This is a genomic window from Brevibacterium spongiae (assembly GCF_026168515.1).
Lineage (GTDB): Bacteria > Actinomycetota > Actinomycetes > Actinomycetales > Brevibacteriaceae > Brevibacterium > Brevibacterium spongiae.
This window is the reverse complement of the sequence record NZ_CP093443.1, coordinates 2,237,612-2,295,282: the sequence shown is the minus strand read 5'-3', so window position 1 is coordinate 2,295,282 and position 57,671 is coordinate 2,237,612. Positions and strand designations below refer to the sequence as shown.

The following is a 57,671-nucleotide window of genomic DNA, read 5'->3' as shown; positions in this document are numbered from 1 at the left end:
TGAACACGCCGCCCGCCGACCCCGCGTGCCGGAGGCGGCGGGCCGGGCGGTTCGGTCTGCGCGGTCGATGGCGTCGGAACTGCTGGACCGGGCACGAACCGCAGCTTCGCTGTGGCCGGGATCGGTCCGACTCCTGTGCTGCGCAGCCGGACTGTGGTCAACCGCGCTGCTCGCCCCTGGACCGTGGGCACTGATCCTCACGCCGCTGGCCGGTCTCCTCGGATTCGTGCTCCTGCGCCGGCACCACCACCTCGGTGTGGGTCTCATCGTCTTCGCCTGCCTGTTGACCATCCAGGTCACTGCCCTCGCCGGCTCACGCGGACCGGACGAGGACACGGAGACGACTGGGATCGTCGTCGGGCACAGCGACCCCGGCAGCACCGGGTGGACACGGCTGACCCTGCTCGGTGCCACCGGATTCTCTTCGGTGCTCAGTCCCGAAGTCGCCTCCGACGGGGCCACGGTGCGGATGCGCACACACCCCCTCGACGACATCCGATCGACCGACACCGCGCCTGAGATGATCGCCGAACCGAATGGGGCGTGGCGGTGGCGTGAGCACCTGCGCACCGAGCTGCGCGCACACTCCCTGGCCGCCGGCAACGAGGGCGGACGCCTGCTGCCGGGACTCGTCGTCGGTGACACCGACCCGCAGGATGACCGCATGCTCGCCGACATGCGCGTCGTCTCACTCACCCACATCTCAGCCGTCTCAGGCAGCAACGTCACGATCGTCAGCCTCGGGGCGGGCCTCCTCGCGGGAGCCTGCCGGGCAGGGCCCAGGCTGCGGGTGAGCATCGGGGTGGCCACCTGCCTCGGGTACGTCTTCATCGTCGGCTTCGAGCCCAGCGCGATCCGCGCCGCCGGCATGGCGATCGCCGCCGCACTCGTGTTCCTGCGCGGCGGCGGCATCTCACCGGTGGCGGTGATGTGTTCGACGGCGAGCCTGCTCCTGGCCTTCGTCCCGGTCCTGGCCACCTCGGTGGGGTTCGTCCTGTCCGTGGTGTCCACGGCCGCGATCATGTTCGTCGTCCCGGTCCTGCTGCGCCGACTCTCCGTGCACTTCCCGCTGCTGCCGAGCGTGCTCATCACCGCGCTGGTCGTCCCTTTCGTCGCCCAACTGGCCTGCACTCCGGTGCTCGTGGCCATCGACCCGCGCATCGGGGTCTGGTCCGTGGCCGCCAATGCCCTGGCCGCGCCTGCCGTGCTGCCGGCAACCGTGGCGGGCTTTCTCAGCCTCGTGAGCTCGGGAATCGGTTCGACAGGAATGCCCGGCGCGGACTTCTTCTCAACCCTTCTCGCGTGGCTGGGATCGCTGCCGGCCTGGTGGATCGTGCACGTCGCCCGGTTCTGCGCGAGCCTGCCCGGAGCTGCCCTCGACTGGCCGGTCCCACCCTGGGGAACCGTGCTGGCACTGGGCCTGCTCGTCATCGCCGTGGTCGGAGTCGGACTGCTCGTCCGGCGTCGTCTGTGGGGTCTGCCCGTTCTCGTCCTGTGCGTCATCCTCACCGCCGCAGTCATCGTCAGCGTGCGCACGAAACCACCCGCGGCTGACTGGCTTGTCCTCGTCTGTGATGTCGGGCAGGGTTCCGGTGCGGTCATCAACCTCGGTGACGGGCGGGGGCTCGTCGTCGACACCGGCAAGGAACCCGGCCCCATCGACACCTGCCTCGACGAATCCGGGATCGACGAATTCGACCTGCTCATCTCCCACTTCGACGCCGACCATTTCGCCGGGTTCGCGGGCACCACCTGGGGGCGGCAGATCGACCGGCTCTTCGTATCTGGCAATGTCGCGGACTCGGCTGAGGCGAGACAAGTGATCACCGAGACCGGCGCCGAGGTGGTGCCCGCCCAGCGCGGACAGACGCTGAGGGTCGGTTCAGCCGCGGTGCAGGTGCTGTGGCCGCCGCTGCGGGAGACGCCTGCGGGGGAGGACGAGGAGCTGCGCAATGAGGACTCGCTGGTCGTGCGCATCGATCAGCAGGGACTGAGCACCCTGCTGCCGGGAGACGTCGGCGCCGAGGAGCAGTATGTGCTGGCCCAGAGCATCCGCCCCGTCGACGTGCTCATCGCTCCGCATCACGGGTCATCCGATCTCGCAGCCGAGTTCTTCGCCGCGGCCGACCCCCAGCTGGGCGTGCTGTCGGTGGGGGAGAACAGCTACGGGCACCCCACCCGGAAGTCGGTGCGCGCCTTCGGTCCCGTGCCGGTGCTGCGCACCGACCGCTGCGGTTCGGTCGCCCTCTACGCCGAGGGACACTTCAGCACGGGCCGTGACTGTCCGGGAAGCAGCGGATGAGCTGGTTCGCAGCGTGCGGTTCGCGTCCGTTGGCCGCGTGCGGTGCGCACTCTCCGTGCCGTCCGGTCCCGCTGCGTTCCCGTCGTGCTCTTCGCGTCCGTTCGCCGCGATAGGCTGGGTGCCATGGCAGTGAAGAAGACCCTGGTCCCGTGGAGTTCGGCGAAACCGGCACCCGTCGTCATGATCTCCGGCAGCGAGTCGGTGCTCGTGCGCATGGCCAAGGACCGCATCGTCTCGGCAACCCGGAAGAAGGATCCCGAGGAGATCGAATTCGACGCCGCCGGTTACCAGGCAGGTGAGCTGGCCATGGCGGCTTCACCGTCCCTGTTCTCCTCCGCGAAGCTCATCATCGTCGACGCCGTCGAGAAGTGCTCGGAGGATTTCCTCAACGACGCTCTGGCCTACCTCGACGAACCCAATGACGATGCCGTCGTGCTGCTTCTGCACGGTGGCGGCAATCGGGGTGCGAAACTCGTGAAGAAGCTCGACGCCGCCGGATTCCCCCGCGTCGACGCGGCGGTGCTGAAGAATGAGAGCGACCGGGCGAAGTTCGCCCAAAGCCGATTCAAGGCCGCGAAGCGTCGGATCGACGAGGCAGGAATGGCCGCACTCATGTCGGCGCTGGGCTCGGATCTGGCCGAACTCAACGCCGGAGTCGACCAGCTCATCGAAGACACCGAAGGCACCATCACCGCCGAGATCGTCGACCAGTACTACGGCGGACGCGTCGAAGCGACCGGGTTCAAAGTCGCCGATGCTGCAGTGTCCGGAGATGCGAAGAACGCTCTCAGCCTCCTCCGTCATGCCCTGTCGACAGGATCCGATCCGGTTCCGCTCGTGGCCGCGGTGGCGATGAAGCTGCGCGGAATGGCGAAAGTGCAGGGATTCTCCGGCACCAGCGGCGAACTCGCCTCGGAGCTGAAGATGGCACCGTGGCAGGTCGATCGGGCCAGACGCGAAGTGCGGCGCTGGAACGAAGTGGCTCTCGGCCAGTCACTCATCGCCGCCGCCGAAGCCGATGAGGCAGTCAAGGGCGGAGGCCGCGACCCGGTGTACGCCGTCGAATGGTTCGTCTCCGAAGTCAGCCGCCTCGCCCGCGTCCGATAACTACTACCTGACGGGCCCCCAGCACCCTGGCGCCAGGGTGCTGGGGGCCCGTCAGGTAGCAATAGGGGTGAATTGTTACGGGGCCCGATCCGTGATGGATCGGGCCCCGTGGAGCTGTAGCCTCAGTCGTCGGCTCAGAGAGCGTTGATCTGCGTGGCCAGGCGCGACTTGCGGTTCGCAGCGTTGTTCTTGTGCAGAACACCCTTCGAAACAGCCTTGTCGAGCTTGCGGGCGGCGACAGCATAAGCCTGCTGTGCTTCGTCCTTGTTGCCGGCAGCAATGTTCTCGCGAACGACGCGGACGTAGGACCGAACCTCGGACCGGACTGCCTTGTTGCGCAGGCGAGCCTTCTCGTTGGTCTTGTTCCGCTTGATCTGTGACTTGATATTAGCCAATTTCAACACTCTTTCGTGTTAGTGATACATGGTCGTGAGGGCTCATCCGATCGACATTCTCATCTCCGCGGGGAAACACATCGATGACATCGAATCGAATGGCATCTTCACCCGACCTCGGCGAGACACACGCCATGATGAAGACACAGGAACCAATCCTACAGCCTGGACTCCACGGTTCGAAATCCCCGAGGCGGCCCGACCGGAGACTGTTCAGCCGGCGATGCTGTCTGCCACGCGGTCGAAGACATCGCGGGGCATGATCGCTCCCTCGCGACGAATAGAATCGGGGTCGAGTCGGATGACGCGGTCGAGCCGGATCTCCGACGGGCGGCCCTGCGAATCCCAGTCCCCGGAGCCGATATTCATCCAGCGGGCGTGCCGATCCTCACGGACCTCGCCGAGTCCTCCCGGGATGTGGTCCTTGCTCGTGAGCATGAGCGCGAGCACCCACCTCCCGTCGCGGCCGACGACCAGGGACGGGCGATCCTTGCCCTGGGAATGGTCCTCCTCGAAGGGAACCCAGCCCCAGACGACCTCGCCGGGATCGGCGTCGCCGTCGAGGTCGGGGGAGTAGCTGACCGTGAGCGGGCCCGTGTAGTCGCCCGGGTACGCACCGGCAGCACCGCCCGATCGTCCGCCGGGCCGCTGGGACGGACTCGCCGAGGTGGCCCTCGCGTCGGATCCGCGCGATCCGGAATCCGGCCGGCGGGCATCGGGTCGACCGGTGTCCGGACGATCGCCCCGGGGTTCGGGTCCGGAGTTCTTCTTCGACTGCGATTGCCGCAGGTAGCGCAGGCCCTCGCGGACCCCGATCCGAGCGGCCCTGTTGACGAGTGTTTTCCAGTTCATGCCCACAGCCTAATGGAGCAGCGTGAACGGACTCCGTGTCCGAGCTGTTCCAGCCGCGTCACGAGGATCTGTCAGGAGAACTGCAGGACCGCCTCGACGGGAAAATGATCGGACGGGTACTTCCCGTCGACGGCGAAGGTGTCGATGCGCGTGGAGACCGTGTTCAGCCCAGCCGTGGTCAGTATCCAATCGATGCGGGGGTCTCCGGCTTTCGGACCCTTGTACCGGTGGAAGGTGCCGATGTCCTCACCGGGCACCTCGGCGGCCGTATCGGTGAGACCGAGTTCGGTGCAGAAATAGTCGTAGACGGGGGAGCCGGTGGCGACGTTGAAGTCGCCGGTGACCACGGATGGGTGGGCCGCCTCGGCGATGGACTCGGCCATGATCCGACCCGATTCGAGCCGGGCACGTTCGGATTTGTGATCGAGGTGGGTGTTGAGCACGCGCAGGCTGCGTCCCGTCTCCAGGTCACGGACGTCGACAGTGGTCAGCGTCCGGGCGTGGGAGACGCCCCACGATTCGGAACCGACCGTCTCGGGCTGTTCGGAGAGCCAGGAGATGTCGACGGCATCGATGTCGAAGCGAGCAGAATCGACGATCACGGCGGTGAACTCGCCGGCATTGCCGCCGGAGTGCCCTTCGCCGAGCCAGATGTATTCCTCGGGCAGCAGGCCGATGAGTGTCTCGAGCTGATCGAGTTCACCCTCCTGGGTGCCGACGATGTGGGGATGTGCGCGTTCGATGAGCTCCGCGGCGATCGGCAGACGCTCAGCCACCGGATGGCCGTCCATCGCGGGGTAGCGGAGGTTGAAGCTCATGACTGTGAAATCGCTCATGCGTCCATCTTCGCCGATCGCGGTCCGAAATCGCGGCTTCGGCACGGATTCCGAGTCCGCGCGCAAGTCATGAAAGAATGGGGGATCTGATCTGTCGAAGGAAGGGCGTTCATGTCACCTCAGGTGAATAAGGAAGCTGTGAAGCGGATTTCACCGTCTGCCACCTCACCCGAGCTGATTCGCAATTTCTGCATCATCGCTCATATCGACCACGGCAAGTCGACGCTGGCCGACCGCATGCTCCAGATGACCGGTGTCGTTGAGAACCGCGATATGCGCGCTCAGTATCTCGACCGCATGGACATCGAACGCGAACGCGGAATCACCATCAAATCCCAGGCGGTGCGCATGCCCTGGGAGCACGAGGACACCCCGTATGCGCTGAACATGATCGACACCCCGGGCCACGTGGACTTCAGCTACGAGGTCTCTCGGTCGCTGGCAGCGTGTGAGGGTGCGCTGCTGCTCGTCGACTCCGCCCAGGGCATCGAGGCCCAGACGCTGGCCAATCTGTACCTGGCCATGGAGAACGACCTCACGATCATCCCCGTGCTCAACAAGATCGACCTGCCTGCCGCACAGCCGGAGAAGTACGCCGAGGAGCTGGCGAATCTCATCGGCTGCGAACCCGAGGACTGCCTGCTCGTGTCCGGCAAGACCGGTGAAGGCGTCGAGGAGGTCCTCGACCGGATCATCACCGACATCCCCGCCCCGGTCGGCGACGCCGAGGCTCCGGCCCGGGCGATGATCTTCGACTCCGTCTACGACACCTATCGCGGCGTGGTCACCTATGTGCGCGTCATCGACGGTTCGCTGTCCCCGCGTGAGAAGGTCGAGATGATGTCGACCCGCACCACCCATGAACTGCTTGAGATCGGTGTCTCCTCTCCCGAACCGAAGGCGACGAAGGGACTGGGAGTCGGCGAGGTCGGCTACCTCATCACCGGTGTCAAGGATGTGCGTCTGTCGAAGGTCGGTGACACCGTCACGGCGGCCGCGAAGCCCGCAGACGAGGCGCTCGAGGGCTACCGGGAACCCAAGCCGATGGTGTTCTCCGGTCTGTTCCCCATCGACGGCTCCGACTACCCGGTGCTGCGCGACGCACTCGACAAACTCAAACTCAACGACGCCTCCCTGGCCTACGAACCCGAGACCTCGACAGCGTTGGGCTTCGGCTTCCGCTGCGGATTCCTCGGGCTCCTCCACCTCGAAGTGCTGCGCGACCGTCTCGAGCGCGAGTTCGACCTCGATCTCATCTCCACAGCACCATCGGTCATCTACGATGTGACCTTGGAAGACGGCTCCGAGACGATCGTGACGAACCCGAGCGAATACCCGACGGGCAAGATCAAGGAAGTCCGGGAACCGGTGGTTCAGGCGACGATCCTCACCCCGAGCGACTACATCGGCGCGGTCATGGAGCTGTGCCAGGACCGTCGCGGCAAACTCCAGGGCATGGACTACCTGTCCTCGGACCGGGTGGAGATCCGCTACCGCCTGCCGCTGGCCGAGATCGTCTTCGACTTCTTCGACCAGCTGAAGTCCCGGACCAAGGGATATGCCTCCCTCGACTACTCCGACGACGGTCAGGACGCCTCCGATCTGGTCAAGGTCGACATCCTGCTGCACGGCGATCAGGTCGATGCGTTCTCCGCCATCGTCCACCGCGACAAGGCCTACTCCTACGGTGTGGCGATGGCCGGGAAGCTGCGCAAGCTCATTCCGCGCCAGCAGTTCGAGGTGCCCATCCAGGCGGCCATCGGCTCCCGCATCATCGCCCGAGAGACCATCCGCGCGATCCGCAAGGACGTGCTGTCCAAGTGCTACGGCGGTGACATCAGCCGTAAGCGCAAACTGCTCGAGAAGCAGAAGGAAGGCAAGAAGCGGATGAAGATGGTCGGCACCGTCGAGGTGCCGCAGGATGCGTTCATCGCGGCCCTGTCCTCGGATGAGCCGGATGCGAAAGACAGCAAGAAGTAAGTGCCCGCCCAACCGACCGGTGAGGTTCCTCCGCTCGACGGCTCCCTTCCCGCCTCGGCGGGCATCGGCGCTGCCGACCGGGGGCTGAGCCTCTACGTCCACGTGCCCTACTGCCGCGTCCGCTGCGGGTACTGCGACTTCAACACCTACACGGCCGAGGATCTCGGCCCGGGGGCGTCCCGCGACGACTACCGTGCCAACCTCGCACGTGAGCTCGATCTGTCCGTGTCCACCCTCGCCGAGGCGGGGGCGGGCAACCGTGAGGTCTCGACGATCTTCTTCGGCGGAGGCACCCCGACGCTGCTGGCAGCCCAGGTGCTCGCCGGAGTGATGGACGATATCCGCGCCAGGTTCGACCTGGCCGCCGATGTCGAAGTCACGACCGAAGCGAATCCCGACACCCTGGACCCGGCTTATATCGCGACATTGGCGGGCGCCGGTTTCAATCGCATCTCCATGGGCATGCAGTCGGCGGTGCCGCATGTGCTCAAGACCCTGGACCGGACGCATGACCCTGAGAAGATCCCCGAGGTGGCCCGCTGGGTCAAGGCGGCAGGCCTCGAACTCAGCCTCGACCTCATCTACGGCACCCCAGAGGAGTCGATCGACGATTGGCGCAGGTCTCTCGACGTCGCTCTGGGGAACGAGGTCGACCATATTTCGGCCTATTCGCTCATCGTCGAACCCGGAACGAAGATGGGTTCGATGGTCCGTCGTGGGCAGCTGCCGATGCCCGATGAGGACGATCTGGCCGATAAATACGAGATCGCCGATGCCGCGATGGCCGCCGCCGGACTGCACTGGTACGAGGTGAGCAACTGGTCGACCGGGCCCGAGACTCGCTGTGCGCACAATATGGCCTACTGGCGCAACGCCGATTGGTGGGGGTTCGGTCCAGGTGCGCATTCTCACGTCGGGGGAGTGCGGTTCTGGAACGCCAAGCATCCGAAGGCCTGGTCGGATCGACTGCTGGCCGGCGATTCCCCGGCGATCGGACGTGAGGTCCTCGACGGCAGCACTCGGGAGATCGAGAGGATCATGCTCTCGGCTCGCATCGACAAGGAGCTGCGACTCGACTCGCTGGCCGCCGGCAGCGAACAGGCGATCCGCACCTTCGTCAAGCAGGGTCTGCTCGACGGCGATGCGGCAGACGACGGCTGGTTCCAGCCGACCCTGCAGGGTCGGCTGCTCGCCGATCATATGGTCCGCATCCTCACCGAATACGTGTGAATGAGTCTCGCCCCGCCACCCGGATCGGGTGGCGGGGCGAGCTGCTCTGCGAATCTGCTGGGGTGAGACCCTCGGGGACTGTCAGATCACTTGATCCAGTTCGGGGTCATCGGGATGCGGTATCCCTCACCGCGGTTGGCTGCCAACCCGGCGATGATTTCGATGACGATCATGTAGATCGTGAGTACCGGCAGGAGCAGGAGGATGAGGAATCCGATTCCCACGATCGTGAGGATTCCTCCGATGAGCCCGATGCCGAATGCGGCGATGACGCCGACGATGAGCAGGTTCAGTGACTGCGCACCGTGATGCCGCAGATAAGGGGACTTGTCTTTGTTGATGATGAAGAGGATGAGAGTGACGATCCAGCCGAGGCCGATGACATAGGTAGCGGCGTGCGCCAGGTGTGACCACAGCGCGGTGGTCCGTTCGGTCTGATCGGCATTCCAGAAGCCGACCGAGCCGGGGCCGTAGGCGGCCGGAGGAAGTTCGGCTCCCATCGGCACCGAGGCGGCCGGACCGAAGGCTGAGGAGGCTCCGACGGGACCTGCGCCGTAGCCTCCCGGCTGCCCGTACGATTGCTGGGATCCGTACGGCTGCCCGGAACCTGGGGCCTGCTGCCCTCCGTAAGCCTGCTGTGAACCGTATTGCTGCTGCGAACCATACGCCTGCTGCGAGCCGTACTGAGGATTCTGCTGCTGGGAACCGTAGCCGGGCTGCGAACCCTGCTGCTGCGAGCCGTACTGCTGCTGTGAACCCGCGGGCGGCTGGGAGCCGGACTGCGGAGAGTAGTTCGGAGGCATCGGCCGCGACTGGTCGTTGTTCGGCTGCTGGGGGTTGTCCGACATGAGAGTCCCTTCTGAGGTTGCAGTCACACCACAGTAACGCAGAAGCCCTGCGGTTCAGTGACAACGGGGTGAATGAACGCAGCGACCGGTTCAACTCGCCCGAGGACGATCAATCACTTGACGAAATCGAAGACGAGCGGCATCTTGTAGCCCTCGCCGCGGTTGGCCGCGATGCCGGCGATGATGTAGAGGACGATGTAGACGCAGGGCACGATGAATGCGACATACATCAGGAACATGCTCAGCCCGAAGGTGACGAAGGCGAGAAGGAAGCCGACCATGCCGAAGACGAAGAATGCTGCAATGGTGGCGATCGTGTTCGTGATCAGCGCGTTGAGTCCCTGACGGGTGTGTTCGCGCACGAACGGCGATTCGTCCTTCTTGACGAGGAACATGATGAGAGGCAGGTACCCGAAGAGCAGACTGCCCAGATGCGACCACATGGCCGTGGTCCGCTCCGACTCGCTGGCCATCCAGAAAGGCGGTGATTCGGGGCCGTAGGCGGCGTCGGGCAGATTGCGGGAGTCGAAGAGCGCGGGATCGACGAAAGGCTGTGGCCCACCGGGACCGTACTGCCCACCGGAACCAGGCTGACCGTAACCGGGACCATTCTGACCATAACCGGGCTGCCCGTAGTTCGGCTGCTGGCTGCCGGGCTGACCGAAACTGTAGCTCTGCGCACCAGGCTGTCGGGAGTAGGGCTGCTGCGGCCCCGAGGCCTGCGAGTAGTGCGGGGGCATGGGGCGGCCGCTGTTCGGCTGCTGGGGATTGAACGACATGATGGTCCTTTCACTGCCTTTGTCGTTTCACACTATCCCAGCCATCGGCACCCGGAGGCATCCGAAAGACCCGATCCTGTTCCAGGTTCGCAACAACTGAGGATCAGCCGACAGTGACGAAGTCGATGAGCTCCTCGACCCGACCTGACAGTGTCGGTTCGACATCGGCGATCGTGTTCACCTTCCCGAGGATGCGGACCCACCCGCGGGCGACGTCCCTGTGGTCGGCGTGGGGCCACCCGATCCGGCGCAGAATGCCCGTCTTCCAATCCTCACCACGGGGGACGACCGGCCATTGTCCGATGCCGACGACATGCGGCTTCACGGCCTGCCAGATGTCGACATACGGATGGCCGATGATGTGGACGACATCGCGGTAGCGCGGGTCGGCGCGGACCGCCTCGGCGATCTTCGATTCCTTCGTCCCGTCGACGAGATGGTCGGCGAGCACACCGACCCGATGCTCCCGGTCCGGGCCGAAGGCTGCGAGTTTGTCGGCGACGTCATCGAGGCCGCCGAGGGGCTCGACGACGACGCCTTCGATGCGCAGATCGTCGCCCCAGATCTTCTCGACCAGTTCGGCATCGTGTTTGCCCTCGACCCAGATGCGCGAACCGCGCGCCACCCGCGCCTTCGCACCGGCGACGGCACGCGATCCGGAGGCTGTGCGTCCCGGAGTCTGCGCCGGCTTCTTCGTCGGCAGCCGCAGATCGACAGGCTGACCCTCGAGCAGGAATCCCGGACCCAAGGGGAAGGCACGCACCTTTCCGTTGCGGTCCTCGAGCTTGACGACGACGCCGGACGTGGTCTTCTCCGCACCCACGACCGCGCCGACGTATCCGCTCATCGCATCCTCGAGGACCATGCCCAGCCCGAGCTCGACCGGACGGGACTTCTTCGGACGGTGAGACGACGGTGAGGAGCCGGAGAGCACATCGGGTCCATAGCGATCAAAAGCATTCACGGGCACCTACCCTAATCAAGGAGCCTCCGGACCTCGCGCAGACCCGCGGGCCGCCCCGGAAATGAGGAAGACAGCCCCAGAAATGAAATCGAGAGGCGAGAGGCGTAGAATTGGCACTCAGACGCGATGAGTGCCAGACCGGGCACGGTCAGGTCGGCATGCGGATCGTGTGCCAGGAACACGGCGCGCGGAGCAGAGACGGGGAGGAGGTCCGTGATGAATGACAGCAGACGAGCACAGGTGCTGCGCGCCATCGTCGAGGACTTCGTCGCCACCAACGAACCCGTCGGCTCGAAGGCGATCGTGCAGCGCCACACCCTCGGCGTCTCTCCGGCGACGATCCGCAACGACATGGCCCAGCTCGAGCAGGAGGGCTATATCGCCCAACCGCACACCTCAGCTGGTCGGATCCCCACCGACCTCGGCTATCGGATGTTCGTCGACCGCATCGACGAATTCAAACCGCTGACCAGCGCCGAACGGCGGGCGATCTTCCAGCTCATCGACGGTGACGTCGACCTCGACGAAATGCTCGACCGCACCGTGCGCGTGCTGTCGGGACTGACCCACCAGGTCGCACTCATCCAATATCCGACTGTCTCCCGCGCCCGGATCAAGCACATCGAGATCGTCGGCCTCGGCCCCGGCCGCATCCTCGTCGTCCTCATCACCGACGCCGGACAGGTCGAACAGAAGATCATCATCACATCGGCCTCAGTCGACGACGACACGATCCGCGGACTGCGTGACCAGATCAACACCGAATTCGCCGGCCGCAAGCTCTCCGCGGTCCTCGGCTCCGCACCTCTCGCCGAGGCGGCCGGTGCCAATCCCGGTCCGAGTGAGTCCGAGGCCCGCGACGAGAACGGCCTTCGCCAGATCCGTGCCGCCGTCATCGACCTCGTCGCCGCCACACGCGAAGAGCGCATCATCATGGCCGGCACCGCCAACCTCGCCCGCTCGGGTCACGAGTTCGGCGAGAAGATGGCCCCCATCCTCGAAGCCTTCGAGGAACAGGTGGTGCTGCTCAAGCTGCTGACCTCGATGGCCGAAGACCAGGACGAGATCAGCGTGCGCATCGGGCGTGAGAATACTCACGAATCATTCAGTTCGACTTCCGTCGTGGCCGCCGAATATGGTCATGACGCGGGTTCCTCGGCCAGACTGGCGGTGCTCGGTCCTACCAGAATGGACTATCCGACGACGATCTCGGCTGTCCGAGCCGTCGCGAAGTACGTGTCCTCGATTCTCGATCGAGGGTAGGGCCCCTGGGCAGGCAGAGCCGGAGGCGCCCGGCAGCGGGCACAACCACATCGGTGAGGACTGCGCACACGCGCCGGGACCACCACGAACAGAGAACACCACTACGTCAGGGAGAGAGAAGTTTCTGTGGCCGATCACTATGAAACACTCGGAGTGTCCAAGGATGCTTCTGCGGCTGAGATCAAGTCGTCGTACAGGAAGCTGGCACGCAAATACCACCCGGACGTCAATCCCGGCCACGAGGACGAATTCAAAGCCATCTCACTGGCCTACGATGTGCTCTCCGACCCGGAGAAGCGCCGCAACTACGACATGGGCGGCGGCGAGAACGGTCAGGGCTTCCCAGCCGGCGGCGGCTTCGGCGGTTTCGGAGACATCTTCGAAACCTTCTTCGGCGGCGGAGGCGGACAGGCGGCAGGCCCGATCCCACGCACCCAGCGCGGCAAGGACGCGCTCGTCGGGGTCAACATCGACCTCAGGACCGCGGCCTTCGGCGGCACCGTCGACCTCGATGTGACCACCGCCGTCGTCTGCGACACGTGCTCCGGTGCCGGAACCCAGGAAGGCACCTCGGTCGAGACATGCAGCCTGTGCCATGGTGCCGGCAGCGTCCAGCGCATGACCCGGACCCTGCTGGGCCAGATGGTCACGAACCAGACGTGCAACTCCTGCCACGGCTTCGGCACAGTCATCCCGAACCCCTGCCTCAACTGCCAGGGCGACGGACGAGTGCGCAAGCAGCGGACGATGAAGATCCGCATTCCCGCCGGAGTCTCCGACGGCACCCGCATCCAGCTCTCCAGCCAGGGCGAGGTCGGCCCCGGCGGCGGACCCGCCGGCGACCTCTTCGTCGAGGTCATGGTCACCCGCCATGAGGTCTTCCACCGTGACGGCGACAACCTCCGTGCCGCAGTGGCCGTGCCGATGACAGCGGCCACCCTGGGTGCGACGATCCCGTTCGAAACCTTCGACGGAACCCAGGACCTCAACATCGCCGCCGGCACCCAGTCGGGCACGGTCGTCAAACTTCCCGGACTCGGAGCGACCCGCCTGCGTTCGGAGACCCGCGGCGACCTGCTCATCACCGTCGATGTGCTCACCCCCGAGAAGCTCGATGACGAACAGCGCGAGCTGCTCGAGAAGCTCGCACAGCTGCGCGGAGAAGAAGCCCCGCGCGCGCAGATCAGCACCGAGAACCGTGGAGTGTTCTCCCGGATGCGCGAAAGGTTCGCCGGTCGGTGAGCCTTCCCGTCTTCCGCTCCGCAGCGGCCGCCGAGGCGGTCCCCGGACAGGTCCTCACCCTCGGTGAGGACGTGGCCGGGCATGCGGTGCGGGTGCGACGGATCGGGCCCGGCGAGGTCATCGACATCGTCGACGGGGCCGGCACACGTGCCCGCGGCACCGTCACGACCGCCTCGGCGACGGAAGTCTCCATCGACGTCACCGCTGTGACCACGGAACCGGCCCCGGCACCGCGCCTCGTCCTCGTCCAAGCACTGGCCAAGGGAGACCGCGACCTGCAGGCCATCGAAACGGCCACAGAGATCGGCGTCGACGACGTCATTCCCTGGGCCGCCGAGCGCTCGATCGCCGACTGGCCGGCGAAGAAGCGGGAGAAGATGGCGGCGAAATGGGAGAACCTGCTCCACGCCGCATCCCTGCAGGCCAGGCGCTCCCACTTCCCGCAGCTGCACGAACTCGTCCGCGGCGCCTCCCTGGCCCGACACCTCGACGATTCCGATGCGGTCTTCGTCCTCCATGAGACCGCGCAGACCACGCTGACTGCTGCCCTGCGAGACCTCACGACAGGCGAACTGCCCGACCGCATCGTCTTCGTCGTCGGACCCGAAGGCGGCATCAGCGACAGCGAACTCACGGCCCTGCAGGAACATGGCGCCGCACCTGTGCTGCTGGGCCCGACCATCCTGCGATCCTCGTCTGCCGGATCCGCCGGCCTCGTCTTGGCCCAGAATTCATTGGGCCGATGGTGAGGCATCGGACTAGGATGGAAGCACACTCCGGCGCCGCCGGCGACGGCGCGCCCGCATGCAAAGGAACATTCTGGACATCACCCACCCCACCACGGACCCTGTGAACACCGACTCCGACTCGACCGGCGCCGACGCCCCGGCGGACTCCCATGCCGCTGACTCCGTGCGGCTCGTCATCCCCGACTCCATCGACCTCGTCGAATTCTTCGGACCCGGGGAAGCGAACCTGCGCACCCTGGAGAAGTCGTTCGACGACCTCGACATCCACGTGCGCGCCAACCAGGTCCAGGCCGCCGGCGATCCGAAACGGGTCGAAGCCTTCGTCAGCGTCATCGGAGAGCTGAAGAAGCTCTACGCGGCCGGACATCGGATCAACGATGAGACGATCGAACGGGTCACGAAGTTCTCTTCCGAAGGGGCGGCCGCCTCGGCGGTGTTGGGCACGAACATCCTGTCCACGCGGGGCAAGTCGATCCGTCCGAAGACGATGGGCCAGCACGACTACGTCAAGGCCATCCGCAACCACACGATCACCTTCGGCATCGGCCCCGCCGGCACCGGCAAGACCTACCTGGCCATGGCGATGGCCGTCAACGCCCTCCAGCACAAAGAGGTCTCGCGGATCATCCTCACCCGGCCCGCCGTCGAAGCCGGCGAATCCCTGGGCTACCTGCCGGGCACCCTGAACGAGAAGATCGACCCCTATGTGCGCCCGCTCTACGATGCGCTGCACGATATGGTCGACCCCGAATCGATCCCGCTGCTCATCGAGACCGGCACCATCGAGGTCGCACCCTTGGCGTATATGCGCGGACGCACACTCAACGATGCCTTCATCATCCTCGACGAAGCACAGAACACGACTGCCGAGCAGATGAAGATGTTCCTCACCCGGCTCGGCTTCGGCTCACGCATGGTCGTGACCGGAGACGTCTCCCAGATCGACCTGCCGGGCAAGACCCGCAGCGGACTCAAGGTCGTGCGTGAGATCCTCGACGGCATCGACGACATGCAGTTCTGCGAACTGGGCAGCAAGGACGTCGTCCGGCACTCGCTGGTGACGAAGATCGTCGAAGCCTACGACCTGTGGGGGAGTGCCGAATGAACACCGAGATCCTCAATGAGACCGACGCCGAGGTGGACCTCGACGAGGTCGTGGCGCTGACCGAATACCTCGGTGAGGCCCTCCACATGCATCCCGGTGCCGAACTCGCCGTGACCATGGTCGATTCCACGGCGATGTCGGAGCTGCATGTCACGTGGATGGACCTCGAAGGACCGACCGACGTGATGTCCTTCCCCATGGATCAGCTTCACCAGGGCGAACCCGATCGACCAACCGAAGGACAGATGGGCGACATCATCATCTGCCCCGAGGTGGCCGCGGCCCAAGCCGAAACCGCCGGCCACTCGACGATGGATGAGATCCTGCTGCTGACGGTGCATGGATTCCTCCACCTCCTCGGCTACGACCACGGCGAGCCCGAAGAGCGTGAGGAGATGTTCGCCCTGCAGCGGCATCTGCTGCTGACCTTCTTCGCCGCCCGCTACGACGGTCGCACCGACATTCCCACCCCCACCGAGGTCTGACCGTGTTCATGTACTTCCTCGGGGCGGCTCTGTGCCTCGTCATCGCCGCCACACTCTCAGCCGTCGATGCGGCTCTGCTCAACGTCTCCCACCATGCTGTCGAGGAGGTGAAGGAAGAGGGCAAGCGCGCGGCAGTGCGTGTGGAGAAGATCCTCGCCGACCTGCCGACGAACATCAACGTCATCATCTTCGTCCGCAACTTCCTCGAGGCGCTGGCCACGGTCTTCATCGCCCTGGCCTATGACTCGTACTATTCGGTGGGGCCGCTCATGGTCTTCCTCACGGTGCTCACCGCCTCGGTGGCCGTGTTCATCATCGCGGGCGTGTCCCCGCGCACGATCGGCAAACGCAGGTCCCTGGCCGTGTGTCTCAACCTCAGCTGGGTCGTGCGCATCGTCCTCGTCGTCCTCAAACCGCTCACCCGCATCCTCGTCGTCCTCGGCAACCTGCTGACCCCGGACAAGGTGTACAAGGACGGTCCGTTCGTGACGTCCGAGCAGCTGCGCGACCTCGTGGAGAGGGCCAGCGAATCCGACGTCATCGAAGACGGCGAACGCGAGATGATCCAGTCTGTGTTCAACCTCTCCGACACCTCCGCGAACGAGGTCATGGTTCCGCGCACCGACCTCATCACCGTCGACGCCGATGTCAGCCTGCAGAAGACGATGAGTCTGTTCTTCCGGTCCGGCTTCTCCCGCATCCCCGTGTGCGGCAACGACCTCGACGACGTCCGCGGCGTCGCCTACCTCAAAGACGTGGCCCGGCGCCTCAACCTCCACCCCGATGAAGCCGATCGGCCCATCGGGTCGCTGGCGCGCAGCGTGCTCTTCGTGCCTGAGACGAAACCGGCTGATGATCTGCTGCGGCAGATGCAGCTGGACTCCACGCATCTGGCGATCCTCGTCGACGAATACGGCGGCACCGCCGGGCTCGTGACCATCGAGGACATCGTCGAGGAGATCGTCGGAGAGATCGAAGACGAATACGACAACGGCGACGACGAACTCATCGCCGAGGCGGACGGGTCGTTCGTCATCAGCACCCGCATGTCGATCTCGGACTTCGCCGAGTACTTCGACGTGCGCATCGACGAAGACGACGTCAACAGCGTCGGCGGACTGCTGTCGAAACTCATCGACAGGGTGCCCATCGACGGTTCGCATGCGAGCATCGAAGGCCTGAACATCACAGCGATGGAAGGCCAAGGACGCCGCCACCGCATCACCCATGTGCGGGTCACCCGCAACGCAGACGACACTGCCGAGGCGAAGACAGTCGCGGCCGGAAGCCCGGGGACGAAGGAAGAAGACTGAGATGGAATTTCGCACCGATTATCCCGAGGACTACCGCGCCGGCTTCGCCTGCTTCGTCGGCCGCCCCAACACCGGCAAGTCGACGCTGACGAACGCCCTGGTGGGGGAGAAGGTGGCGATCACCTCGGCGAAACCGCAGACGACGCGGCACACGATCCGCGGAATCGTCCACCGCGACGACCACCAGCTCATCCTCGTCGACACCCCCGGACTGCACAAACCGCGGACGCTGCTGGGAGCCCGACTCAACGACCTCGTGGCCTCCACCCTGAGCGAGGTCGATGTCATCGGCTTCTGCCTGCCTGCCGATGAGGCGATCGGCCCGGGCGACCGCTACATCGCCTCCCAGCTGGCGCTGCTGGACGGGCGGACCCCGATCGTGGCATTGGTGACGAAGGTCGATCTCGTGCCCAAGGACAAGGTCGCCGAGGCGCTGCTGGCCGTCGGCGAGCTCGCCGACTTCGCCGATGTCGTCCCGGTCTCCGCGGTCGACGGCTTCCAGATCGACACCGTCGATTCCGTCCTGTCCTCCCATCTGCCGGTGTCGCCGCCGCTGTACCCCGACGGAGATCTCACTGATGAGCCGGAGGAGAAGATGATCGCCGAGCTCGTCCGAGAGGCCGCGCTCGAAGGCGTCCGCGACGAACTGCCGCACTCCCTGGCCGTACAGGTCGAGGAGATGTACCCGCGGGAGGGACGCAGCGAGGACAACCCGCTGTGGAACGTCCACGTCAATCTCTACGTCGAGCGGCCCAGCCAGAAGGCGATCATCATCGGCAAGGGCGGCAGCAGGCTCAAGGCGATAGGCTCGGAGTCCCGACAGGGCATCGAACGTCTGCTGGGCACCAAGGTGTATCTCGACCTCCACGTCAAGATCGCCAAGGACTGGCAGCGCGACCCCAAGCAGCTGGGTCGGCTCGGTTTCGACTTCAGCTGAACGCGGCCGGCTCGTCTCCGGGACCCGGGCTTCGGGCGCACGGCGGGGGACCCTTGTCCTTGGGGGGCGAACGCATTGTGAGCGGCCCCACACGTAAGGGTCCGAATTCAGTCGGGCCCGTGGGCCTGCCTTAGACTAGGCCGAGTGAATGCCGAGCAGACTCTGGTCGCACTGAGCGACCGATCCCCACAGGTTGCCCCCGACGAGCTCATCGCGGGCCTCGTCCCTCCGCCGCAGTTCGAGGATGTGTCCTTCGACAGCTATCGCACCGACCCTGCCGAACCTTCGCAGGCCGAAGCGCGGAACAAGCTCGAACAATTCACTGCGGAGTCGAGCTCCAAGGGGTTCTTCGGCAAACTCTTCTCCAAGGGAAAGTCCGGACCCAAGGGCGTCTACCTCGACGGCGGCTACGGCGTCGGCAAGACCCACCTTCTCGCTTCTGCGTGGCATGCCAATGAGAAACCCGCCACCTTCGGAACCTTCGTCGAGTACACGAACCTCGTCGGTGCCCTGGGCTTCGCCCGCGCCCGCGATGATCTGTCGCAGATGAAGCTCGTATGCGTCGACGAATTCGAACTCGACGATCCCGGCGACACGGTGCTCATGTCCCGGCTCATGCGTGAACTCACCGACGCCGGGGTGAAGATCATCGCGACGTCGAATACACTGCCGGGATCCCTGGGGGAGGGCCGCTTCGCCGCTCAGGACTTCCTCCGCGAGATCCAGGCGCTGGCCGACCAGTTCGAGGTATTCCGCATCGACGGTCAGGACTATCGTCATCGGGCACTGAGCTCCCCGGCCGACCCGCTGCCCGCCGATGAACTCGACGCGGCCATGGCGACGCTCGAAGGCACCGTGGCCAGAGACGACTTCTCCCAGCTGCTGTCCCACCTGTCCACGGTCCACCCCTCACGCTATGGGCGGATGGTCGACGGTGTGGATGCCGCTGTGTGGGAGAACGTGACGACGATCGACAACGAGAGTGTGGCCCTGCGCTTCGTGGCTCTCGTCGATCGTCTCTACGATCGCAACGTCCACATCATCAACTCAGGGGCGCCGTTGGACAAGATCTTCACCGAGGAGTCTCTGGCCGGCGGGTATCGGAAGAAGTACATGCGCTGCCTCTCGAGGCTGACCGCGCTGTCGTCCTGACGCTTCTTCCGCTGTGGCCGCAGCGAAGCGTATGCCCGCTGATCCTGGTTGAGGATCGGCGGGCATTTCGCATTCATCGGTTCGGCGCAATGGCCGCAGGCGGCGCAGCCGAGTGGGAAATCTGTACGGTCAGCGCAGTCCCGGCCGGGTGTCCGCCCGGTCAGTGCAGACCGAGCACCTCGAGTACGGGCAGATCCGGCACCCAGTCCGGCAGGCCGGTGAGCCGCAGAGCGCACCAGACGATGAAGCAGACGAAAGCCGCGGTCAGCCCGCCGATCGTCCAGCGCACCCACAGCGGCTGAGCCATGATCCACTGCGTCCACTTCTCCACATTCACTCGAACGAAGTGAAGCAGCCTCTGCGCCCAACGGAATTCGCTGGAGATGATGAAGAGACCGATGATGACGATGAGCCAGCCCGGGCCCGGCAGAGGCACGAGCACGAGTCCGATGAGGACGACGAGCGTGCCGAGTCCGCCGACGATGGTGCGATAGACGCGGGCGGTGTGCGGATTCGCCAGCACCGTTCGGCGCCACCGGAGGAACGCCAGACGCAGCTTCCTCCAGGGCCTGGGGCCCTGGCGATGGTGGCGGGACAGCCACCCCTGAGGGCGGGTGCGCGGGCGTTCGACATTCACCTGACTACTATATGTACGCAACCCTGAAAGCTTGATCTGCGCCTGTGACCACGATCACCCGATTCCGATTTTGCGTATGCCGCCACCTGCGTATAGAGTTATATCTCGTTGCGAGGGAAACCCCGCAGCGAGAAATGCGGATGTGGCTCAGTTGGTAGAGCATCACCTTGCCAAGGTGAGGGTCGCGGGTTCGAGTCCCGTCATCCGCTCGGAGGCGTCATGGCACTGCCTTGGCGGTGGCGTGGCCGAGAGGCGAGGCAGCGGCCTGCAAAGCCGTATACACGGGTTCGAATCCCGTCGCCACCTCGGATGGTCAGCAGGAATGCTGACTGACAAGCGCGATTGGCGCAGCGGTAGCGCGCTTCCTTCACACGGAAGAGGTCACTGGTTCGATCCCAGTATCGCGCACAGGGACCATCGGTTCCGGTGCAACAAATGAATAGAGCGCGATTGGCGCAGCGGTAGCGCGCTTCCCTGACACGGAAGAGGTCACTGGTTCGATCCCAGTATCGCGCACAGAAGAAGCCCCGGGTGATCTACCCGGGGCTTCGTGCATTCCGCAGACGTTGGTGGATCACAGGGTTCCGTCGAGAGTCCAGGTTCGGGTCTGTCAGGTTCTGTTGCAGGTCTGGAACGGATCGGTATGCGGTTCTGAGCAAGTTTGCTAGTACTCTGAGTGTTGTACCTAACGACGATGACTTCGGAGCACTCATGTCTACTCCTCAGAACCCCTACGGTTCCGGTGACGGTTCGGGCGGCAACAACCCGAATGGCCAGAACCCCAACGGCCAGAACCCCAACGGCCAGAACCCGAACAATCAGCCGCCGAGCGCACCCGGCTACGGCAGCGACCAGAACTCAGGACAGCAGCCTCCGCAGTACGGTTCGCAGCCCTCGCAGCCGAACTACGGCCAGGGCGGCAACGACGGATCCCAGGGATACGGGCAGCAGCCTCCGCAGTACGGTTCGTCAAACGACCAGAACCCATACGGTCAGAACTCCGGCGGCCAGGACCAGAACCAGTACGGCTCACAGCCGCACTACGGCCAGAACCAGAGCCAGGATCAGAGCCAGTACGGTTCCCAGCCGCAATACGGTCAGGATCAGTACGGTCAGAGCCAGGGCCAGTACGGTCAGGATCAGTACGGGCAGAACCAGTACGACCCCAACGCTCAGTACGATGCCAACCAGTACGGTCAGCAGCCGGCCTACGCAGGTGCCGAAGGTTCGTCCGACCAGTTCATCCCGGCCAACCCGAATGCAGCGTACGGGCAGTACCCCTCGGGGTCCGGCAACAACACCTCGAAGAACATCTGGGGCATCCTCGCCCTCATCGGCGGCATCGTCGGTATCCTCGGTGCCTTCGTCTTCGGTGGCGGTGCGCTCTTCGGCATCGCCGCAATCATCTTCGGCTTCGTCGGACTCTCCGCGATCAAGAAGGGCCTGGCGAACAACAAGGGCCTCAACATCACCGGCATCATCCTCGGTGCTGTGTCCATCATCATCTCGATCATCGTGATCGTCGCGACCGTCATGTTCGGCGCGTTCATCTTCAGCGCCGCCGAAGATGCGGCCAGCTCCTCGGCGCCGGCCGACCCGAGCCAGGGTGCCGGCCAGGATCCGGGCGAGGGGGCAGGCGGCTCCGACGGAGGCGAGGGCGCTCCGGCACAAGGCGGAGAAGTCACGATCGGCACGGACCTCACTGCTGCTGTGTCGGTCAGTTCGGGCACCGCGAGTTCGAGCGCCTCCGGAGCCGAATCGACCAACGGCCAGATTGCTGTCGTCACCATGACCGTCAAGAACAACTCGAGCAGTGACGTCAAGATGACCCTTTCCGATCTGACCGCCAACAACGGCTCCGGCAAGGAGTACGACGACGTGTTCGACAGCAGCGGTGGCTACCGCGGCTCGCTCGCCTTCGCCGATCCTGTCCCCGCCGGCGGTGAGAAGACCTACAAACTGGCTTTCGCCGTGCCCTCGTCGGACATCGACAATATGCGCGTCCAGCTCAAGCTCAGCGAAGATCTCGGCAACGGCACGGACTTCGAGTGGAAGAAGCAGTGACGAGAAGCACCACGGGCACTCGCTGAATGCGAGACCCCGCGGTCACCGCGGAACACCTCGAGCAACACAATCGGGTGGCAGTCGACCGACTGCCACCCGACTGATCTGCGGCAGTCGAATTGGTACTAGAATCTAAGGGCGAGAAGTCCTCGGTCCGGACGATCCCGGGCGGACTCAGACGAACATCCAACGAATGGAGAAATCAGTGGCGGACAGCATTGACTGCGCGGGCGAAAGCATTCCCTGGAAAGAGGGACTGACCGGCACGGAGATCTTCTCCACCGACCGCACAGTCATCGCCATGTGGCTGAACGGCGAACCCGCCGACCTCAGCCGCCAGCCGCAGCCGGGCGACTCGATCGCTCCGATCACCATCGACTCCGACGCCGGACTCGACATCCTCCGCCATTCGACCGGGCACGTCACTGCCCAAGCTGTGCAGGAGCTCTTCCCCGGCACCAAGCTCGGGATCGGCCCCTACATCACCGACGGCTACTACTTCGATTTCGACGCGGCCGAGCCCTTCACTCCCGAAGACCTCAAGGCGATCCAGAAGAAGGCCGCCCAGATCGTCAAGTCCGGGCAGACCTTCAACCGCGTCGTCGTGACCGAAGAAGAGGCCCGGCAGCGTATGGCCGACGAGCCGTACAAGCTCGAACTCATCGGCGACAAGGGCTCAGCCGCCGACGACGGCTCCTCCGTCGAGGTCGGCGGCAGCGAACTCACCGTGTACGAGAACGTCGACCGCAAGGGCGAGGTCGTGTGGCAGGACCTCTGCCGCGGACCCCACCTGCCCAACACCAAGCTCATCGGCAACGGCTTCGCCATCACCCGCTCCTCGGCCGCTTACTGGCGCGGAGATCAGGCGAACGCGAGCCTGCAGCGCGTCTACGGCACCGCGTGGGCCTCGAAAGACGATCTCAAGGCCTACCAGGACCGCTTGGCCGAGGCGGAACGCCGCGACCATCGCAAGCTCGGCGCCGAGATGGACCTGTTCTCCTTCCCCGAGGAGCTCGGCTCTGGTCTGCCCGTCTTCCACCCCAAGGGCGGAGTCATCAAGCGGGAGATGGAGGACTACGTCCGTGCCCGCCACATCGAAGAGGGCTTCGAATACGTCGGCACGCCGCACATCTCGAAGGAGACCCTCTACTTCACCTCGGGCCACCTGCCCTACTACGGGGAGAACATGTTCCCGGCGATGTCCGTCGACGAGGTTCGCGACGACTCCGGACAGGTCGTCAAGGAGGGCACCCCGTACCGCCTCAAGGCGATGAACTGCCCGATGCACAACCTCATCTACCGCTCCCGCGGCCGGTCCTACCGTGACCTGCCGCTGCGGCTGTTCGAGTTCGGCACCGTCTACCGCGACGAGGCCTCCGGCGTCATCCACGGACTCACCCGCGTGCGCGCGCTGACCCAGGACGACTCCCACTCCTACGTCGCGCAGGAAGACGCGGCGAAGGAGATCCGCCACCTGCTCAACTTCGTGCTCAGCCTGCTGCGCGACTTCGGGCTCGACGACTTCTACCTCGAACTCTCCACCCGCGACGAAGAGGGCAAGAAAGCCGACAAATTCATCGGCTCCGACGAGCAGTGGGCCGAAGCCACCCGCGTCCTCGAGGAAGTCGCCGCCGAGACCGGTCTCGAACTCGTTCCCGACCCGGGCGGAGCCGCCTTCTACGGACCGAAGATCTCCGTCCAGGCCCGCGACGCCATCGGCCGCACCTGGCAGATGTCGACCGTGCAGCTCGACTTCAACCAGCCCGAACGCTTCGGACTCGAATACGTCGCCGCCGACGGCTCCCGTCAGCAGCCGGTGATGATCCACTCCGCGAAGTTCGGCTCCATCGAACGCTTCCTCGGCGTGCTCACCGAGCACTACGCCGGAGCGTTCCCCGTATGGCTGGCCCCCGTCCAGGTCACCTGCATCCCCGTGGCCGAGGAGTTCAACGACTACCTCGCCGAGGTCGCCGCACAGCTGCGTGCCGTGGGTGTGCGCGTCGAGATCGACGACAGCGACGATCGCTTCCCGAAGAAGATCCGCAACGCCTCGAAATCGAAGGTCCCCTTCACCCTCATCGCCGGGGGAGAGGACCGCGACGCCGGAGCCGTGTCCTTCCGCTTCCGGTCCGGTGAACAGGACAACGGGGTCGCCGTCGCCGAGGCGGTGCGCCGAATCCTCGACGCGATCGAGACCAAGGCCCAAGTATGAGCGAAAGCGGCGTGGACACGTCCGCACCGGAGGACAACGGCGGCGGCAGCCTCGGCGAGGGGATTCCCCAGCCCGAGGCTGCCGCCGGGTTCCCCGGGGAGCCCGACGGCTTCCAGCGTCTGTGGACCCCGCACCGAATGGTCTACATCGACGGTCAGGACAAGCCAGAGGATTCGGGGTCGTCCGAATGCCCGTTCTGCACCGCGCCGTCGAAGACCGACGCCGAGGGACTCGTCGTCGCCCGCGGCGAGGCGGTGTACGCCGTGCTCAACCTCTACCCGTACAACCCGGGCCACCTGCTCATCTGCCCCTACCGGCACGTGGCCGACTACACGGACCTGAGCGAAGACGAGACGATCGAGCTCGCCCACTTCACGCAGAAGGCTATGCGCGTCATCCGCGCCGTCTCCGGTCCCCACGGATTCAATCTGGGAATGAATCAGGGTCCCGTCGCCGGTGCCGGCATCGCCGCACACTTGCACCAGCATGTGGTGCCGCGGTGGGGCGGAGACGCCAATTTCCTGCCCATCATCGCGCAGACGAAGGCCCTGCCGCAGGTGCACGCCGATGTGCAGCAGCGGCTGTCAGAAGAATGGAATCGATGAACCCCGAAGACCTCGACACACTTGCCGAATACACCTCACCCGGATGGGACGGCGACGAAGCCGTCATCGCGATCCGCAGACCCGACCTCGAATCGAACAGCTACCTGTCCCAGCTGTTCGCGCTGACTTCCGAGACCTCACGCCGGCTCACACACGCCTGGCACGATTCGGCCCCGCAGATCGGTTCGAACTGGTCGGGATACCTCAGCGCGGAGAAGAAGGCCGCCCCGCAGCTCTTCGCCGGTGCCACGCTGGAGACGGCGCATCAGATCACGGACAGCCACCTCGGCGTGTCCGAATTCGCACTCGACGACACCGGTGCACGTGCCCTCTACATCGCGCGGGTGGCCGAACCCGGCCGCTACGGTACCGATGATGACGTTCCGGCCGCCGAGGAGGCACCCCGCCGGATCACCACCGCGGGCTATCTGAGCAACGGGCTCGGGTACACGAACGACCGCCCGGCCCGAGCCTTCCTCGTCGACCTCGTCGAACCCGGACTCGGGAAGGCGGGGCTGCGTGGTGCGGGAGAAGTGCCGCTGTCGACCCTGCTGAGAACCCCGGAGTCCGACGTCCACGATCCGCAGTTCTCCCCGGGCGGACACTGGGTGAGCGTGATCGCCGCTGTCGCACCCGATCGGGGGCAGCCCGATCTGCGCAGCACAGTGTGGCTGCTCGGAGCCGAAGAGTCACGGCCCCTCGACCTGCCCCGGATGAGTGTGAGCCAGCACGTGTGGATCGACGAGGAGACCGTGCTCCTGCTCGGCAACGACCTGACCCGCGACGAACTCGACTTCGTCGGGCAGATGCCCGGACTGTTCGTCCACGATCTGACGACCGGTGCCACGAGGCGCCTGACCGATCCGGAGACCGTGGCGCTGGCGCCGATCCGACCGCAGGTTCACGGGGGAGAAGTCATCGCCGTCATCGACACCGACGGCGCATCCCGGCTTGTCAGCATCGATCTGAGCGCCGAGGAGATCGGCATCGAGGAGCTCGTCTTCCTCAGCGACGACACGACCGTCGTCAACGGCTTCGATCTGGGAGATTCGGGTCTCGTGTTCACCGGGGCGACCCCGGCCTCACCGGCTGTGCTCGGACGGATCGACCTCGGTGCCACCTCGGCGAGCGATGCCGGCGACGAGGCCGCCTCTGCGAGCGATGCCGGCGACGAGGCCGCCTCTGCGGCCCCTGCGAGCGTGGCCGCTGCCCCCGCCGTGGTCATCAAGGAGCACCCGGCTCCGGCGAACTCCGTCCGTCCGGACGTGCTGCGTGTCGACGGCGAGGGCGGCACCGTCACCGGCTGGCTGGCCACGCCGGCAGGCCCGGGACCGTTCCCCGTCATCCTCAACATCCACGGCGGACCCTTCGCCCAATACACGCATTCCTGGTTCGATGAGACCCAGGTGCTGACCTCGGCCGGGTACGCCGTCGTCTACTCGAACCCGCGCGGCTCCGGCGGCCGCACCCGAAGCTGGGGAACCGCGGTCCAAGGCGATATGGCGGCCCCGGCGATGGCCGATGTGCTCGCCGTGCTCGACCACGCGCTGGCGACCGAGCCGAGCCTCGATCGGAACCGAATCGGAATCCAAGGCGGATCCTACGGCGGCTACCTCACCGCCATGACCATCGCCGGCGATCACCGCTTCCGGGCCGCGATCGTCGAACGCGGATACCTCGACCCCGACAGCTTCGTCGGCACCTCCGACATCGGACGCTTCTTCACCGAGGAGTACACGAGCCGGAACCGTGAGGCCATCGCGGCACAATCGCCGCTGGCTCACGCCGACCAGGTCGGCACTGCGACCCTGGTGATGCATTCGGAACTCGACTTCCGCTGCCCGCTCGAGCAGGCCCAGCAGTACTACGCTGCTCTGCAGCGGGCCGGCGTCGACACGGAGCTGCTCATCTTCCCGGGGGAGAACCACGAGCTCTCCCGGGCCGGGCAGCCGCGGCATCGTCGGCAGCGTTTCGAAGCCATCCTCGACTGGTGGGACCGGCATCTGACCGACCCTGTCGGAAGGTCATGAGCCTCGAGTTGGTCGGGACGCCGCGATGCCGGTATCGTTCTCTCGACCGCTGTCGCGCTCTTGCCGAAACCCCCCAGCATCATTATTCTGCAAACACCTGCCTCCCTTCGTCGTCGACCACTGGAGAACCATGAAACCTCGTAAGGCCTCACGGGTCGTTTTACTCAATGAGCGCGACGAGGTTCTCCTGATCCGGGCCCAGGATCTGCTGACTCCGAGTCACCAATGGTGGATGACCTGCGGCGGCGGATCCGAACTCGGCGAATCGGCCGCACAGACCGCGGCACGGGAACTCGCCGAGGAGACCGGGATCGAATGCGAACCGCACGAACTCATCGGCCCCCTGGCCACACGCGACGAAGTCTTCGAGTTCACCGAGAAGTCGCTGCGCCAGCTCGAGACCTACTTCGCGTTCCGCACGACCGAGGACATCGAACTCGAAGACGCCGTGTGGACCGACATCGAGAAGCGCAGCCTGCTGGAGTTCCGCTGGTGGACACGCGATGAGCTCATGTCGACGACGGAGACGATCTATCCCAAGAACCTGCTCAGCCTCATCGATCTGGCGACAGCCGGATCCGTGCCCGAAGTGCCGCTGGTCATCGACTGATCCGGCTCCACCCGCACGTCCGAACAGGCAGGGGAGAGCACGAGCTGAGCAGAGAGCCTCGACGAGCGTATAGACTTGAGAGGCTGTAACTACAGGAAGGAACACCAGTGTCAGGTCATTCCAAATGGGCAACGACTAAACACAAGAAAGCTGCCATCGATGCCAAGCGCGGCAAGCTCTTTGCCAAGCTGATCAAGAACATCGAGGTTGCCGCACGCAACGGTGGACCTGACCCCGACGGCAACCCGACGCTCTTCGACGCGATCCAGAAGGCGAAGAAGAACTCGGTCCCCGCCGACAACATCACCCGCGCGGTCAAGCGCGGCGGCGGCCTCGACGGCTCGGCAGTCAACTACGAGACCATCATGTACGAAGGCTACGCCCAGGGCGGCGTCGCACTGCTCATCGAGTGCCTCACCGACAACCGCAACCGTGCCGCGTCCGAGGTCCGCGTAGCCGTGACCCGCAACGGCGGTTCGATGGCCGATCCGGGTTCCGTGACGTACAACTTCAACCGCAAGGGCGTCATCACCGTCCATGCGGAGGAGACCGACGAAGAGGCCATCCTGCTGGCGACCATGGACGCCGGAGCCGAAGAGGTCAAGGAAGTCGGCGAGAAGTTCGAGATCATCTGCGAAGCCACCGACCTCGTCGCCGTGCGCACGGCACTCGTCGACGCCGGCATCGACTACGACTCGGCCGAAGCCTCATTCGTTCCCGAACTCGAGGTCAGCCTCGACGCGGAGACGGCGCAGAAGGTCTTTTCCCTCATCGACGCTCTCGAAGACAGCGACGAGGTTCAGAACGTCTACTCGAACGCCGATGTCAGCGATGAGGTCCTCGCCGAACTCGATGCCTGATGCGCATCCTCGGCGTTGATCCCGGTCTCACCCGCTGCGGGCTCGGTGTCATCGACACCCTGCCCGCGCGGAAGGTGAAGATGGTGGCCGTCGACGTGCTGCAGACCCCGTCCGCGGACTCCGTCGACCTGCGCCTCGGTGCCATCGCCGAGGCATTCGATCAGTGGCTCGACGACTACCGTCCCGACATGGTCGCGATCGAGCGGGTCTTCGCCCGCAACGACGTCTCGACGATCATGGGCACCGCCCAGGCCTCGGGACTGACGATGGGCCTGGCCGCCCGGCGCGGACTTCCCGTGGCCATGCACACTCCCTCGGAGGTCAAAGCCGCGATCACTGGGTCCGGTCGTGCCGACAAGAAGCAGATGACCACGATGGTCACACGGATCCTCGGACTCGACGCTCCACCGCGGCCCGCCGATGCCGCTGACGCCTTGGCGATCGCCATCTGCCACTCCTGGCGGGGAGCTCTGTCGGCCCAATCGACCCCGGGCAAGAACAAAGACCTCACCGAACGCAAGGCCGGCGGTCGGGAAGGCTCCGGACTGACGAAGGCCCAACAGCAGTGGGCCGAGGCGATGCGGCGCGCCAAGTAGCAGTGAGGGAGCCCGCCCCTGCTAACCTGGATTCGTACACCTGTTCCCCTCAGAAAGGCAGTTCGTGATCAGTTTCCTCAGCGGTACGGTGCATCGGATCGCAGCTGACCACATCGTCGTTCTCACCTACGGTGTCGGCCGAAAGGTCCACGTCACTGCCGACACTCTGACCGGCACCCGACACGGCGCGGAGATCGAACTCGTCACCAGCCTCGTGGTGCGTGAGGACTCGATGACCCTCTACGGCTTCGGCACCGAGGACGAGAACCACACCTTCGAAGTGCTCCTGTCGATCTCCGGGATCGGCCCCCGGCTGGCCATGGCCGTCCTGTCCGTCATGGGCCCCGACGAACTCGCCGCCGCGATCTCCAACCAGGACGCGAATGCGCTCACGCGGGTTCCCGGGATCGGGAAGAAGGGCGCCTCGCGCATCATCCTCGAACTCGAGAACAAGCTGCCGAAGCTCAAGGCGTCGAGCCCCGGTCCCACCCTGTCCTTCGGCGGCGGCAATCAGCAGGTCGTCGACGCCCTCGTGGGACTCGGCTGGAAAGAGGCACAAGCCGAAGAGGTCGTGGCCGACGTCGTCAAGGAGACCGGTGCTGACGCCGGAACCTCCGTGGTGCTCAAAGCCGCACTCAAGGTCCTCGGTGCGAAGAGATGACGGAATCGTTCGAATCCGGGACCGGCGACGACGTCACGTCCTACGAGTTGGACTTCGGTGATCAGACGATGACCGGCGCCGAACGCGACCGACTCGTATCCGGGCAGGCCGAAACGGCCGAACGCGATGACGAGGCGGCGCTGCGGCCGAAGGGACTCGCCGACTTCATCGGACAGCCGAAAGTCCGCGAGCAGCTGTCCCTCGTCCTCGACGCGGCGAAGGCCAGGCAGAAAGCGCCGGACCATGTGCTGCTCTCCGGCCCGCCCGGTCTGGGCAAGACCACCCTGTCGATGATCATCGCCCACGAGATGAACTCGAGTCTGCGCGTGACCTCCGGGCCGGCCGTGCAGCACGCCGGTGACCTCGCCGCGATCCTGTCCTCCCTGGAAGAGGGAGAGGTGCTCTTCATCGACGAGATCCACCGGATGGCGCGTGCGGCCGAAGAGATGCTCTATGTGGCGATGGAGGACTTCCGCGTCGACGTCATCGTCGGCAAGGGGCCAGGCGCCACGGCCATCCCGCTCGACCTCCCGCAGTTCACGCTCGTCGGGGCCACCACCCGCTCCGGTCTGCTCCCGGCGCCTCTGCGCGACCGCTTCGGCTTCACCGCGCTCCTCGACTTCTATTCCAGTGCTGACCTGCTCACCGTGCTGCAACGTTCGGCCCGAATGCTCGGCATCGATGCCGAACTCGCCGGACTCGAGGAGATCTCGACTCGGTCCCGCGGCACTCCGCGCATCGCGAACCGTCTGCTGCGTCGTGTCCGCGACTGGGCGCAGGTGCGCGGCAGCGGCATCATCGACAAGGACGCTGCGGTCAAGGCTCTGCGCGTCTATGAAGTCGATGAGCTCGGACTCGACCGCCTCGACCGCTCTGTCCTGCATGTGCTGTGCAAGCGCTTCGGCGGGGGACCGGTGGGCCTGGGAACTCTCGCCGTCTCCGTCGGAGAAGAGGCCGATACCGTCGAAACGGTCTCCGAACCGTACCTTGTGCGGGAGGGCCTGATCAGCCGCACTCCGCGGGGTCGGGTGGCCACTACGGCTGCCTGGAAGCATCTGGAAATGCAGATCCCAGCAAACTATGAGTACTGAATCCGGCAATTGAGTTCGCGTTGGACAATAAGGACGCACTAAGCTGGATCACTGGTTCATTCCTATGAAAGGCTGATATCTGTGGGCGATTTGTTGATCCCTCTTGCGCTTGCCGCGCTGCTGATCTTTTTCCTGTTCAATTCTCGACGTAAGCAGAAGGCGCGTGCGGAGCAGATCAAAACGGGCCTTGTGCCCGGTGCAACAGTGATGACGACCTTCGGTGTATTCGGCACCGTGCTCTCCATCGATGAGGAGAACAACCAGGTGACCATCGAATCGGGTCCGGGCACCGTTCTGCGCGTCCACCGTCAGGCCATCGGCCAGATCGACAATCCCGAGGCCGCAGTCGCAGCAGCTCCCGCTGATGCCCCCGCCGCCGATTCTCCTGCCGACGTCGATGCCGACGAGCAGGACGAGAAGCCGGCGATCACCGATGCCGAACTCGACGCCATGAACGCACGCAAGCGCGCCGAGCAGGACACCGATGCCGACGATTCCGTCGTTGCTGATTCCGACGATTCCACCACCGGCGGTTCCGTCGCTGCCGAATCCGACGTTTCCAACACCGCCGAGGACCAGGACACCGAAGTCACCGACTCCGAAGCCGTGGATTCGGCTGAAGCCGAGGACCCCGCTGACGCGGACGTCGACTCCTCTGATTCGGATTCCGACAAGAAGAACTGATTCGTCCTCACACTCTGCTCCCAATCGAAAGCTGAAACGTGTCCGATATCGAAGAAAAACCACGTCCTGGTTTGCGCTTCCTGTGGCTGACGATCGTCACCCTGGTGCTCGCCGGCATCATCGCCGCGGGTGTCATCTGGTCGAACGCCACGACGACTCCCAAACTCGCACTCGACCTCGAGGGCGGAACGTCGATCATTCTGGAACCGCAGGTGTCCAAGGGCACGGACATCAGCAAGGAGCAGCTGGACCAGGCCGTGGCGATCATCCGCCAGCGTGTCGACTCGACCGGTGTCTCCGAAGCCGAGATCACGACGCAGGGTGATCGCAACATCATCGTCAACCTCCCGGGCAACCCCGACGAGGAGACCCGCAACCTCGTGCGGTCGTCGGCTCAGCTCGTGTTCCGTCGGGTCGCGCTCGTCGGTGACCCGCGCTCCCAGGAGCAGATCCAGAAGGAGCAGGAGAAGAGCGGCGACAGCGGACAGGAGTCCGGCGGCGACGACGGGCTGAGCGACGAAGAGCGCAAACGACTCGAGGACCTCACCGGCAAGGACGGCCAAGGTGACGCCCAGGGCCAGGGCCAGGGGCAAGGTCAGGATGAGGCTCCGGCAGGCGGCGGCGAAGTCGCCAAGGCCGGCAGCACCTCCACCGAGGCGGCCGGAAAGTCCGAGTCGGCCGAACCCACCGATTCCGCCAGCAAGTCCGCCAAGGCCGACGATTCGGAGAAGAAGGTCACGGACTCGACGCCGCGCCCGCTGTTCGATCCTGAGAAGGACGCCAGCGCGTGGCAGAGCCAAGACATCATCAAGAAGTACACCGAGCTCGACTGCACGAACAAGAAGAACCGCACCGGCGGTCAGCAGCAGCCTTCGGACGAACCGGTCGTCTCGTGCTCCGAGGATGGTTCGGCGAAGTACATCCTCGGTCCCGTCGAGCTCTCCGGTGATCATCTCGCCGATGCCAGTGCCGGCTACGCCGCAGGAGCCAACGGCGTGCAGACGAACAACCCGGCCGTCAACATCTCCTTCGATGCGACCGGGCGTGAGATCTTCAAGCAGATCACCTCGGACATCACCGGCAAGCAGCAGCCGTACAACCAGTTCGCGATCGAACTCGACGGTCTCGTGCTCTCGGCTCCGTCCTCGGACGCGGTGATCACCGACGGAAATGCCCAGATCTCCGGCAACTTCACCCTCGACGAAGCACAGACCCTGGCCAACCAGCTCAAGAACGGTTCGCTGCCCTTGAGCTTCCAGGTTCAGAGCGAGGACCAGATCTCACCGACCCTGGGCTCGAACTACCTGAAGATCGGTCTGCTCACCGGACTCGTCGGACTCATCCTCGTCGTCATCTACTCGCTGCTGCAGTACCGGGTGCTCGGCCTCGTCACGGTCTCGAGCCTCGTCGTCGCCGGTGTGCTCACCTACCTGCTGCTGCTGTTGGCATCCTGGAGGTACGGCTATCGCCTATCCCTTGCCGGTGTCGCCGGTATCATCATCGGCATCGGCATGGCGGCGGACTCGTTCATCGTCTACTTCGAACGCGTGAGAGACGAGTTGCGCAGCGGTCGCAATCTGCTCTCCGCCGTCGAAGTCGGTTGGGATCGCGCCAAGCGCACGATCTATGCCTCGAAGGCCGTGAACATGCTCGCCGCGGTCATCCTCTACATCCTCGCCGTCGGCTCGGTGCGCGGCTTCGCCTTCACCTTGGGCCTGACGGTGATCATCGACGTGCTCATCGTCTTCCTGTTCACCCACCCGATGCTCCAGGTGCTGGCACGCACGAAGTTCTTCGGCGAAGGCCACCCGATGTCGGGTATGGATCCGCGTCTGCTCGGAGTCAAACCCGCCGCGTACCGTGGCGCCCTCAACCTGTCCATCGACGACAAGGACAAGACACCGGAGGCCAAACGTCGTGAGAAGGCCAGACGCCGCAAGGCAGGCCTCGACACCGAGGCGGAGGACTCCGAGGTCTCGACCGTGAGCGAATCGTCGGCATCGTCGGAGGCGACCACCGGTTCGGATTCGTCCGCGGCGTCGGAGACTGCCGCGAGCGAGGCGAAGACCGAGTCCGGATCGACGAAGACGACTGTGAAGTCGACCGAACAGAAGTCCGCCGCGAAGAAGTCCGGCTCGAAGAAGCGGAAGACCGGAGCCGCCACGGCTGCGGCCGGAGGCAGCATCGCCGAGCGGAAGGCCGCGGCCCGACGGGCCGCGGAAGAGGAAGCCGCCGCAGACTCGGCGGATCAGGACGGCAAGGAGGCTGACAAGTGAAACGGTTCTTTGCCTGGGGCAACCGCCTCCACAGCGGCGAATCATCCATCCCCTTCGTCGGCAAGGCGAAGCTGTGGTTGGCCATCTCCGGTGTCCTCGTCATCCTCTCCCTGCTCGTTCCGCTCATCGCCGGGTTCAACTTCGGCATCGCCTTCAAGGGCGGATCGCAGTTCCAGGTCGATCACGTCACAGACACCTCGTCGGCCAAGGGCGAAGGAATCGTCACCGATGTCGTTCCGCAATCCGAACCGCGGCTGACGCCGACGAGTGACACAGCGGTGCAGATCGAGACGAATCAGCTCAGCGACTCGCAGATGCAGGAAGTCCGCGACGCACTCGTCGACGGCTACGATGTCAAAGCCGAAGAGGTCACCTCGACCTTCGTCGGGCCCGAATGGGGTCAGGACGTGACGTCGAAGATGATCCGTGCGCTCGTGATCTTCGTGGGCATCGCCCTCGTCGTCATGGCCCTGTACTTCCGGACCTGGAAGATGTCGGTTGCGGCGATCGTCGGCCTCTTCGTCGTGATGATCGTGACCATGGGCATCTACTCGGCGACCGGATTCGAAGTCACCCCCGAGGCGGTCATCGGCTTCCTCACGGTCTTGAGCTTCTCGCTCTATGACACAGTGGTGGTCTTCGACAAGATCCGTGAGAACACGGCGAGATTCCAAGACAAACGCAATCTCAAGTTCTCCGAACTGGTCAACCTCGGTGTCAACCAGACGACGGTGCGCTCGATCAACACCTCGGTGGTGTCCGTGCTGCCGATCGCGTCGATTCTGTTCCTCGGCGTGTTCCTGCTCGGCGCCGGCACCCTCGTCGATATCTCGTTGTCCCTGTTCATCGGTACTATAGTGGCAGCCGCTTCGACGCTGTTCGTCGCGAGCCCGCTCTACGCTCTGCTGCGCGCCAACGAACCAGCGGTCAGGGAACAAGAAGAGGCCGTGCGTGAACTACGCTTGAAGAACGGGGAAGCAGACGTCCCACCGGTGACTCACGCCGAAGTCTGATTCCCGAGAGAGGAGATGTTGTGGCTTCGTCCGCTGATTCGCGTCGTCCGCGTGGCATCTCCCGCCTAGCCTGGTGGGCGGCCAGGGCACAGAACAACCCTGGCTACCCCCGAGTGCTCGGTCCGATGATCCGGGCCCTGCAGTCGAACCATCCGAAAGCGGACACCGACCTCGTCGTACGCGCCTACAAGGTCGCCGAGGAGGCCCACCGCGGACAGACCCGCAAGTCCGGTGATGCCTACATCACCCATCCTATCGCCGTGGCGACGATCCTCGCGGAGATCGGCATGCTCCCGGTCACGCTCGCCGCTGCCCTGCTGCACGACACCGTCGAAGACACCTCGTACTCGCTGGCGGAGCTCACCGAGGAATTCGGCTCCGAAGTCGCAGCCATGGTCGACGGGGTGACGAAGCTCGACAAGCTCACCTACGGGCAGGCGGCACAGTCCGAGACCGTGCGCAAGATGATCGTGGCGATGGCCAAGGACATCCGCGTGCTCGTCATCAAACTCGCCGACCGCCTGCACAATGCGCGCACCTGGCGTTTCGTTCCGGCTTCATCGAGCACGAAGAAGGCCCGGGAGACGCTCGACATCTACGCCCCGCTGGCACACCGGCTGGGTATGAACACGATCAAATGGGAGCTCGAAGACCTGTCCTTCCAGGTCCTGCACCCGAAGGTCTATGACGAAGTCGTCCGCCTCGTCGCCGATCGGGCTCCCGAACGTGAGAAGTACCTGGCTACGGTCTCGGCCGAACTGCAGGGCGAGCTCAAGGACTCCGGGATCGAATCCGCGATCACCGGACGACCGAAGCACTACTATTCGATCTACCAGAAGATGGTCGTGCGCGGACACGAATTCGCCGATATCTACGACCTCGTCGGTGTGCGCGTGCTCGTCGAATCCGTGCGCGAATGCTACGCCACCCTCGGCATCGTCCACGCCCGCTGGAACCCCGTTCCCGGGCGGTTCAAGGACTACATCGCAATGCCGAAGTACAACATGTACCAAAGCCTGCACACGACGGTGATCGGGCCGGGCGGCAAACCCGTCGAGATCCAGATCCGCACCCACGAGATGGACCGGCGGGCTGAATTCGGCGTCGCCGCGCACTGGAAGTACAAAGACCTGGGCAAGTCGTCGAAGGCGGCGACGTCGAACACCGCACGCTCGGTCAAGGTCTCCGACGCAGGTGAGGTCGATGACGCTGCCTGGCTGCGCCAGCTGCTCGACTGGCAGCGGGAGGTCAGCGACCCCGACGAGTTCCTCGACAGCCTCCGCTACGAGGTGAACTCGAAGGAGGTCTACGTCTTCACGCCCAAGGGCGATGTGATGAGCCTGCCCGCGGGCGCCACCCCCGTCGACTTCGCCTATGCCGTGCACACAGAGGTCGGACACAAGACCATGGGCGCCCGTGTCAATGGTCGCCTCGTCGCGCTGGACACAGAGCTGAAGAACGGCGACTCCGTCGAAGTCTTCACCTCGAAGGACGAGAACGCCGGGCCCAGCCGTGACTGGCTCGGCTTCGTCAAGAGCCCGCGGGCTCGGAGCAAGATCCGTCAGTGGTTCTCCAAGGAACGGCGCGAAGAGGCGATCGAGAACGGCCGCGAACAGCTGGCTCGCGCGATGCGCCGGCATTCGATCTCGGCCGCCTCGCTGATGAGCCAGGAAGCTCTGCAGGTCGTGGCCACGGAGATGCGACTGCCCGATGTCAGCGCCCTCTACGCCGCGATCGGCAACGGCGTGTCCTCGGCTCAGCACGTCGTCGACCTGCTGGCGAAGGAAGTCGGCGAAGACGACGAAGAGGTCGTGCTCCCGCCGGAACCGCGCAATCGCACCGGTCAGTCCTCGGGCCACCACTCCTCATCGGAAGGCGTCATGGTCAAGGGCGTCGACGATGTGCTCGTCAAACTCGCCCGCTGCTGCACCCCGGTGCCGGGAGATGAGATCCTCGGCTTCGTCACCCGCGGATCCGGTGTCTCCGTCCACCGGGTCGACTGTCCGAACGTGACCTCCCTGAAACGGGAGCCCGAACGCATGGTCGACGTCGAGTGGGGAGAGAAGACCAGCGGCATCTACCTCGTGCAGATCCAAGTCGAAGCCCTCGACCGTTCGGGTCTGCTCTCCGACATCACGAAGGTTCTGACCGAGACACACGTGAATATCCTCTCCGCCTCCGTCGGCACCTCCCGAGCTCGCGTGGCGCAGTCGAAGTTCGTGTTCGAGATGAGCGATGCCAGTCACCTGGACTCGGTGCTCTCTGCGGTGCGGAAGGTCGAAGGCGTCTTCGACGTCTATCGCATCTCCGGCGGCTGAGCCTGCCGGTCGAGGATCTCACGCATCTGTGCGACGAAGGGTCGGCGTGAGATCTCGCCGAGATAGTCGCGAAACCGCCGGGCCGAGAGCTCCGGGATCTCGTCGATGATGCTGCGCAGGCTGCGCGCCGATTCGACACCGGGGGCTCTCAGGTGGGGAAGGAGCACATCGTAGAGTGTGCGTTCCTCGGTGGTGACCGGCAGACCGTCGATGAGCAGCCATTCGTCAGCGGCGAGGACGATCTCATGGACGTCGAACCCGTCGTCGGCGACCCAGCGCCGCCTGGGCAGAGTGATGAAGCTCAGCGGCGAGGGTGACCTGCCGAGTCCGCGGTGAACCCACCACGCACTGTCATGGGACAGGGCGAGTCCCGGCGGGATCGCCGAGTGCAGAGCCGCCATCCTGTCGGAGGGGGAGAGTATCGCCCCCTTGCACACCCACGTCGATTCGGTGAGCCTGATGAGCAGACCATCGAGAGTGAGCTCGGTGAGGTGCTCGTACCCATAGTCACGCAGATGAAACAACGCCTCCATACTCAACGACTATCGTCGCGTATGGAGGCGTTGACAAGGCCGACCGTGGGGCCTGTGGACAAGTGCCGACTCGATCACCGGCACCTGTGGACGGTCAGCAGGTCACCGAACGCTGCTCAGCCGACCGGCTCGGCACGTCCTCAATCGAGTTCGGCCGCCGTCTGTGCGAGCTGGTCCCGCCAGGCGCGGCGGGCGTCGAGGGCCTCCTGCGCCTCAGCGACGGCCTTGTCGTCACCACCGGACTTCGCCTTCTCGAGCTTCTTCTCCAGTTCGACGATCGACTCATCCAGCTGGCTCAATGCCCCCGAGGTACGTGCCTTCGTCTCCGGGTTGCTGCGCTGCCACGCGGCCTCTTCCGCCTCGGACAGGGCCCGTTCGACGTCACGCAGGCCGTTCTCCATCCGGGAGATATCCGCACGGGGAACCTTCCCGGCCTCTTCCCACTCGTCCTGAATGGTCCGCAGCTCCTTCTTCGCCGCCACCGGGTCTGTGATCGGCAGCAGCGCCTGCGCCTTCTTCAGCAGCTCCTCCTTGACGACGAGGTTGCCCTTTAACTCCTCATCGAGGGCGGCGTTCTCCGCATCCCGCGCGGAGAAGAACACATCCTGGGCGGCACGGAACCGTGCCCACAGGGCGTCATCGTCCTTCCGTGAGGCGCGCGGAGCCGCTTTCCACTGACTCATGAGGTCCTTGTACTTCTGGGACACGGTGCGGAAATCGGTCGATGCGGACAGGGATTCCGCCTCGGCGACGATCTTCTCCTTGATCCGCTTGCCCTCGGCATTGTGCTTGTCGAGTTCGGCGAAGAACTCCTTGCGCTTGTGCTCGAAGGTGTTCCGAGCCTCCGAGAATCTGCCCCACAGCTCCTGATCGACCGCACGCGGCAGACGCGGACCGCTGCGCTGCATGTCCTTCCACTGCGCGAACAGCTCCCGCAGCCTGGCCCCGGACTGCTTCCACTGAATCTTCGACGGATCCCGCTTGGCCAGAGCCTCGGCTTCGGCGACGAGCTCCTCACGGTCTTCGGCGGCGGCGAGCTTTGCGGCCTGGGCGCGGGCAGCCTGCTTCGACTCCGTGGCCTCGGCATCGGCGACGAGGGTGTCGAGAGTCGCGCTGAGCCCCTTGAGATCGCCGACGACATTGGCCTCGGGCAAAGTCTCCTGCAGCGACTTCGCCGCGGACACGATCTCCCGGCCGGGAGCCCCGGCGGACAGGCGGTTGCGCAGCAGGACCGCGCTTTCGACGAGTTCGACGTACTTCTTCGCGAAGTACTCCAGCGCCTCCTCGGGCGTCGCGTCCGGATACTGGCCGACGGCGCGTTCTCCATCGGCGGTGGTGACGAACACATTGCCCTGCTCATCCGCGCGACCGTGCGTGACCGCGCGAGCCACCTCGGCGTCATGGTCGATGTGGTTGGCATTGACCACCTGCGCAGCCTGCGGGCGGGGCAGGGACGACGGGCGGGGGGTCGGCTTCGGGGTCGACATGGTTCTCACCTTGTTTCCATCGGTCGAACCGGCGGGTCTTTCCACCCGCCGATCACTCGATTACGGGATAGACGTTATCCCAGCATAACCATCAGCGTGCCTGTAGATAGACTTTGCACATGGATGTGTTCTCAACCCGTGCCGAATTCCTCGACGTCAACTGCTATGCCGTGCGCGCCGAAGGCCGCAGCGACTGCATCCTCATCGACTCCGGGCACGACTGTGCGCCCGGGCTCGAACGTCTCCTGGCCGAAGAGGGACTGCATCCGCAGGCGATCTTCCTCAGCCACGGACACCCGGACCATATCCTGGGCCTGACGAACGTTCTCGCCCGCTGGAACGTGCCCGTCCACTTGGGCGAGAACGACCGCTACCGTCTGGAATCACCGGCCACGACGCTCAGCCCACAGTTCGCCGCGATGCTCGCCCCGCTCGTCGCCGACTGGAAGGCACCGGAGGTCATCGAGGTGGGCGATGCTCAGCAGTTCGAATTCGCAGGGCTGACGATCACAGCGATGGCCGCACCCGGACATACGGAAGGATCGATGCTGCTGCGCGTGTCCGACGGAGACGAGGAGATCATCTTCACCGGAGACGTCGTCTTCGCCGGGGCCATCGGCCGCGTCGACCTGCCCGGGGGAGACGCGCAGGCAATGGCCGAATCGCTCAGGGCCTTCGCGACGCTTCCCGATGTGCCGATCTATCCTGGACATGGCCCGGCCTCGACCGTCGGACACGAACTGGCGTCGAACCCGTTCTTCTGACACCCCGCACCACCGCTGCACCCCGCAGCACCGCTGCATCCCGCAGCACACACATACGTTTCAGCACCGCACCGAAAGCAAGGAGCACCATGGCGAAGTCAGCCCGTCTGTCCGGATTCCCGGAACGACTTCCGGCCGAACGCGTGATCGAGAAGACCATCATCGACACCCTCGAACACACCTTCGCCCTGCACGGGTTCTCCGCCCTCAACCACCGCGCCGTCGAACCGATCAGCCAGCTGGCCAAGGACGGGGAGATCGACAAGGAGATCTTCGCCGTCTCACGACTGCACTCCGAAGGCGCCGAACGCAATCCGCTCGGCCTCCACTTCGACCTCACGGTGCCGCTGGCCCGGTACATCGCAGACAACGCGAACGAACTGAGCTTCCCGTTCAAGGCCGCCCGCATCCAGCCTGTCTGGCGTGGAGAACGCCCACAGGCAGGCCGCTACCGCGAATTCATCCAAGCCGACATCGACGTCATCGCCGATGGTGAGCTGCCCGGACACTTCGAGGTCGAGATCCCACTGGCCGTCGCCGACGCCTTCTCCCGACTCGCCCCTCTGGGTGTGCCGGGGATCAGGATCGTCGTCAACGACCGCAGGCTGCTCGAAGGCTTCGCCCGCGGCATCGGACTGACGAACATCCAAGCGGTGCTGCGCTGCCTGGACAAGTACGACAAGATCGGCCCCGACGAGGTCGCGAAGCTGCTCGCCGCCGAAGCCGGCGCGAATGAGGAACAGCAGCAGCTGTGCCTGCGACTGGCCGCCATCGAGTCGGACTCCCCGGACTTCGCCGACGACGTCCGTGCCCTCGGCGTCGAACACCCGCTGCTCGACGACGGCCTCGAATCCCTGACGACCCTGCTGCGGGCCGCAGCGGAACGGGCCCCCGGCGTCGTCGTCGCGCAGCTGAAGATCGCCCGCGGACTCGACTACTACACGGGAGCGGTTTACGAAACACAGCTCATCGGCCACGAAGAGCTCGGCTCCGTGTCCTCCGGCGGCCGCTACGACTCACTCGTGGCGGTGGGGAAGAGGAACTACCCAGGCGTGGGAATGTCCATCGGCGTCTCCCGTCTCATGGCGTTCATCCTTGGCGAAGAATCGGATGTGCGCGCCACCCGCGGCACCCCCTCGGCGGCCGTCATCGCAGTCACCGATGAGGCCAAACGCGGTGAGGCCGATGCCGTGGCCGCCCAGCTCCGGTCCAGGGACATCCCCTGCGAAGTCTCACCGAGTGCCGCGAAGTTCGGCAAACAGATCCGGTACGCCGAACGCCGCGATATCCCCTTCGTCTGGTTCACCGACGGTGAGTCAGGCCACGAGGTCAAAGACATCCGCTCAGGGGAGCAGACCCCGACCGACCCCGCCGCCTGGACACCTGACGCCGATGACCTGTGGCCACGCGTGTACAGGGCGTGAGCGGACACCGACTATCATTGTTCAGGCGCCCGACCATCAACATCACTAAGGAGCCTTAGGTGCTGCGAAGCCACGAAGCCGGAAGCCTGCGAGCCGCAAACGCAGGAGAAACCGTCACCCTCACCGGGTGGGTCGATCGTCGTCGCGATCACGGAGGTGTCGCCTTCATCGATCTGCGTGACGCTTCGGGCATCGTGCAGGTCGTCGTCCGCGAAGACGATGCCCACCAGCTGCGCAACGAAACCGTCGTCAAGGCCACCGGCACCGTCTCGGTCCGCCCCGAGGGCAATACGAACGCGAACCTGCCCACCGGCGAGATCGAGATCATCGACACCACCGTCGAGGTGCTCTCCGAGGCGGCGGCCCTGCCGTTCCAGGTCTCCGATCACGCCGAGGACTCCGGTGCCGTCGGTGAGGAGACGCGTCTGCGCTACCGCTACCTCGACCTGCGCCGGTCGGGGCCCGCGAAGACCATCCGCCTGCGCTCCGACGTCAACAAGGCCGCCCGGTCGGTGCTCGACGCCCACAGCTTCGTCGAGGTCGAGACCCCGACCCTGACGAAGTCGACCCCGGAGGGCGCCCGAGACTTCCTCGTCCCGGCCCGCCTCAAGCCAGGCTCCTGGTACGCCCTGCCGCAGTCGCCGCAGCTGTTCAAGCAGCTGCTGCAGGTCGCAGGCATGGAGCGCTACTACCAGATCGCCCGCTGCTACCGTGACGAGGACTTCCGTGCCGACCGGCAGCCCGAGTTCACCCAGCTCGACATCGAAGCCTCCTTCGTCGAGCAGGAGGACATCATCGCTCTGGCCGAAGAGATCCTCACGGCTCTGTGGAAGCTCATCGGCTACGAGATCACCACCCCGATCCCGCACATCACCTACCACGAGGCGATGGAGCGCTACGGTTCGGACAAGCCGGACCTGCGCTTCGGCCTCGAACTGCACAATCTCACCGAATTCTTCGCCGACACCCCGTTCCGCGTCTTCCAGTCGCCCTACGTCGGCTCCGTCGTCTACCCCGGCGGCGGATCCCTGCCGCGCCGGCAGCTCGACGGCTGGCAGGACTGGGCCAAACAGCGCGGCGCGAAGGGCCTGGCCTATGTGCTCATCGGCGAAGACGGAACCCTGTCCGGCCCCGTGGCCAAGAACATCTCCGACGAGGAGAAGGCAGGCCTCGCCGAGGCGGCCGGTGCACAGCCGGGCGATGCGATCTTCTTCGCCGCCGGAGACACGAGCATGCGCGCCCTCCTGGGTGCCGCGCGCAACGAGATCGCCGAGCGCACCGGACTGATCAAGGACGGCGACTGGGCATTCGTCTGGGTCGTCGACGCGCCCCTGTTCGAGTCTGCCGCCGAAGCGCAGGCCGCCGGAGACGTCGCCGTCGGCGGCGGGCAGTGGACGGCAGTGCACCACGCGTTCACCGCCCCGAAGCCGGAGTTCCTCGACACTCTCGAATCCGATCCGGGTGCCGCCCTGGCCTACGCCTACGACATCGTGTGCAACGGCAACGAGATCGGCGGCGGATCCATCCGCATCCACCGCAAGGACGTGCAGGAGCGGGTCTTCAAGATCATGGGCATCTCGGAAGAGGAAGCCCAGGAGAAGTTCGGCTTCCTCCTCGAAGCCTTCAAGTTCGGTGCGCCCCCGCACGGCGGCATCGCCTTCGGCTGGGACCGCATCGTGTCCCTGCTGGCCGGAGTCGACTCGATCCGTGAGGTCATCGCATTCCCGAAGTCCGGCGGCGGCTTCGATCCGCTCACGCAGGCACCGGCACCGATCACCGACGCCCAGCGCGCCGAGGCCGGAGTCGACTTCGAGCCGGAAGACGACGACGCCGAGGCCTGATGAGCCAAGAACCGAATCTGTTCTCCGACGGCCCGGACCAGGAATCACCTGGTCCGGGCTTCGCCGGTTCCTCCGACGGCTCCCGCGGGCGCGCGCTCGACCCGCTGGCGGTGCGGATGCGTCCGCGCACCCTCGACGAGGTGGTCGGTCAGGAGCACCTGACGTTCCCCGGGTCCCCGCTCAACCAGCTCGTCGAAGCCAGCGGGGGAGACCGGGCGGGCGCCTCCTCGGTGATCCTGTGGGGACCTCCCGGAGTCGGGAAGACGACCCTGGCCCATGTCATCTCCCATGCGCCGGGACGCACTTTCGTCCAACTCTCCGCGATCACCGCCGGTGTCAAAGACGTGCGGCAGGTCATCGAGAACGCCCGCCGCGAGCGGGAGATGTATCAGCGCACCACAGTGCTCTTCCTCGATGAGATCCACCGCTTCTCCAAGGCCCAGCAGGATGCACTGCTGCCCGCGGTCGAGAACCGCCTCGTCGTGCTCGTTGCCGCAACGACGGAGAACCCGTCGTTCTCCGTCATCTCGCCTCTGCTCTCCCGGTCCCTCCTGCTCACCCTGCGCCCGCTCGACGATGAAGCCGTCGGGCGGCTGCTCGACCGGGCGATCGAATCGGAGAGGGGACTGGCCGGGCAGTTCACCCTCACCGAGGAGGCGCGGGAATTCATCGTCCGCATCGCCGGCGCCGACGCCCGCCGGTCGCTGACAGTGCTCGAAGCCGCCGCCGGCATCGCCGCAGCCCAGGCCGATGCGGCCCGGGCCGATCGTGCGCAGACTGGCGAGGATCCGGGCGAGGACGCAGAGTCCGCTGACGGCGAAGCCGGGAGCAGCGAAGCCCGCCCGATCCTCATCACCGAGGAGAGCTGTGCGGAAGCCAGCAGCGAAACCGTTCTGCGCTACGACCGGAACGGCGACCAGCACTACGATGTGGTCTCCGCATTCATCAAATCCATCCGCGGCTCCGACGTCGACGCCGCACTGCACTATCTGGCGCGAATGATCGTCGCCGGTGAGGACCCGCGCTTCATCGCCCGCCGCGTCGTGATCTCGGCGGCCGAGGACATCGGCATGGCCGACCCGCAGGCGCTGCCGATCGCTGTGGCCGCCTCCACCGCGGTGCAGAACATCGGCATGCCCGAGGGGCGAATCCCACTCGCCGAGGCGGTCACCTACCTCGCCCTGGCACCGAAGTCGAACGCGAGCTACCGGGCCTTGGACGCCGCGATCGCCGATGTGAAGAACGGGCTCGCCGGACAGGTGCCCATGCATCTGCGCGATGCCCACTACCCAGGTGCCAAGGAACTCGGCCACGGGAACGGCTACAAATACTCCCACGACTACCCGCACGGAGTCGCCGCTCAGGAGTACCTGCCCGAGACGCTGCGGGGCAAGCAGTACTACACCCCGAGCACCAACGGCATGGAACGGACCATGGCCGAGAGACTCGAGAACCTGCGGCGTCTGCTCCGGCCCTGATAGCTTTGGAATAGACGCGGCAGAGTGCGAATGCCTCCCGGCTGCGGCCGAGCGAGGAGGACGGCATGGCAGACATCGTCATCACCATCGCCGCCGCGCTGGCACTCGGCCTCATCGCCCACGAACTGCGCATCCCGCCTCTCGTGGGGTTCCTCGCCGCCGGATTCCTCCTCCACCTCTTCGGCTTCACCGCGTTCGCCGGACTCCAGGAGATCTCCGACCTCGGAGTCGTCCTGCTGCTGTTCACCATCGGCCTGAAATTCGACCTGCGGTCCCTGCTCCAACCCGAAGCACACGGCACGGCGGCCCTGCACATGGTCACGGTGATCCTCCTCGGCGCGGGAACGATCGGCCTCGCCGCCGTCATCGGAATCGTCACCGTCGGCGGGGGAGTGGGGACGCTTGCTCTGCTGGGGTTCGCGCTGTCGTTCTCCTCCACGGTGCTCGTCGTCAAAGTGCTCGAGGACCGGTCCGATGACGGTTCCTACTACGGTCAGATCGCCATCGCCATCCTCGTCCTCCAGGACCTCGCAGCGGTCGCCTTCATCACGATCGCCGGTGAAGAGCCGCCGAGCCCCTGGGCCTTCGCACTCGTCCTGGTCATCCCTGCGGTGTGGGTGCTGCGACAGCTCCTCGACCGAGTCGGTCGAGGGGAGCTGCTCGTGCTCTTCGGCGTGGTCATGGCCCTGGGGCCCGGCTATGTCGCCTTCGAATCCGTGGGCATCCACGGTGACCTCGGTGCCCTCGTGCTCGGGCTGCTCTTCTCCACTCATCCACGTGCGGTCGAGATGTCGAAGTCGCTGTTCAGCGTCAAAGAGCTCTTCCTCGTCGGATTCTTCGTCGTCATCGGACTCCAGGCGGTGCCGACATGGTCGGATCTGCTCATGGCCCTCCTGCTGTGTGCGATCCTGCTGCCCTTCAACTTCGTCAGCTTCTTCCTCATGGGCCGCGTCTTCGGGCTGCGCAACCGCACGAGTGTGCGCACGAGCCTCGCGCTGAGCAACTTCTCCGAGTTCGCGCTCATCGTCGTCGCCGTCGGCATCGACAACGGTCTGTTCGACGACAACTGGCTGACCATCACCGCCCTTGCCGTGGCCCTGGGCATGATCGGATCGTCACTGGCCAATGCCTACAGTCTCCAGATCGTGGCAAAGCTCGATGCGATCCTGCCCGATGAGAACGAAGCCAGACTGCGCGCGAACGACCGCCCGCTGGACACCGGGGATGCCGACGTCGTCGTCCTCGGCATGGGACGCATCGGCCGCGGCGCCTACGAGAGGTTCGTCGACCGCGGCGGCAGCCGTGTCATCGGCATCGACAACGATCTCACCGTCACCGAAGCCCTGCGCGCAGATGGGTTCACGGTGCTCGAAGGCGACGCGACCGACCACGAATTCTGGCACCGCCTCGTCGTCGGCGGCAGCGCGCACACCGTCGTTCTGGCCATGGCGCTGCACGATTCGAACACCTTCGCCCTCGAACAGCTGCGGATCGCGGGCTTCCCCGGCACCATCGCCGCAGTCGTCCAGCGCCCCGACCAAGCCGACCATTTCGCTCGAGTCGGCGTCCACGCGGTCATCAACATCTACAGCGGGTCCGGAGCGGCAGTCGCAGATGCCGCCCTCGACTGCCGCGACGGCACGGCCGGATAAACGGCGACGTCGGGAGCCGAACCGGGCCGCAGCCGAACTCCGTCACAGTCGGAGCGGAGTCGACGTCGGGAACATCACAGCCACGGCCGATGATCGCTTTGCGGCAGGAGCCGTCCACCCGGTAAGATGGTCAGCTGTTGTGCCTGCACTCTAAAGGCGGTCGGTGCGAGCGGATCTCGACGCTCAAACCCTCTTTCCCATCCGGGGAAACAACAGTTGCGTTCGGGGCGAGAACCCTCAGGGCCCTTCGTGACAGAACACATTGATGAAAGGTAATACAGTGCCAGCACCAGCACGTAATCGCCGGATGACGCGCCTCTCGCGCGCCCTCGGCATTGCTCTGACACCCAAGGCCGAGAAGTACTTCGAGCGTCGCCCGTACCCTCCAGGCGAGCACGGTCGCGCCCGTCGTCGCAACGACAGCGACTACTCGGTCCGCCTCAAGGAGAAGCAGCGTCTGCGCGCGCAGTACGGCATCCGTGAGGCCCAGATGCTCAAGACCTACAAGGAAGCCAACCGCCTCCCCGGCCTGACCGGTGAGACCATGGTCGAGCTCCTCGAATCGCGTCTCGACGCCCTCGTCCTGCGTTCGGGCTTCGCCCGCACCATGGCACAGGCCCGTCAGTTCGTCGTCCACCGTCACATCACGGTCGACGGACAGCGCGTGGATCGTCCCTCCTTCCGCGTGAAGGAAGGCCAGACCATCCAGGTGCACGAGCGTTCGGCATCGATGGATCCGTTCCAGGTCGCCGCCGCCGGTGGTCACAAGGACGTTCTGCCCGCAGTTCCCGGCTACCTCAACGTCAACCTCGAGGGCCTGCAGGCGACTCTGCTGCGCACCCCGAAGCGCGAAGAGGTTCCGATCACCTGTGACGTTCAGCTCGTCGTCGAGTTCTACTCGCGCTGATCTGCTGAACACAGCGCATCGCGCCGCCACGACTGCCCGGGACCTCACGGTTCCGGGCAGTCGTGCATTCACGGCACGCCGCGCCACATCGCATATTGCGACGGAGCCATTAAACTAGTCCCTGTTAAGTGCGGGTACGCACGAGTAGGTGTCGCGTCGGGCTCATCCGCCGGACGGCGCACAGACAATATCTGAAAGGCCATGGATTGAAGACGGCAGAGATCAAACAACGCTGGCTGGACTACTTCGAAGCGAACGGGCACACCGTGGTCCCCTCGGCGTCGGTGATCAGCTCCGATCCGTCCATCCTGTTCAACATCGCAGGCATGGTCCAGTTCATCCCCTACCTCACCGGCCGGGAACCCGCCCCATTCAACCGGGCCACCAGTGTGCAGAAATGTGTGCGCACCGCCGATATCGAAGAGGTCGGAAAGACGACCCGCCACGGCACGTTCTTCCAGATGAACGGCAACTTCTCCTTCGGCGACTACTTCAAACGCGATGCCATCAAATTCGCCTGGGGACTGCTGACGAACCCGGTCGCCGACGGCGGTCTGGGCTTCGCCCCCGAGAAGCTGTGGGCGACCGTCCACGAGGACGATTCCGAGACCATCGACATGTGGCTCGAACAGACCTCCATTCCGCGTGAGCGCATCCAGCTGCGCGACAACGAAGACAACTTCTGGCACACCGGCCAGCCCGGACCCGGAGGCTACTGCTCGGAGATCTACTTCGATCGCGGCCCCGACTACGGCGTCGAAGGCGGCCCCGTGGCCGACGAGGACCGCTATATCGAGATCTGGAATCTCGTGTTCATGGAGTTCGAACTCGCTGAGGTGCGCTCGAAGGTCGACTTCGACATCGCCGGGGATCTGCCCGCGAAGAACATCGACACCGGCATGGGACTCGAACGCGTGGCCTTCCTGCTCCAGGGCGTGGAGAACATGTACGAGATCGACGAGGTCTTTCCCGTCATCGAGGTCGCCAGCCGACTCTCCGGTCGCGAATACGGAGCCGACGAACACGCCGATGTGCAGATGCGCGTCGTCGCCGACCACGTCCGGTCCGCACTCATCATCATCGGCGACGGGGTCCGCCCCGGCAACGAGGGGCGCGGCTACATCCTGCGTCGGCTGCTCCGCCGTGCCGTGCGCGCAATGCGCCTGCTCGGGGTCAAGGACGAGGTCCTGCCCGAACTGCTGCCCGTGTCCATGCAGGCGATGAAGCTGTCCTACCCCGAACTCGAAACCGACTTCGACCGGATCTCCCGGGTCGCCTACGCCGAGGAGAAGGCGTTCCTGCGCACCCTCGAATCCGGCACCCAGCTGTTCGCGAACGCTGCGGAATCGCTGTCCGGGAGCGAGAAGACCATCAGCGGGGACATCGCCTTCGCCCTGCACGACACGCACGGCTTCCCCATCGACCTCACCCTCGAAATGGCTGCCGAGGCAGGACTGAACGTCGACGAGACCGGGTTCCGTGAGCTCATGAGCGAGCAGCGCACCCGGGCGAAGGCCGATGCGAAGGCGAAGAAGGGCGGTGGGCACACCGATCTGTCCGCGTATTCAGCCCTGCTCGACGAAGGCACCAGCGAATTCGTCGGCTACGACCGACTCGAAGCCGATTCGCGTGTGCGCGGCATCGTCGCAGACGGCGTCGCCACCGAGGTGCTCACCGCCGGCCAGAGCGCCGACGTCGTCCTCGACCTCACCCCGTTCTACGCCGAATCCGGCGGTCAGCGCGCCGATGTCGGCCTCATCTCCGGCCACGGCTTCACCGCCCGCGTCACCGATGTGCAGAACCCGGTCAAGGGATTGCCCGCCCACCGCGTCGAGGTCATCGACGGCGAACTCCACGTCGGCGACGAAGTGCTCGCCGCGGTCGATCACGATCACCGATTCCAAGGTGCTCAGGCCCACACCGCCACCCACCTCGTCCACGCCGCTCTGCGCGAGATCCTCGGCAACCACGCCGTGCAGGCCGGTTCGCTCAACCAGCCCGGTTACATGCGCTTCGACTACTCGTTCCCCGAAGCCCCGAGCACGCAGATGCGGGCGGAGATCGAAGAGGTCGCGAACCTCGCCGTGCGATCGAACTACGAGGTCGGCACCGAATACATGCCCTTCGACGAAGCGAAGAAGTCCGGTGCCATGGCCCTGTTCGGAGAGAAGTACCCGAACGTGGTGCGCGTCGTCGACATCGGCGGCCCGTTCTCCCGCGAACTCTGCGGCGGCACCCACGTCGGCGCCTCCGCCGAAGTCGGTCCGATCTCCGTGCTCTCCGAAGCCTCCGTGGGTTCGGGAGTCCGCCGCATCGAAGCCGCCGTCGGCATGGACGCCTTCCGCTCCCTGGCCGCCGAGCGGACCATCGTGTCCTCCCTGTCCGAGATGCTCAAGGTGCCCGGCACCGACGTGACCTCGCGCGTCTCGGACCTCATGAGCCGGCTCAAGGACGCGGAGAAGGAGATCTCCCGTCTCAACGCCCAGCAGCTGCTGGCCTCGGCCGGGAAGTTCCTCGACGCCGCACAGACCGTGGGCGACACCCTCTTCGTCGTCGCCGAACTCGGCGAGGTCTCCAACGCCGGCGACATCCGCACGCTCGTCACCGATCTGCGCGGACGCGTCCACGACCGACAGGCCGTGGTGCTCGGGCTCGGCGTGAGCAACGGCAAACCCGTCGTGGTCATCGCCACCACCGAGGCGGCCCGCACCGCCGGACTGCAGGCGGGCAAGCTCGTCTCCCTGGCCTGCGGCGAGCTCGGCGGCGGGGGCGGCGGCAAGCCCGACCTCGCACAGGGCGGCGGCAGCGATCCAGCAGCGATTCCGGCCGCGATCGGGGCCGTCAAGGCGGCTATCCAGTGAGTTTCCGCCGAGGTCGCCGACTGGGCCTCGACATCGGCTCGGTCCGCATCGGGGTCGCCTCCTGCGATCCCGACGGCATCCTCGCCTCCCCGCTTGCCGTGGTGCGTCGCAAGGACGAACCGGCGGCCCTGCGGGAACTGCGCGAGATCGTCGAGGAGTACGAACCCATCGAACTCCTCGCCGGCGATCCGAAATCCCTCGATGGGGCCGCCCGCGCGGCGGCCGCCTCGGCGCTGGAGTTCGCTCGGAAGATCGCCGCTGCCACGGGCACACCCGTCAGGCTCGTCGACGAACGCTTCACCACAGTCGAAGCCCACCACGCTCTGGCAGCGGCCGGAAAGTCCTCACGTCAGCGGCGCGAGATCGTCGATGCCCAGGCCGCTGTCATCATCCTGCAGAACGCCCTCGAGTTCGAACACAACACCGGTGTCCCCGCCGGCCGTGAGATGCCCGACGAGGAGAGTGAGCAATGAACCCCTTCCCAGGTGAGTTCTCAGCAGACGACGGACTGAGCCGTGCGGAGATCAGGGCGAAGAAGCGACGCCGGATGATGCGTCGGCGCCGGACGACGACGATCATCGTCATCTGCGTCCTCATCTTCGGCATCGGCGGATTCTTCGGCGTCCGAGCGGCCGGGGGAGTCTTCGACGACCTCTTCGGTCCCAAGGGCGACTACGAAGGACAGGGCACCAACGAGGTGTCCATCGAGATCGCCCCCGGATCCTCGGCGCGCACCGTGGCCAACCAGCTCGTCGAGGAGGGCGTGGTCATGAACTCCGAACCCTTCCTCGACGAGATCGAACGCCGGGATGCGACGATCCAGGCCGGCACCTGGACGATGCGGGAGAAGATGAGCTCGAAGGCCGCGGTCGAGGCGCTCATCAACCCCATCGCCCCACCGAAGATCACGGTCGCCGAAGGCAAACAGGTCGAGGAGATCAAGGCGATCATGATCGAATCGGGAATGAACGCCGACGAGGTCGACAAGGCCATCGACGACAAGACTCCGAAGGACTACGGTCTCGAGATCGACGCACCGAGCCTCGAAGGCTACCTGTACCCGGCGACCTACGACATGAAGAAGTCGAAGACCGCCGAGGATGTCGTCCAGGAGATGGTCGACAAGACCGAGACCGAACTCGACGAACTCGGAATCGAGCACAAGGACGCCAACCGCGTGCTCACCCTGGCCAGCCTCGTGGAGAAGGAATCACCGGGAGACGAAGAGGTGCGCAAGAAGGTCGCTCGCGTCTTCCTCAACAGGATCTCTGAGAAGTCTCAGACCGGCGGACTGCTGCAGTCCGATGCCACGGTGGCCTATATCCATGGTGCCCGTTCGGACCTGACGACGACGAAGAAGGAACGCCAGTCGGATTCGCCGTACAACACGTACAAGAAGAAGGGGCTGCCGCCCGGACCGATCAACGCCCCGAGCCAGGGCGCGGTGGAAGCCGCCCTCGAACCGGCCGACGGCGATTGGCAGTTCTTCGTGGCCACGAACCCGGATACGGGGGAGACGAAGTTCGCGAAGACCTACGAGGAGCACCAGAAGAACGTCGAGATCTACCGGAAGTGGCTCAAGGAGCACAACTCCGACGGCGGCAAGGAATGAGAATCCGTGCTGCGGTGCTGGGGTCGCCGATCGCACATTCGAAGTCTCCGCTGCTGCACCGCAGCGCGTTTGCGGCCCTCGGCCTGGACACGAGTGAGTACTCACGGTTCGAACTCGTCGCCGATGAGCTTGAGGCGTTCCTCGACGCGCATCCCCAGCACACGGGGTTCTCGCTGACGATGCCGCTCAAGGACCGCCTCGTCGAGTTGGCCGGCATTCGCGGCTGGTCGCTCGAGGACACTGCCGCTCTCACCGGAGCCGGCAACACCCTCGTCCGCACCGGCAGCCAGACCGCGGTGGCGAACACTGATGTGCGCGGCATCGTCCGTGCCGTCGCCCCGCACCTGAGCCGGGCCCGGGGCGACGGGGCGGCGTGTCCCGATCAGCACGGTGCGGGAGCCGGACGAGCGACGATCCTCGGTGCCGGGGCCACAGCCGCCTCGGCGATGGTGGCCTGCCGCGATCTCGACCTCACCCATGTCGACATTCGCGTGCGCAACCCGAACCGGACCGGGAGAGTCCTCGACCTCGCCGCACAGCTGGGGCTGACGACCACGGTGGGTCGGCTCGACCGGATCGATGACTCCGAGGTCGTCATCTCCACCCTTCCCGCCGAGGCGGTTCCCGAGCCGATCTGGGCCGAATCCTTCACCGCCGGCGCAGCAGTGGCCCTCGACGTCGCCTACGCCGCGGAATCGGCATTCCTCGCCGCGGCCGCAGCCCACGGCCTGCACCCGGTCGACGGAACGGCGATGCTCGTCGAACAGGCCGTCGCCCAGTTCGAGCTGTTCCTGGAAGCAGCACGGCAAGCCGACGCCTCGGTCGACGATTCCGCACAGGCCGCCGCTGCGTCCGGGCTGCCGACCGATCAGGACCTGCCGGCCGGGGACGAGCTGCGCGAGCAGGTCGCGGACGCGATGTACGCAGCCCTGGCCGAATCCGCTGCCGCGCCGCGGGCCTGAGCCGAGGCAGCGACTGTGGACACCGGGGTGCTGCACGGGATGGTCATCGGCCTCACCGTGCTCATCGCCTTCGCCGTGGGACTGGTCCTGGCCCGCACCACCCGATTCTGGCTCAACGACGACACCCAGCTGGCCAGGGTGGAGTCCTCCCGGCTCTACCGCGGCTGGGTGCCCGTGCTCATCGGCCTCGTCCTCGCTGCCGCGGCCGCGTGGGCGTTCCCGCTCCACCAGCTCGTCGGTTCCGGATGGAGCGCGTATGCGCCCCTGAGCGGGACGACATTCACCCCGCCGCAGCCGAATTCCGCCGACCGGATCGGCACCGCCTGTCTTCTCGGCCTCGCCGCCGGCACAACCCCGTTCCTCTTCACCACCGATATCATCGTGCGCCGGCTGCCCGACCGGATCGTGCTGCCGACCGCCATCGCCGGACTGGCCGTGATCATCACTGGCTCCATCCTCGGCGCCTCACCGGCGTGGTTCACGGCTTTCTTCGCAGGTCTCGCGGCCCTGGTCCTCTTCGCGCTCCTCCACCTGCTCGGGCGGGTGCTGCGCAGGCAGACGATGGGGCTCGGGGATGTGAAGGTCTCGTTCCTCGTCTTCGCCGTCGCCGGACTCTACGACATGTGGGCACCGGCGCTGGTGCTTGTCGTGATGATGCTCATCGCCGGCGTGTGGGCGCTCATCGGGGTGATTCGGGCCAGGCGGGTGCGCGGCGTGACGATCGCCTTCGGACCGGCGATGCTATCCGGGATGTGGCTGGGGTCCATGTTCGCCCCGATCGTTTTGTAGAATCGGTGGAATGTTGAGATGGCTGACTGCAGGCGAATCCCACGGCGAGGCGCTGACCGGGATCATTGAGGGGCTTCCGGCCCATGTACCGATCACCAGAGACGATATCCGGGCGAGCCTGGCTCGCCGTCGACTCGGCTACGGCCGCGGCGCCCGGATGAAGTTCGAGGCCGACGAGGTGAGGCTGCTCGGCGGCGTCCGCCACGGCGAGACCCTCGGTTCCCCCGTGGCGATCGAGGTCGGCAATACGGAATGGCCGAAATGGGAATCCGTGATGAGCGCCGACCCCATCGATGACGCCGAACTCGAGGGCTTGGCACGCAACGCCCCGCTCACCCGTCCCCGCCCCGGCCACGCCGATATCGTCGGAATGCAGAAGTACGGCTTCGACGAGGCCCGCCCGGTGCTCGAACGCGCGTCGGCGCGCGAGACCGCGATGCGGGTGGCCCTGGGCACCGTGGCAGCGAAGTTCCTGCGCGAACTCGGCATCACCCTCGTCTCCCACACCGTGGCCATCGGCACGGCCGAACAGGATTCGGACACTGAACCCGCCCTGCCCACCGCGGCCGATGTCGAATCCCTCGACGCCGATCCGGTGCGCTGCTTCGACGCTGATCTGTCGGCGGCGATGGTCGCGCAGATCGATGCGGCGAAGAAGGCCGGGGACACCCTCGGCGGAGTCGTCGAGGTCGTGGCCTACGACCTGCCTCCGGGCCTCGGATCCCACGTGCATTGGGACCGTCGCCTCGATTCCCGCCTCGCCGGTGCCCTCATGGGCATCCAGGCGATCAAGGGCGTCGAAGTCGGTGACGGCTTCCTCACGACGAAGCGCCCGGGATCGCAGGCGCATGACGAACTGGAAGTCGGCCCCGACGGATTCCGACGCGTGAGCAACCGCGCCGGCGGCACCGAGGGCGGAATGTCCACAGGCGGACCGCTGCGGGTGCGTGCCGGAATGAAGCCGATCGCCACCGTCCCGCGGGCACTGGCGACCGTCGACGTCGAAACCGGTGAGGCCGCGAAGGCGAATCATCAGCGGTCCGACGTCTGCGCGGTGCCTGCCGCCGGAGTCGTGGCCGAAGCGATGGTCGCCCTCGTCCTCGCCGAGGCCGTGGTCGAGAAGTTCGGCGGCGACTCTGTGGCCGAGACGAAACGGAATCTGGACGCCTACGCTGCGGCGATTCCGGAGAACCTCCGCATCGGGCAATGAACCACGCCCCGCTCCCGAAACCGGTTCCGCCGCTGGAACCGGTACCCGCCGCGCTCTCGCGCATCGTGCTGTCCGGGCCCCCGGCAGCCGGCAAGTCGACGATCGGCAGGCTGCTGGCCGACCGCCTCGGTCTGCCGCTCATCGACACCGATGCGAACATCGTCGAGAAGTACGGAGTCATCTCCGAGATCTTCGTCGAACGCGGTGAGGACCATTTCCGCAGGATCGAACGCGAAGTCGTGCGTCGAGCCCTGCGCCGGCTGCTCGACCGTCCGGGAATCGTGTCCCTCGGCGGGGGAGCGATCCTCAACTCAGGAACCCGCGCCCAGCTGCTCCACCCGGCGATCAAGGTCGTGCACATCGATATCGATGTCGAGACCGTGGCCCAGCGCCTGACCGCTCCGCACCGCCCGCTGCTGCGCGGGGCCGGCACCGCCGTGGAGAACTGGCTCGCCCTGGTCCAGGAACGCGAACCGTACTACGAACAGGTCGAGACCTTCCGCGTGCACGCGTCGAACTCGCCGCCGTCGACGGTGGTCAACCGTGTCGTCGATGTGCTCACGGGACTGCAGCGGGCCGAAGAGTACGCGAAGTACGCGCATCCGGACGACGACGAGGACAGGACCGGCGCGCCAGGCTGAAACTGCGGCCCCAGCTGAACGGCCGCCCACCCCGGTTGAAGGGCAGTCCGCGGGATGAGACCTTGCCCACCACGGACACGGGAGACTTCGCCCGCACCGCCTCGGCAGGGCTAGGCTGGGCCGGGGCCGCCGCGCAGCCGCGCACCGGCCGTAGAAGACACTCGAGACAGATCAGGAAGACGGACGAATGAGCCTCACACGCATCGATGTCGACGCCGGCGGAACCTATCCGGTCCTCGTCGGCCAGGGACTGCTCGGGGAACTTCCCGAACTGCTGGGAAACCGGGTCGAGAAGGTCCTCGTCATCCACCCGCGCGCCCTGCGCACCACCGGTGAGACCGTCCGCGACGATCTCGCCGCCGCAGGACTGAACGCAGTCGCAGCGGAGATCCCCGACGCCGAAGAGGCCAAACACGTCCAGGTCGCAGCCTTCTGCTGGCAGGTGCTCGGCCAGTCGGACTTCACCCGCACCGATGCCATCGTCACCGTCGGCGGGGGAGCCGTGAGCGACCTCGGCGGCTTCGTCGCAGCCACATGGCTGCGGGGGATCCGCGTCATCCACATCCCCACCACCGTGCTCGGCATGGTCGACGCCGCAGTCGGGGGAAAGACCGGGATCAACACGGCCGAAGGCAAGAACCTCGTCGGATCCTTCCATGCTCCCGCCGGCGTGCTCGTCGACCTCGATACACTCGGCACCCTGCCGGAGAACGAACTCTTCACCGGCCTCGCCGAGGTGGTCAAGACCGGCTTCATCGCCGATGAGACCATCCTCGATCTCATCTCCTCCCATACGAAGGAGGAGATCGGCGATGTGCAGGGGCCGGTGCTGCGCGAACTCATCGAACGCTCCGTGCGCGTCAAGGCCGAGGTCGTCTCCGGCGACTTCAAGGAATCCGGTCGCCGGGAGATCCTCAACTACGGACACACCCTCGGCCACGCGATCGAACACAAGGAGCGCTACCAGTGGCGCCACGGTGCGGCAGTGTCCGTGGGCATGGTCTTCGCCGCCGAGGTCGCCTCGATGGTCAAGAACCTCCCGTACGACGTCGTCGACCTCCACCGGGAGCTGCTGAGCAAGCTCGGCCTGCCCATCGGATACCGCTCGGACGTGTGGCCGCAGCTGCTGGACACCATGAAGCGGGACAAGAAAGCGCGGGGAGCGATGCTGCGCATGGTGCTGCTGAGCGGAATCGGCGAACCGAGCACCGTCGAGATCCCCGACGCCTCGATCCTCTTCACCGCGTACCAGGAGATCGGGGAGAGCTCACCGAAGATCTCCCTGAGCACCGACCTCGGCTGAACACCCGATCGGCTCTGACCGGTTCCGACTGGTCTCTGCCCGGTGCGCAGGCGGCCGCGGATGGAAGCGGCACCCTGAGCTTGCTAGACTTGCCCAGTGGCGTATTCGTCGACCCCGGACAGCGGGTCACGGACGACGCCGGCCAACTGCGATCACCGTTCGGTGATCTGGACCGAAGCGAAGAAGGACGAATTAGTGGCGACAACGAACGACCTGAAGAACGGCCTCGTGCTCAACCTCGACAACCAGCTGTGGCAGGTGCTGGAGTTCCAGCACGTCAAGCCCGGCAAAGGTCCGGCGTTCGTTCGCACCAAGCTCAAGAACGTGATCTCCGGCAAGATCATCGACAAGACGTTCAACGCCGGCACCAAGGTCGAGACCGCCAACGTCGACCGCCGCGACATGCAGTACCTCTACCATGACGGCACCGACTACGTGTTCATGGACGCCAAGGACTACGACCAGGTCAACATCTCCGCAGACCTCGTCGGCGATGCCGCGAACTACATGCTCGAGAACCAGGACCTGCAGGTGTCCTTCCACGAAGGCACCGCCCTGTCCGTGGAGCTGCCGCCCTCGGTGGAACTGACCATCACCCACACGGAACCCGGTCTGCAGGGCGACCGTTCGACCGGCGGATCGAAGCCGGCGACGCTCGAGACCGGTTACGAGATCCAGGTGCCGCTGTTCCTCGAAGAGGGCACCAAGGTCAAGGTCGACACCCGCAGCGGCGACTACCTCGGTCGCGTCAAGTAAGTGGCATCCGCACGAACCCGAGCCCGTCGCAGGGCTCTCGAGCTGCTCTTCGAAGCCGGGCAGCGTCGACTGGCCATGGACGAACTCGTCACCATGCGGTCGAACGACCCCGACTACCCGATGAAGGAATACGCGGTCGAGATCGTCTCCGGCATCGCTGAGAAGCAGGTGGAGATCGACGAGATCATCTCCACCTACTCGCAGGGGTGGACACTGGATCGGATGCCCGCCGTCGACCGGTCTCTGCTCGAGATC

Annotated in this window: 51 protein-coding genes and 4 tRNA genes (2 of these 55 running past the window's edge); 46 read left to right on the top strand and 9 right to left on the bottom strand. The window is 65.5% G+C overall.

Annotated elements, in window-relative coordinates:
• The 3 genes from L1F31_RS10450 to holA form a co-directional block, all read left to right on the top strand.
• Positions 1 to 3, top strand: the 3' end of a protein-coding gene (locus tag L1F31_RS10450; protein WP_265417235.1) for a ComEA family DNA-binding protein. Its footprint begins 930 nt before the window's first position; 3 of the gene's 933 nt are visible here — the last part of the coding sequence; the start codon falls outside the window, past its left edge; its stop codon occupies positions 1 to 3.
• 64 nt (positions 4 to 67) lie between these two features.
• Positions 68 to 2,302, top strand: coding sequence for a ComEC/Rec2 family competence protein (locus L1F31_RS10445; RefSeq protein ID WP_265417234.1), 2,235 nt, complete (start codon positions 68 to 70; stop codon positions 2,300 to 2,302).
• Between the two features lie 123 nt (positions 2,303 to 2,425).
• Positions 2,426 to 3,409: a DNA polymerase III subunit delta gene (gene holA, locus L1F31_RS10440; RefSeq protein WP_265417233.1), complete on the top strand. Its 984-nt coding sequence runs from the start codon at positions 2,426 to 2,428 to the stop codon at positions 3,407 to 3,409.
• Between the two features lie 134 nt (positions 3,410 to 3,543).
• Here the strand turns inward: holA and rpsT are convergent, their stop codons facing one another.
• From rpsT to L1F31_RS10425, 3 genes are all read right to left on the bottom strand, one after another.
• Positions 3,544 to 3,804, bottom strand: a complete 261-nt coding sequence (rpsT, locus tag L1F31_RS10435; RefSeq protein WP_265417232.1) for a 30S ribosomal protein S20 — start codon at positions 3,802 to 3,804, stop codon at positions 3,544 to 3,546.
• A gap of 213 nt (positions 3,805 to 4,017) precedes the next feature.
• Entirely contained in the window at positions 4,018 to 4,656 is a 639-nt protein-coding gene (locus L1F31_RS10430; protein ID WP_265417231.1) for a type II toxin-antitoxin system PemK/MazF family toxin, read from the bottom strand.
• Between the two features lie 71 nt (positions 4,657 to 4,727).
• Positions 4,728 to 5,492, bottom strand: a complete 765-nt coding sequence (locus L1F31_RS10425; RefSeq protein ID WP_265417230.1) for an endonuclease/exonuclease/phosphatase family protein — start codon at positions 5,490 to 5,492, stop codon at positions 4,728 to 4,730.
• A gap of 111 nt (positions 5,493 to 5,603) precedes the next feature.
• Here L1F31_RS10425 and lepA point away from each other — a divergent pair, with 111 nt between their 5' ends.
• Both lepA and hemW read left to right on the top strand, forming a co-directional pair.
• Positions 5,604 to 7,472 carry a translation elongation factor 4 gene (gene lepA, locus L1F31_RS10420; protein ID WP_265417229.1) on the top strand — a complete coding sequence of 623 codons (1,869 nt, stop codon included), beginning with the start codon at positions 5,604 to 5,606 and terminating at the stop codon, positions 7,470 to 7,472.
• Complete coding sequence (gene hemW, locus L1F31_RS10415; RefSeq protein WP_265417228.1) at positions 7,473 to 8,702, top strand: radical SAM family heme chaperone HemW; 1,230 nt, start codon at positions 7,473 to 7,475, stop codon at positions 8,700 to 8,702. It begins immediately after the preceding gene.
• An 86-nt stretch (positions 8,703 to 8,788) separates the two neighbouring features.
• Here the strand turns inward: hemW and L1F31_RS10410 are convergent, their stop codons facing one another.
• The 3 genes from L1F31_RS10410 to L1F31_RS10400 all read right to left on the bottom strand — a co-directional run bounded on the left by L1F31_RS10410 (position 8,789) and on the right by L1F31_RS10400 (position 11,299).
• Positions 8,789 to 9,550, bottom strand: coding sequence for a DUF4870 domain-containing protein (locus tag L1F31_RS10410; RefSeq protein WP_265417227.1), 762 nt, complete (start codon positions 9,548 to 9,550; stop codon positions 8,789 to 8,791).
• A gap of 113 nt (positions 9,551 to 9,663) precedes the next feature.
• The gene (locus L1F31_RS10405; protein WP_265417226.1) at positions 9,664 to 10,329 is read right to left on the bottom strand and encodes a DUF4870 domain-containing protein; all 666 of its coding nucleotides are present in this window, start codon (positions 10,327 to 10,329) and stop codon (positions 9,664 to 9,666) included.
• A gap of 103 nt (positions 10,330 to 10,432) precedes the next feature.
• Positions 10,433 to 11,299, bottom strand: a complete 867-nt coding sequence (locus L1F31_RS10400; RefSeq protein WP_265417225.1) for a DUF3097 domain-containing protein — start codon at positions 11,297 to 11,299, stop codon at positions 10,433 to 10,435.
• A gap of 210 nt (positions 11,300 to 11,509) precedes the next feature.
• Here L1F31_RS10400 and hrcA point away from each other — a divergent pair, with 210 nt between their 5' ends.
• From hrcA to zapE, 8 genes are all read left to right on the top strand, one after another.
• On the top strand, positions 11,510 to 12,556 hold the full coding sequence (gene hrcA, locus L1F31_RS10395; protein WP_265417224.1) for a heat-inducible transcriptional repressor HrcA: 1,047 nt from the start codon (positions 11,510 to 11,512) through the stop codon (positions 12,554 to 12,556).
• A 126-nt stretch (positions 12,557 to 12,682) separates the two neighbouring features.
• Positions 12,683 to 13,798 (top strand): molecular chaperone DnaJ, encoded by a 1,116-nt coding sequence (dnaJ, locus tag L1F31_RS10390; protein ID WP_265417223.1) that lies wholly within the window; start codon positions 12,683 to 12,685, stop codon positions 13,796 to 13,798.
• Positions 13,795 to 14,547: a 16S rRNA (uracil(1498)-N(3))-methyltransferase gene (locus L1F31_RS10385; RefSeq protein ID WP_265417222.1), complete on the top strand. Its 753-nt coding sequence runs from the start codon at positions 13,795 to 13,797 to the stop codon at positions 14,545 to 14,547. Before dnaJ ends, L1F31_RS10385 begins: the two co-directional genes overlap by 4 nt.
• 55 nt (positions 14,548 to 14,602) lie before the next feature.
• Positions 14,603 to 15,652: a PhoH family protein gene (locus tag L1F31_RS10380; protein ID WP_265417221.1), complete on the top strand. Its 1,050-nt coding sequence runs from the start codon at positions 14,603 to 14,605 to the stop codon at positions 15,650 to 15,652.
• Entirely contained in the window at positions 15,649 to 16,137 is a 489-nt protein-coding gene (gene ybeY / locus L1F31_RS10375; protein WP_265417220.1) for an rRNA maturation RNase YbeY, read from the top strand. Before L1F31_RS10380 ends, ybeY begins: the two co-directional genes overlap by 4 nt.
• Before the next feature lie 8 nt (positions 16,138 to 16,145).
• Complete coding sequence (locus tag L1F31_RS10370) at positions 16,146 to 17,450, top strand: hemolysin family protein (protein WP_265420425.1); 1,305 nt, start codon at positions 16,146 to 16,148, stop codon at positions 17,448 to 17,450.
• 1 nt (position 17,451) lies between these two features.
• The gene (gene era, locus L1F31_RS10365; RefSeq protein ID WP_265417219.1) at positions 17,452 to 18,387 is read left to right on the top strand and encodes a GTPase Era; all 936 of its coding nucleotides are present in this window, start codon (positions 17,452 to 17,454) and stop codon (positions 18,385 to 18,387) included.
• Positions 18,388 to 18,531: 144 nt separating this feature from the next.
• The gene (gene zapE, locus L1F31_RS10360; RefSeq protein WP_265417218.1) at positions 18,532 to 19,539 is read left to right on the top strand and encodes a cell division protein ZapE; all 1,008 of its coding nucleotides are present in this window, start codon (positions 18,532 to 18,534) and stop codon (positions 19,537 to 19,539) included.
• 160 nt (positions 19,540 to 19,699) lie between these two features.
• Here the strand turns inward: zapE and L1F31_RS10355 are convergent, their stop codons facing one another.
• Positions 19,700 to 20,176, bottom strand: a complete 477-nt coding sequence (locus L1F31_RS10355) for a TIGR02611 family protein (protein ID WP_265417217.1) — start codon at positions 20,174 to 20,176, stop codon at positions 19,700 to 19,702.
• A 136-nt stretch (positions 20,177 to 20,312) separates the two neighbouring features.
• Between L1F31_RS10355 and L1F31_RS10350 the strand changes: the two genes are divergently transcribed.
• The 17 genes from L1F31_RS10350 (at position 20,313) to L1F31_RS10270 (ending at position 37,196) form a co-directional block, all read left to right on the top strand.
• Positions 20,313 to 20,385: transfer RNA gene (locus L1F31_RS10350), tRNA-Gly, on the top strand.
• A 26-nt stretch (positions 20,386 to 20,411) separates the two neighbouring features.
• Positions 20,412 to 20,482: transfer RNA gene (locus L1F31_RS10345), tRNA-Cys, on the top strand.
• 30 nt (positions 20,483 to 20,512) lie between these two features.
• Positions 20,513 to 20,584, top strand: a tRNA-Val gene (locus tag L1F31_RS10340).
• 36 nt (positions 20,585 to 20,620) lie between these two features.
• Positions 20,621 to 20,692, top strand: a tRNA-Val gene (locus L1F31_RS10335).
• Positions 20,693 to 20,887: 195 nt separating this feature from the next.
• On the top strand, positions 20,888 to 22,240 hold the full coding sequence (locus L1F31_RS10330) for a DUF4190 domain-containing protein (RefSeq protein WP_265417216.1): 1,353 nt from the start codon (positions 20,888 to 20,890) through the stop codon (positions 22,238 to 22,240).
• Positions 22,241 to 22,433: 193 nt separating this feature from the next.
• Complete coding sequence (gene thrS, locus L1F31_RS10325; RefSeq protein ID WP_429860923.1) at positions 22,434 to 24,452, top strand: threonine--tRNA ligase; 2,019 nt, start codon at positions 22,434 to 22,436, stop codon at positions 24,450 to 24,452.
• A complete protein-coding gene (locus L1F31_RS10320) occupies positions 24,449 to 25,057 on the top strand; it encodes an HIT family protein (RefSeq protein ID WP_265417214.1) in 609 nt (202 codons plus the stop codon). The genes thrS and L1F31_RS10320 overlap by 4 nt, the downstream gene beginning before the upstream one ends.
• Positions 25,054 to 27,087: an alpha/beta hydrolase family protein gene (locus tag L1F31_RS10315; protein WP_265417213.1), complete on the top strand. Its 2,034-nt coding sequence runs from the start codon at positions 25,054 to 25,056 to the stop codon at positions 27,085 to 27,087. Before L1F31_RS10320 ends, L1F31_RS10315 begins: the two co-directional genes overlap by 4 nt.
• 130 nt (positions 27,088 to 27,217) lie before the next feature.
• Entirely contained in the window at positions 27,218 to 27,697 is a 480-nt protein-coding gene (locus tag L1F31_RS10310) for an NUDIX hydrolase (RefSeq protein WP_265417212.1), read from the top strand.
• A 107-nt stretch (positions 27,698 to 27,804) separates the two neighbouring features.
• Entirely contained in the window at positions 27,805 to 28,557 is a 753-nt protein-coding gene (locus L1F31_RS10305) for a YebC/PmpR family DNA-binding transcriptional regulator (protein WP_265417211.1), read from the top strand.
• Positions 28,557 to 29,153 carry a crossover junction endodeoxyribonuclease RuvC gene (gene ruvC, locus L1F31_RS10300; protein ID WP_265417210.1) on the top strand — a complete coding sequence of 199 codons (597 nt, stop codon included), beginning with the start codon at positions 28,557 to 28,559 and terminating at the stop codon, positions 29,151 to 29,153. Before L1F31_RS10305 ends, ruvC begins: the two co-directional genes overlap by 1 nt.
• Before the next feature lie 64 nt (positions 29,154 to 29,217).
• On the top strand, positions 29,218 to 29,814 hold the full coding sequence (ruvA, locus tag L1F31_RS10295; RefSeq protein ID WP_265417209.1) for a Holliday junction branch migration protein RuvA: 597 nt from the start codon (positions 29,218 to 29,220) through the stop codon (positions 29,812 to 29,814).
• A complete protein-coding gene (ruvB, locus tag L1F31_RS10290; protein WP_429860922.1) occupies positions 29,811 to 30,905 on the top strand; it encodes a Holliday junction branch migration DNA helicase RuvB in 1,095 nt (364 codons plus the stop codon). Before ruvA ends, ruvB begins: the two co-directional genes overlap by 4 nt.
• An 81-nt stretch (positions 30,906 to 30,986) precedes the next feature.
• Positions 30,987 to 31,589: a preprotein translocase subunit YajC gene (locus tag L1F31_RS10285; protein ID WP_265417208.1), complete on the top strand. Its 603-nt coding sequence runs from the start codon at positions 30,987 to 30,989 to the stop codon at positions 31,587 to 31,589.
• A gap of 38 nt (positions 31,590 to 31,627) precedes the next feature.
• Positions 31,628 to 33,865, top strand: a complete 2,238-nt coding sequence (gene secD, locus L1F31_RS10280; RefSeq protein ID WP_265417207.1) for a protein translocase subunit SecD — start codon at positions 31,628 to 31,630, stop codon at positions 33,863 to 33,865.
• Entirely contained in the window at positions 33,862 to 34,878 is a 1,017-nt protein-coding gene (secF, locus tag L1F31_RS10275; RefSeq protein ID WP_265417206.1) for a protein translocase subunit SecF, read from the top strand. The genes secD and secF overlap by 4 nt, the downstream gene beginning before the upstream one ends.
• Before the next feature lie 20 nt (positions 34,879 to 34,898).
• Complete coding sequence (locus L1F31_RS10270; RefSeq protein WP_283255770.1) at positions 34,899 to 37,196, top strand: RelA/SpoT family protein; 2,298 nt, start codon at positions 34,899 to 34,901, stop codon at positions 37,194 to 37,196.
• On the opposite strand, the gene L1F31_RS10265 is transcribed toward L1F31_RS10270, so the two are convergent.
• Both L1F31_RS10265 and L1F31_RS10260 read right to left on the bottom strand, forming a co-directional pair.
• The gene (locus tag L1F31_RS10265) at positions 37,175 to 37,729 is read right to left on the bottom strand and encodes a hypothetical protein (protein WP_265417205.1); all 555 of its coding nucleotides are present in this window, start codon (positions 37,727 to 37,729) and stop codon (positions 37,175 to 37,177) included. The genes L1F31_RS10270 and L1F31_RS10265 overlap by 22 nt on opposite strands.
• A 140-nt stretch (positions 37,730 to 37,869) precedes the next feature.
• The gene (locus L1F31_RS10260; protein ID WP_265417204.1) at positions 37,870 to 39,216 is read right to left on the bottom strand and encodes a DUF349 domain-containing protein; all 1,347 of its coding nucleotides are present in this window, start codon (positions 39,214 to 39,216) and stop codon (positions 37,870 to 37,872) included.
• A gap of 119 nt (positions 39,217 to 39,335) precedes the next feature.
• On the opposite strand from L1F31_RS10260, the gene L1F31_RS10255 reads away from it, so the two are divergent.
• The 16 genes from L1F31_RS10255 to nusB all read left to right on the top strand — a co-directional run.
• Complete coding sequence (locus L1F31_RS10255) at positions 39,336 to 39,980, top strand: MBL fold metallo-hydrolase (protein WP_265417203.1); 645 nt, start codon at positions 39,336 to 39,338, stop codon at positions 39,978 to 39,980.
• An 89-nt stretch (positions 39,981 to 40,069) separates the two neighbouring features.
• Positions 40,070 to 41,404, top strand: a complete 1,335-nt coding sequence (gene hisS, locus L1F31_RS10250) for a histidine--tRNA ligase (protein WP_265417202.1) — start codon at positions 40,070 to 40,072, stop codon at positions 41,402 to 41,404.
• A 59-nt stretch (positions 41,405 to 41,463) separates the two neighbouring features.
• A complete protein-coding gene (aspS, locus tag L1F31_RS10245) occupies positions 41,464 to 43,245 on the top strand; it encodes an aspartate--tRNA ligase (protein ID WP_265417201.1) in 1,782 nt (593 codons plus the stop codon).
• Complete coding sequence (locus tag L1F31_RS10240; protein ID WP_265417200.1) at positions 43,245 to 44,723, top strand: replication-associated recombination protein A; 1,479 nt, start codon at positions 43,245 to 43,247, stop codon at positions 44,721 to 44,723. The genes aspS and L1F31_RS10240 overlap by 1 nt, the downstream gene beginning before the upstream one ends.
• 65 nt (positions 44,724 to 44,788) lie before the next feature.
• Positions 44,789 to 46,375 carry a cation:proton antiporter family protein gene (locus tag L1F31_RS10235; protein ID WP_265417199.1) on the top strand — a complete coding sequence of 529 codons (1,587 nt, stop codon included), beginning with the start codon at positions 44,789 to 44,791 and terminating at the stop codon, positions 46,373 to 46,375.
• Positions 46,376 to 46,640: 265 nt separating this feature from the next.
• Positions 46,641 to 47,282, top strand: coding sequence for a 30S ribosomal protein S4 (gene rpsD, locus L1F31_RS10230; protein ID WP_373563639.1), 642 nt, complete (start codon positions 46,641 to 46,643; stop codon positions 47,280 to 47,282).
• A gap of 206 nt (positions 47,283 to 47,488) precedes the next feature.
• Positions 47,489 to 50,143, top strand: coding sequence for an alanine--tRNA ligase (gene alaS, locus L1F31_RS10225; RefSeq protein WP_265417198.1), 2,655 nt, complete (start codon positions 47,489 to 47,491; stop codon positions 50,141 to 50,143).
• On the top strand, positions 50,140 to 50,616 hold the full coding sequence (gene ruvX / locus L1F31_RS10220) for a Holliday junction resolvase RuvX (RefSeq protein ID WP_265417197.1): 477 nt from the start codon (positions 50,140 to 50,142) through the stop codon (positions 50,614 to 50,616). The genes alaS and ruvX overlap by 4 nt, the downstream gene beginning before the upstream one ends.
• Entirely contained in the window at positions 50,613 to 51,755 is a 1,143-nt protein-coding gene (gene mltG, locus L1F31_RS10215; protein ID WP_265417196.1) for an endolytic transglycosylase MltG, read from the top strand. Before ruvX ends, mltG begins: the two co-directional genes overlap by 4 nt.
• Complete coding sequence (locus L1F31_RS10210; protein ID WP_265417195.1) at positions 51,752 to 52,717, top strand: shikimate dehydrogenase family protein; 966 nt, start codon at positions 51,752 to 51,754, stop codon at positions 52,715 to 52,717. The genes mltG and L1F31_RS10210 overlap by 4 nt, the downstream gene beginning before the upstream one ends.
• 15 nt (positions 52,718 to 52,732) lie before the next feature.
• Entirely contained in the window at positions 52,733 to 53,506 is a 774-nt protein-coding gene (locus L1F31_RS10205) for a prepilin peptidase (protein ID WP_265417194.1), read from the top strand.
• A gap of 10 nt (positions 53,507 to 53,516) precedes the next feature.
• Positions 53,517 to 54,716, top strand: coding sequence for a chorismate synthase (gene aroC, locus L1F31_RS10200; protein WP_283255769.1), 1,200 nt, complete (start codon positions 53,517 to 53,519; stop codon positions 54,714 to 54,716).
• Positions 54,713 to 55,357 carry a shikimate kinase gene (locus L1F31_RS10195; protein WP_265417193.1) on the top strand — a complete coding sequence of 215 codons (645 nt, stop codon included), beginning with the start codon at positions 54,713 to 54,715 and terminating at the stop codon, positions 55,355 to 55,357. Before aroC ends, L1F31_RS10195 begins: the two co-directional genes overlap by 4 nt.
• Positions 55,358 to 55,544: 187 nt before the next feature.
• A complete protein-coding gene (aroB, locus tag L1F31_RS10190) occupies positions 55,545 to 56,660 on the top strand; it encodes a 3-dehydroquinate synthase (RefSeq protein ID WP_265417192.1) in 1,116 nt (371 codons plus the stop codon).
• A 195-nt stretch (positions 56,661 to 56,855) separates the two neighbouring features.
• Complete coding sequence (efp, locus tag L1F31_RS10185) at positions 56,856 to 57,416, top strand: elongation factor P (RefSeq protein ID WP_265420421.1); 561 nt, start codon at positions 56,856 to 56,858, stop codon at positions 57,414 to 57,416.
• Positions 57,417 to 57,671, top strand: partial view of a transcription antitermination factor NusB gene (nusB, locus tag L1F31_RS10180; protein WP_265417191.1) — the 5' portion only. It continues 156 nt past the right edge of the window; the window shows 255 of its 411 coding nt (coding positions 1-255); its start codon is at positions 57,417 to 57,419; the stop codon falls past the right edge of the window.

What these genes read in the sequence shown, in the direction of transcription:
- L1F31_RS10445 (WP_265417234.1), top strand. Translation starts at nt 68, where the DNA reads ATGGCGTCGGAACTGCTGGACCGGGCACGAACCGCAGCTTCGCTGTGG.
- holA (WP_265417233.1), top strand. Translation starts at nt 2,426, where the DNA reads ATGGCAGTGAAGAAGACCCTGGTCCCGTGGAGTTCGGCGAAACCGGCA.
- L1F31_RS10430 (WP_265417231.1), bottom strand. Translation starts at nt 4,656, where the DNA reads ATGAACTGGAAAACACTCGTCAACAGGGCCGCTCGGATCGGGGTCCGC.
- L1F31_RS10425 (WP_265417230.1), bottom strand. Translation starts at nt 5,492, where the DNA reads ATGAGCGATTTCACAGTCATGAGCTTCAACCTCCGCTACCCCGCGATG.
- lepA (WP_265417229.1), top strand. Translation starts at nt 5,604, where the DNA reads ATGTCACCTCAGGTGAATAAGGAAGCTGTGAAGCGGATTTCACCGTCT.
- L1F31_RS10410 (WP_265417227.1), bottom strand. Translation starts at nt 9,550, where the DNA reads ATGTCGGACAACCCCCAGCAGCCGAACAACGACCAGTCGCGGCCGATG.
- L1F31_RS10405 (WP_265417226.1), bottom strand. Translation starts at nt 10,329, where the DNA reads ATGTCGTTCAATCCCCAGCAGCCGAACAGCGGCCGCCCCATGCCCCCG.
- hrcA (WP_265417224.1), top strand. Translation starts at nt 11,510, where the DNA reads ATGAATGACAGCAGACGAGCACAGGTGCTGCGCGCCATCGTCGAGGAC.
- L1F31_RS10380 (WP_265417221.1), top strand. Translation starts at nt 14,603, where the DNA reads ATGCAAAGGAACATTCTGGACATCACCCACCCCACCACGGACCCTGTG.
- ybeY (WP_265417220.1), top strand. Translation starts at nt 15,649, where the DNA reads ATGAACACCGAGATCCTCAATGAGACCGACGCCGAGGTGGACCTCGAC.
- L1F31_RS10370 (WP_265420425.1), top strand. Translation starts at nt 16,146, where the DNA reads ATGTACTTCCTCGGGGCGGCTCTGTGCCTCGTCATCGCCGCCACACTC.
- era (WP_265417219.1), top strand. Translation starts at nt 17,452, where the DNA reads ATGGAATTTCGCACCGATTATCCCGAGGACTACCGCGCCGGCTTCGCC.
- L1F31_RS10330 (WP_265417216.1), top strand. Translation starts at nt 20,888, where the DNA reads ATGTCTACTCCTCAGAACCCCTACGGTTCCGGTGACGGTTCGGGCGGC.
- thrS (WP_429860923.1), top strand. Translation starts at nt 22,434, where the DNA reads ATGGAGAAATCAGTGGCGGACAGCATTGACTGCGCGGGCGAAAGCATT.
- L1F31_RS10320 (WP_265417214.1), top strand. Translation starts at nt 24,449, where the DNA reads ATGAGCGAAAGCGGCGTGGACACGTCCGCACCGGAGGACAACGGCGGC.
- L1F31_RS10315 (WP_265417213.1), top strand. Translation starts at nt 25,054, where the DNA reads ATGAACCCCGAAGACCTCGACACACTTGCCGAATACACCTCACCCGGA.
- L1F31_RS10310 (WP_265417212.1), top strand. Translation starts at nt 27,218, where the DNA reads ATGAAACCTCGTAAGGCCTCACGGGTCGTTTTACTCAATGAGCGCGAC.
- ruvC (WP_265417210.1), top strand. Translation starts at nt 28,557, where the DNA reads ATGCGCATCCTCGGCGTTGATCCCGGTCTCACCCGCTGCGGGCTCGGT.
- ruvB (WP_429860922.1), top strand. Translation starts at nt 29,811, where the DNA reads ATGACGGAATCGTTCGAATCCGGGACCGGCGACGACGTCACGTCCTAC.
- L1F31_RS10265 (WP_265417205.1), bottom strand. Translation starts at nt 37,729, where the DNA reads ATGGAGGCGTTGTTTCATCTGCGTGACTATGGGTACGAGCACCTCACC.
- L1F31_RS10260 (WP_265417204.1), bottom strand. Translation starts at nt 39,216, where the DNA reads ATGTCGACCCCGAAGCCGACCCCCCGCCCGTCGTCCCTGCCCCGCCCG.
- L1F31_RS10255 (WP_265417203.1), top strand. Translation starts at nt 39,336, where the DNA reads ATGGATGTGTTCTCAACCCGTGCCGAATTCCTCGACGTCAACTGCTAT.
- hisS (WP_265417202.1), top strand. Translation starts at nt 40,070, where the DNA reads ATGGCGAAGTCAGCCCGTCTGTCCGGATTCCCGGAACGACTTCCGGCC.
- L1F31_RS10240 (WP_265417200.1), top strand. Translation starts at nt 43,245, where the DNA reads ATGAGCCAAGAACCGAATCTGTTCTCCGACGGCCCGGACCAGGAATCA.
- L1F31_RS10235 (WP_265417199.1), top strand. Translation starts at nt 44,789, where the DNA reads ATGGCAGACATCGTCATCACCATCGCCGCCGCGCTGGCACTCGGCCTC.
- rpsD (WP_373563639.1), top strand. Translation starts at nt 46,641, where the DNA reads ATGAAAGGTAATACAGTGCCAGCACCAGCACGTAATCGCCGGATGACG.
- mltG (WP_265417196.1), top strand. Translation starts at nt 50,613, where the DNA reads ATGAACCCCTTCCCAGGTGAGTTCTCAGCAGACGACGGACTGAGCCGT.
- L1F31_RS10210 (WP_265417195.1), top strand. Translation starts at nt 51,752, where the DNA reads ATGAGAATCCGTGCTGCGGTGCTGGGGTCGCCGATCGCACATTCGAAG.
- aroC (WP_283255769.1), top strand. Translation starts at nt 53,517, where the DNA reads ATGTTGAGATGGCTGACTGCAGGCGAATCCCACGGCGAGGCGCTGACC.
- L1F31_RS10195 (WP_265417193.1), top strand. Translation starts at nt 54,713, where the DNA reads ATGAACCACGCCCCGCTCCCGAAACCGGTTCCGCCGCTGGAACCGGTA.
- aroB (WP_265417192.1), top strand. Translation starts at nt 55,545, where the DNA reads ATGAGCCTCACACGCATCGATGTCGACGCCGGCGGAACCTATCCGGTC.